Origin of the sequence: Chryseobacterium vaccae (genome assembly GCF_009602705.1) — a bacterium.
Lineage (GTDB): Bacteria > Bacteroidota > Bacteroidia > Flavobacteriales > Weeksellaceae > Chryseobacterium > Chryseobacterium vaccae.
The window spans coordinates 5050760-5103005 of record NZ_VSWH01000001.1; the positions used below are offsets into that span (position 1 = coordinate 5050760).

General features: G+C 36.9%; 48 protein-coding genes and 1 riboswitch (1 of these 49 only partly in view). Of the genes, 31 read left to right on the plus strand and 17 right to left on the minus strand.

The window, feature by feature from the left end; all coding sequences use genetic code 11:
* A protein-coding gene (locus FW768_RS23105) for a 3-oxoacyl-ACP synthase III family protein (RefSeq protein ID WP_153399640.1) crosses the window boundary here: on the minus strand, positions 1 to 333 show its start. Its footprint begins 735 nt before the window's first position; the window shows 333 of its 1068 coding nt (coding positions 1-333); it begins with the start codon at positions 331 to 333; its stop codon lies off the left edge, out of view.
* Between the two features lie 101 nt (positions 334 to 434).
* On the opposite strand from FW768_RS23105, the gene FW768_RS23110 reads away from it, so the two are divergent.
* The 9 genes from FW768_RS23110 to FW768_RS23150 all read left to right on the plus strand — a co-directional run bounded on the left by FW768_RS23110 (position 435) and on the right by FW768_RS23150 (position 7757).
* Complete coding sequence (locus FW768_RS23110) at positions 435 to 1004, plus strand: hypothetical protein (protein WP_153399641.1); 570 nt, start codon at positions 435 to 437, stop codon at positions 1002 to 1004.
* Positions 1005 to 1007: 3 nt separating this feature from the next.
* Positions 1008 to 1739, plus strand: a complete 732-nt coding sequence (gene ubiE / locus FW768_RS23115) for a bifunctional demethylmenaquinone methyltransferase/2-methoxy-6-polyprenyl-1,4-benzoquinol methylase UbiE (RefSeq protein WP_062697040.1) — start codon at positions 1008 to 1010, stop codon at positions 1737 to 1739.
* Positions 1740 to 1742: 3 nt separating this feature from the next.
* On the plus strand, positions 1743 to 2525 hold the full coding sequence (gene porT, locus FW768_RS23120) for a type IX secretion/gliding motility protein PorT/SprT (protein ID WP_153399643.1): 783 nt from the start codon (positions 1743 to 1745) through the stop codon (positions 2523 to 2525).
* A 140-nt stretch (positions 2526 to 2665) separates the two neighbouring features.
* The gene (locus tag FW768_RS23125) at positions 2666 to 2968 is read left to right on the plus strand and encodes a hypothetical protein (RefSeq protein ID WP_062697042.1); all 303 of its coding nucleotides are present in this window, start codon (positions 2666 to 2668) and stop codon (positions 2966 to 2968) included.
* On the plus strand, positions 2968 to 3255 hold the full coding sequence (locus tag FW768_RS23130) for a cell division protein ZapA (RefSeq protein ID WP_153399644.1): 288 nt from the start codon (positions 2968 to 2970) through the stop codon (positions 3253 to 3255). The genes FW768_RS23125 and FW768_RS23130 overlap by 1 nt, the downstream gene beginning before the upstream one ends.
* A 229-nt stretch (positions 3256 to 3484) precedes the next feature.
* Positions 3485 to 5053: a ribonuclease Y gene (rny, locus tag FW768_RS23135; RefSeq protein WP_153399646.1), complete on the plus strand. Its 1569-nt coding sequence runs from the start codon at positions 3485 to 3487 to the stop codon at positions 5051 to 5053.
* Between the two features lie 72 nt (positions 5054 to 5125).
* Positions 5126 to 6367 (plus strand): MFS transporter, encoded by a 1242-nt coding sequence (locus FW768_RS23140; protein ID WP_153399648.1) that lies wholly within the window; start codon positions 5126 to 5128, stop codon positions 6365 to 6367.
* Between the two features lie 629 nt (positions 6368 to 6996).
* Positions 6997 to 7167 (plus strand): bacteriocin, encoded by a 171-nt coding sequence (locus FW768_RS23145; protein WP_153399649.1) that lies wholly within the window; start codon positions 6997 to 6999, stop codon positions 7165 to 7167.
* Between the two features lie 410 nt (positions 7168 to 7577).
* Positions 7578 to 7757 (plus strand): hypothetical protein, encoded by a 180-nt coding sequence (locus tag FW768_RS23150; protein WP_153399650.1) that lies wholly within the window; start codon positions 7578 to 7580, stop codon positions 7755 to 7757.
* A 250-nt stretch (positions 7758 to 8007) separates the two neighbouring features.
* Here FW768_RS23150 and FW768_RS23155 read toward each other — a convergent pair whose 3' ends face one another.
* From FW768_RS23155 to FW768_RS23175, 5 genes are all read right to left on the minus strand, one after another.
* On the minus strand, positions 8008 to 8943 hold the full coding sequence (locus tag FW768_RS23155; RefSeq protein ID WP_153399651.1) for a YeiH family protein: 936 nt from the start codon (positions 8941 to 8943) through the stop codon (positions 8008 to 8010).
* 142 nt (positions 8944 to 9085) lie between these two features.
* Complete coding sequence (locus tag FW768_RS23160) at positions 9086 to 9961, minus strand: LysR family transcriptional regulator (RefSeq protein WP_153399653.1); 876 nt, start codon at positions 9959 to 9961, stop codon at positions 9086 to 9088.
* A 153-nt stretch (positions 9962 to 10114) separates the two neighbouring features.
* Complete coding sequence (locus FW768_RS23165; protein ID WP_185152034.1) at positions 10115 to 11422, minus strand: voltage-gated chloride channel family protein; 1308 nt, start codon at positions 11420 to 11422, stop codon at positions 10115 to 10117.
* Between the two features lie 30 nt (positions 11423 to 11452).
* A riboswitch (Fluoride riboswitch) is annotated at positions 11453 to 11520 on the minus strand.
* A gap of 51 nt (positions 11521 to 11571) precedes the next feature.
* The gene (locus FW768_RS23170; protein ID WP_153399656.1) at positions 11572 to 12411 is read right to left on the minus strand and encodes a GLPGLI family protein; all 840 of its coding nucleotides are present in this window, start codon (positions 12409 to 12411) and stop codon (positions 11572 to 11574) included.
* A gap of 71 nt (positions 12412 to 12482) precedes the next feature.
* Positions 12483 to 12950 carry an acyl-CoA thioesterase gene (locus FW768_RS23175; RefSeq protein ID WP_153399660.1) on the minus strand — a complete coding sequence of 156 codons (468 nt, stop codon included), beginning with the start codon at positions 12948 to 12950 and terminating at the stop codon, positions 12483 to 12485.
* Between the two features lie 119 nt (positions 12951 to 13069).
* Here FW768_RS23175 and FW768_RS23180 point away from each other — a divergent pair, with 119 nt between their 5' ends.
* The gene (locus tag FW768_RS23180) at positions 13070 to 13426 is read left to right on the plus strand and encodes an arsenate reductase family protein (RefSeq protein ID WP_153399664.1); all 357 of its coding nucleotides are present in this window, start codon (positions 13070 to 13072) and stop codon (positions 13424 to 13426) included.
* A gap of 124 nt (positions 13427 to 13550) precedes the next feature.
* Positions 13551 to 13739 carry a hypothetical protein gene (locus tag FW768_RS23185; RefSeq protein ID WP_153399665.1) on the plus strand — a complete coding sequence of 63 codons (189 nt, stop codon included), beginning with the start codon at positions 13551 to 13553 and terminating at the stop codon, positions 13737 to 13739.
* A gap of 359 nt (positions 13740 to 14098) precedes the next feature.
* Here the strand turns inward: FW768_RS23185 and gcvT are convergent, their stop codons facing one another.
* The 3 genes from gcvT to idi are packed head-to-tail and all read right to left on the minus strand — an operon-like array spanning position 14099 to position 16169.
* Positions 14099 to 15175, minus strand: a complete 1077-nt coding sequence (gene gcvT, locus FW768_RS23190; RefSeq protein WP_153399666.1) for a glycine cleavage system aminomethyltransferase GcvT — start codon at positions 15173 to 15175, stop codon at positions 14099 to 14101.
* 10 nt (positions 15176 to 15185) lie between these two features.
* Positions 15186 to 15659, minus strand: coding sequence for a hypothetical protein (locus tag FW768_RS23195; protein ID WP_153399667.1), 474 nt, complete (start codon positions 15657 to 15659; stop codon positions 15186 to 15188).
* A complete protein-coding gene (gene idi / locus FW768_RS23200; protein WP_153399668.1) occupies positions 15660 to 16169 on the minus strand; it encodes an isopentenyl-diphosphate Delta-isomerase in 510 nt (169 codons plus the stop codon).
* Between the two features lie 520 nt (positions 16170 to 16689).
* Between idi and FW768_RS23205 the strand changes: the two genes are divergently transcribed.
* Together FW768_RS23205 and FW768_RS23210 are read left to right on the plus strand one after the other, a co-directional pair.
* Positions 16690 to 17091, plus strand: a complete 402-nt coding sequence (locus tag FW768_RS23205; protein ID WP_153399669.1) for an LNS2 domain-containing protein — start codon at positions 16690 to 16692, stop codon at positions 17089 to 17091.
* Positions 17092 to 17190: 99 nt separating this feature from the next.
* Positions 17191 to 18150: a D-2-hydroxyacid dehydrogenase gene (locus FW768_RS23210; protein ID WP_153399670.1), complete on the plus strand. Its 960-nt coding sequence runs from the start codon at positions 17191 to 17193 to the stop codon at positions 18148 to 18150.
* Between the two features lie 112 nt (positions 18151 to 18262).
* Here the strand turns inward: FW768_RS23210 and mscL are convergent, their stop codons facing one another.
* Positions 18263 to 18634 carry a large conductance mechanosensitive channel protein MscL gene (mscL, locus tag FW768_RS23215; RefSeq protein ID WP_153399672.1) on the minus strand — a complete coding sequence of 124 codons (372 nt, stop codon included), beginning with the start codon at positions 18632 to 18634 and terminating at the stop codon, positions 18263 to 18265.
* Between the two features lie 236 nt (positions 18635 to 18870).
* On the opposite strand from mscL, the gene FW768_RS23220 reads away from it, so the two are divergent.
* Positions 18871 to 20385 (plus strand): NAD(P)H-hydrate dehydratase, encoded by a 1515-nt coding sequence (locus tag FW768_RS23220; protein WP_153399674.1) that lies wholly within the window; start codon positions 18871 to 18873, stop codon positions 20383 to 20385.
* A gap of 99 nt (positions 20386 to 20484) precedes the next feature.
* Here the strand turns inward: FW768_RS23220 and lgt are convergent, their stop codons facing one another.
* Both lgt and yidD read right to left on the minus strand, forming a co-directional pair.
* Positions 20485 to 21357: a prolipoprotein diacylglyceryl transferase gene (gene lgt, locus FW768_RS23795; protein ID WP_394349984.1), complete on the minus strand. Its 873-nt coding sequence runs from the start codon at positions 21355 to 21357 to the stop codon at positions 20485 to 20487.
* 427 nt (positions 21358 to 21784) lie between these two features.
* Complete coding sequence (gene yidD / locus FW768_RS23230; protein WP_062697076.1) at positions 21785 to 22027, minus strand: membrane protein insertion efficiency factor YidD; 243 nt, start codon at positions 22025 to 22027, stop codon at positions 21785 to 21787.
* A gap of 102 nt (positions 22028 to 22129) precedes the next feature.
* On the opposite strand from yidD, the gene FW768_RS23235 reads away from it, so the two are divergent.
* Entirely contained in the window at positions 22130 to 23407 is a 1278-nt protein-coding gene (locus FW768_RS23235; RefSeq protein WP_153399676.1) for a replication-associated recombination protein A, read from the plus strand.
* Positions 23408 to 23457: 50 nt separating this feature from the next.
* Here the strand turns inward: FW768_RS23235 and FW768_RS23240 are convergent, their stop codons facing one another.
* Positions 23458 to 23892 (minus strand): hypothetical protein, encoded by a 435-nt coding sequence (locus FW768_RS23240; protein ID WP_153399678.1) that lies wholly within the window; start codon positions 23890 to 23892, stop codon positions 23458 to 23460.
* 316 nt (positions 23893 to 24208) lie between these two features.
* Between FW768_RS23240 and FW768_RS23245 the strand changes: the two genes are divergently transcribed.
* The 16 genes from FW768_RS23245 to FW768_RS23320 are packed head-to-tail and all read left to right on the plus strand — an operon-like array spanning position 24209 to position 47220.
* Positions 24209 to 24880: a Pvc16 family protein gene (locus FW768_RS23245; RefSeq protein ID WP_185152036.1), complete on the plus strand. Its 672-nt coding sequence runs from the start codon at positions 24209 to 24211 to the stop codon at positions 24878 to 24880.
* Between the two features lie 11 nt (positions 24881 to 24891).
* Positions 24892 to 26895 carry a phage tail sheath C-terminal domain-containing protein gene (locus tag FW768_RS23250; protein WP_196782930.1) on the plus strand — a complete coding sequence of 668 codons (2004 nt, stop codon included), beginning with the start codon at positions 24892 to 24894 and terminating at the stop codon, positions 26893 to 26895.
* A 24-nt stretch (positions 26896 to 26919) separates the two neighbouring features.
* Positions 26920 to 27357: a phage tail protein gene (locus tag FW768_RS23255; RefSeq protein ID WP_153399682.1), complete on the plus strand. Its 438-nt coding sequence runs from the start codon at positions 26920 to 26922 to the stop codon at positions 27355 to 27357.
* 11 nt (positions 27358 to 27368) lie between these two features.
* Positions 27369 to 27827, plus strand: coding sequence for a phage tail protein (locus FW768_RS23260; protein ID WP_153399684.1), 459 nt, complete (start codon positions 27369 to 27371; stop codon positions 27825 to 27827).
* A gap of 10 nt (positions 27828 to 27837) precedes the next feature.
* Positions 27838 to 28011 carry a DUF5908 family protein gene (locus tag FW768_RS23265; protein WP_153399686.1) on the plus strand — a complete coding sequence of 58 codons (174 nt, stop codon included), beginning with the start codon at positions 27838 to 27840 and terminating at the stop codon, positions 28009 to 28011.
* A complete protein-coding gene (locus FW768_RS23270) occupies positions 28008 to 28775 on the plus strand; it encodes a CIS tube protein (RefSeq protein WP_153399688.1) in 768 nt (255 codons plus the stop codon). The genes FW768_RS23265 and FW768_RS23270 overlap by 4 nt, the downstream gene beginning before the upstream one ends.
* 6 nt (positions 28776 to 28781) lie before the next feature.
* The gene (locus tag FW768_RS23275) at positions 28782 to 30452 is read left to right on the plus strand and encodes a phage baseplate assembly protein V (RefSeq protein ID WP_153399690.1); all 1671 of its coding nucleotides are present in this window, start codon (positions 28782 to 28784) and stop codon (positions 30450 to 30452) included.
* Position 30453: 1 nt separating this feature from the next.
* The gene (locus FW768_RS23280) at positions 30454 to 30744 is read left to right on the plus strand and encodes a PAAR domain-containing protein (RefSeq protein ID WP_153399691.1); all 291 of its coding nucleotides are present in this window, start codon (positions 30454 to 30456) and stop codon (positions 30742 to 30744) included.
* 11 nt (positions 30745 to 30755) lie between these two features.
* Positions 30756 to 31172: a GPW/gp25 family protein gene (locus tag FW768_RS23285; protein ID WP_153399693.1), complete on the plus strand. Its 417-nt coding sequence runs from the start codon at positions 30756 to 30758 to the stop codon at positions 31170 to 31172.
* Positions 31173 to 31176: 4 nt separating this feature from the next.
* Positions 31177 to 34503, plus strand: a complete 3327-nt coding sequence (locus FW768_RS23290) for a baseplate J/gp47 family protein (RefSeq protein ID WP_153399695.1) — start codon at positions 31177 to 31179, stop codon at positions 34501 to 34503.
* A gap of 2 nt (positions 34504 to 34505) precedes the next feature.
* On the plus strand, positions 34506 to 37574 hold the full coding sequence (locus FW768_RS23295) for a hypothetical protein (RefSeq protein WP_153399697.1): 3069 nt from the start codon (positions 34506 to 34508) through the stop codon (positions 37572 to 37574).
* Between the two features lie 11 nt (positions 37575 to 37585).
* Entirely contained in the window at positions 37586 to 40564 is a 2979-nt protein-coding gene (locus tag FW768_RS23300) for a hypothetical protein (RefSeq protein WP_153399699.1), read from the plus strand.
* 24 nt (positions 40565 to 40588) lie between these two features.
* A complete protein-coding gene (locus tag FW768_RS23305) occupies positions 40589 to 41215 on the plus strand; it encodes a hypothetical protein (RefSeq protein WP_153399700.1) in 627 nt (208 codons plus the stop codon).
* Between the two features lie 11 nt (positions 41216 to 41226).
* Positions 41227 to 42672 (plus strand): contractile injection system tape measure protein, encoded by a 1446-nt coding sequence (locus FW768_RS23310; protein WP_153399702.1) that lies wholly within the window; start codon positions 41227 to 41229, stop codon positions 42670 to 42672.
* A 52-nt stretch (positions 42673 to 42724) separates the two neighbouring features.
* Positions 42725 to 45880: an eCIS core domain-containing protein gene (locus tag FW768_RS23315; RefSeq protein WP_153399704.1), complete on the plus strand. Its 3156-nt coding sequence runs from the start codon at positions 42725 to 42727 to the stop codon at positions 45878 to 45880.
* A gap of 53 nt (positions 45881 to 45933) precedes the next feature.
* Positions 45934 to 47220: an ATP-binding protein gene (locus FW768_RS23320; protein ID WP_153399706.1), complete on the plus strand. Its 1287-nt coding sequence runs from the start codon at positions 45934 to 45936 to the stop codon at positions 47218 to 47220.
* Between the two features lie 19 nt (positions 47221 to 47239).
* Here FW768_RS23320 and FW768_RS23325 read toward each other — a convergent pair whose 3' ends face one another.
* The 4 genes from FW768_RS23325 to FW768_RS23340 all read right to left on the minus strand — a co-directional run bounded on the left by FW768_RS23325 (position 47240) and on the right by FW768_RS23340 (position 52110).
* Entirely contained in the window at positions 47240 to 49456 is a 2217-nt protein-coding gene (locus tag FW768_RS23325; RefSeq protein WP_153399708.1) for a DUF2339 domain-containing protein, read from the minus strand.
* A gap of 113 nt (positions 49457 to 49569) precedes the next feature.
* A complete protein-coding gene (locus tag FW768_RS23330) occupies positions 49570 to 50280 on the minus strand; it encodes a hypothetical protein (protein ID WP_153399710.1) in 711 nt (236 codons plus the stop codon).
* Between the two features lie 418 nt (positions 50281 to 50698).
* Positions 50699 to 51547, minus strand: a complete 849-nt coding sequence (gene pheA / locus FW768_RS23335) for a prephenate dehydratase (RefSeq protein ID WP_153399712.1) — start codon at positions 51545 to 51547, stop codon at positions 50699 to 50701.
* Between the two features lie 155 nt (positions 51548 to 51702).
* Positions 51703 to 52110 carry an acyl-CoA thioesterase gene (locus FW768_RS23340; RefSeq protein ID WP_153399714.1) on the minus strand — a complete coding sequence of 136 codons (408 nt, stop codon included), beginning with the start codon at positions 52108 to 52110 and terminating at the stop codon, positions 51703 to 51705.
* Positions 52111 to 52246: the final 136 nt, after the last annotated feature.

The window sequence follows — 52246 nt, forward strand, 5'->3', positions numbered from 1 at the left end:
CATTGTCGGCATAAAATCTGCATAGCCGTTTTGAGTTACTTCCCCAAAATTACTTGCATAAATGATATAATCGAGTTCTTCACCATCTATTTTTGCGTTTTCAATAGCGAGTTTAGCAGCTTCATAACCGATTTGTGAGTTGGAAAGATCGTCCTCAATAAATCTTCTGTTTTCTATTTCTGTGATTTCTACAAACTTGGCAATAGTTTCTTCCGCAGGCTTTTCAATCTTCACCCCGTCTTCCGTATAGAACTCAGAATCCATGAAATAGTCTCTACCAATAACTCTGTTAGGAATATAGGATCCGGAACCAATAATGATCGTATTCGGCATTCGTTTATATGATTTTTTTAAAGATGCAAAGTTAATAATTAATATTAATAACGGAGAATTAAAAATATTATTAAATTTGCAAAAATTGTACTTTACAATCTATGAAAAACAATCCGTCCTTAAAAGGCTTACTTATTGCAGCTGTGGCGTTTATCGTTGCCTTTGGGATCTACTTCCTTTTTTTAGCTAAGAAGAATTATTATGTCGTAGATAATCCTACCCCCAATACGTATTATTTTAAAATCAATAACGGTTCCGAAGGTATTATCTCTGCCGGGCAGTCTGTGCATGTTGATCTGAATAAAGGAAAAAACTCTATCAAAGTTTTTGACCAGAATAAAAAAATGCTCTATGATTCCGCATTTGAAGTGAATAAAATTCGTGGTCTGCTTAATATTGCGCACCAGGATTATTACGTCAATGATCAGTATTACGGATATAACCTTAAAAAGGATTCACTGCTTATGCAGTTGGGCAAGACAACCATTGATGGTAAAGAGTATTTCGGAGGAGCTAAGCATTTTAACAGGCTGTTTACGGATGATTTTTATTACAATGTGGACGAAGATTATGATAAACTGATCAAAAATATCCAGAAAGTGGAATCCAGATCGAAAATCTTCAGAAAACAGGATTACCTTAATTATTATAAAGAATATTACAAGTTTTAAGTTTTGACAAAAGATATTACCAAAGTTACTCCCTATAATTCCGAGGCTACAAAGAAGAGCCAGGTAGAGGATATGTTCGACAATATTGCACCGAAGTATGACCTTCTGAATCATGTTTTATCTATGAAAATTGATGTTTTGTGGAGAAATACATTGGTGAAAATGATGAAAAATGACAGTCCCCAGGAAGTGCTGGATGTGGCTACAGGAACGGGAGATCTGGCGATCACCATCGAAAAAGGAACCGGTGCAAAAGTAATTGGTTTGGATTTATCACAACAAATGCTAAATGTTGGCGTTATTAAAATAAAAAAACTTAAATTAGACGGCAAAATTTCCATGCAAAAAGGAGATGCGGAAAATTTACCTTTCGAGGACAATAGATTCGATGCTGTTTCCGTTGCATTTGGAGTGAGGAATTTTGAAAACCTTACCAAAGGTTTGGCAGAATTAAGAAGAGTAGTTAAAGATAACAAGAGTGTTTATATACTGGAGTTTTCAAAGGTTGAGGGGTTCTTAGGACCATTTTATATGTTTTATTTCAAAAATATATTACCTGCCATTGGCAGATTGGTTTCCAAAGATAATAGGGCATATACATACCTTCCGGATTCTGTAAATGCTTTTCCTTTCGGGGAGAAGATGAAACAAATTCTTTTAGATACAGGATTTAAGAAAGTAGAATATAAAAAACTAAGTTTAGGTATAGCCACAATTTATAAAGCAACAAAGTAACCTATGAATAAATTTTTATTAAGAGCACTGGTTTTAGCCTCAGTAAATATCGCTGTTTTCGCAGATGCGCAATTCAGAACCCGAAACAGAATGGATAAGTTGGAAGACTTTGACGAACAGAAATTCAGTTGGGGTTTTTACTTGAATGGCAACAGACTGGACTACCGTATCGTTCTTCACCCAAGATATGGTATGAATGGAAATCAGAATCTTGTTACATCTAAAGAAAGTTACAGTTTCGGTGCGGGTCTTATCGCCAAATGGAGACTGAACGATTATTTGGATTTAAGATTAGAACCAGGCTTACAATTTGCTCAGAGGCAGTTGATCTTTGAAACGCAGTCTAATGACCAGTATGCAGCTGGAACTTTAACAAACCCTGCGTTTATGCCTTTTCCTTTAACGGATAAAGACAAAACAAGAGAGATTAAATCTACTTTGGTAGACGTTCCTGTACTATTGGAGCTTCACGGTCAGAGATGGTATAACTCAAGACCTTATATCGCTGCGGGGGTTAACTATATTGTAAACCTTCAGTCTAACTCTACTTCGGAAGATGACAATATGCAGCAGGTATTCAGATCAACCACGCATAACTTTGCATGGTCTGCTGAAATGGGAATTCAGTTCTATTTTAATAAATTTAAACTGACTCCTGCCGTGAGAGGAACATTCTTTATGAATAACGAGAAAGTGGCAGATAATGCCAATACACCTCCATACTGGGCTACTGCAATGTCTACTCTTCAGACAAGAGCAATAATGTTCGTGTTGAAGTTTGAGTAAAAAATACTTTATAAAAAATATATAAGGAGATGCTTCTGCATCTCCTTTTTTGTGAACAGATCAAAATATTGGGACATTTATTTTTGTTACTGTTAATATTTTGTTATTTTTGCTATTAGTTAGAATATACAAAACCTGAAATGCTTCAAGATTTAGAAAACAATTTTTCAGAATTAGAAAAAAAGATTTTGAATTTACAAAAGAATTATAAAAATCTTGCTGAAAAATTATCAGAATTAAATACTGAGCATGAAGAACTGAAAAAGAGATACGACGAGGAGAGGAGGAAAAATCAGGTATTAGCAGAAGAACAAAAAAATATAAAACTTTATTCAGCAATATCAGGAAATCCGGAACATAACAGGCTGATGAAAAATCATATCAACAGACTGGTGAAGGAAATAGATTTCTGTATTGCACAGCTTCAAAACAGTGGATTATAATGGAGGTAAGAAGAATAACCGTAAACATTGCAGGAAGAGTGTATCCGCTGAACGTACCGGCCGCAGAGGAAGAAACCTTGCGTAAGGTAGGGAAGCAGATTGAAAATATGATTAAAGATTTTGAACAGAATTTCGATGTAAGAGATAAACAGGATGCTCTGGCTATGTGCGCCCTTAAATTAGGAACCAATGCCGAAGTGGTATCTCTTAACTACGATAAAAATATAAATTCTACCAATGAAAGATTAATAAAGATTAATCAGTCGTTGGATGAAATCGGGAAATAGATTTTTTTTCCTGGAAAAGACTGCCTACAATAATTCTAACACATTAAAGGTAAACTCAACGCTAAACAATTACCGAACAAATGTCCGCTGAATGGCGTGCCGGTTCGTCCGGATTACAGACAGCAGAAATCAGTTCAAATCGTGTTGATTAGGAGTTTACTCTCAATCTCTGGATTATTGTGGGCTTTTTTTATTTAGATATGAAGACAATTAAAACTCAATATATATTATGACAGCAGCCATTATAGCCGGCGTTATTTGCTTAGTTATCGGGGCAGTACTAGGGATGTTTTTCTCTAGAAGCTCACTGAATACTAAGGCAAAATTTATTATAGATGATGCAAAGAAAAATGCCGAAAACCTTATAGAAAAAGCAAACGTTCAAGCTGAATCCATAAAGAAAGAAAAGAATCTTCAGGCCAAAGAAAAATTCTTGGAACTGAAATCACAGCATGATGCAGACATCCAGTCCCGCGAAAAGAAAATGCAGGAAGTAGAAAAAAGGACTAAAGACAAAGAGCACAAGCTGAATGACGAATTAAGCAAGACAGGAAAACTTGAAAAAGACCTTGACAAGCAGATCGCAGATTATGCTAAGAAAAATGAAATCTTAGACAGAAAACAGCAGGAACTGGATATAGCAACCGCTAAAAAAGTGGAAATCCTTGAAAAAATATCCAATTACACCGCAGAAGAAGCTAAAGCAGAATTGGTAGAAACCATGAAAGCTGAGGCTAAAACAAGAGCTCAGGCACACGTTCAGGGAATCATGGAGGAAGCTCAGATGAACGCCAAGAACGAAGCCAGAAAAATTGTTATCCAGACGATTCAGAGAATCGGAACCGAGCAGGCTATCGAAAATTCAGTATCTGTTTTCAACATTGAATCTGATGAAGTAAAAGGTAGAATTATCGGTAGAGAAGGTAGAAATATCCGAGCTTTAGAAGCAGTAACAGGTGTAGAAATTATTGTTGATGATACCCCTGAAGCCATCCTTCTTTCATGTTTCGATCCGGTAAGAAGAGAGATTGCAAGATTATCCCTTCACAGACTGGTAACGGATGGAAGAATCCACCCGGCAAGAATTGAAGAAGTGGTGGAAAAAACAAGAAAACAAATCGAGGAAGAAATTATTGAAGTAGGAAAAAGAACCATTATTGATTTGGGAATCCATGGATTACATCCTGAATTGATCAAGATTGTAGGTAGAATGAAATACCGTTCTTCTTACGGACAAAACTTACTTCAGCACTCAAGAGAAGTAGCGAATATTGCTGCAACTATGGCTGCGGAACTAGGACTAAACGTAAAATTAGCCAAAAGAGCAGGTCTTTTACATGATATTGGTAAAGTTCCTGAGCAGGAATCTGAATTACCGCATGCTTTATTAGGAATGCAGTGGGCTGAGAAATACGGAGAAAATCCAGAGGTTGTCAACGCAATCGGAGCTCACCACGATGAAATTGAAATGAAATCTCTGTTATCACCAATCATCCAGGTAGCTGATGCGATTTCAGGAGCAAGACCGGGAGCAAGAAGACAGGTATTGGAATCTTATATCCAGAGACTGAAAGACCTTGAGTCTGCAGCATTAAGCTTTGACGGTGTATCCAGCGCTTATGCAATCCAGGCAGGTAGAGAACTGAGAGTAATGGTAGAAAGCGGAAAAGTGAACGATGAAGTAGCTTCTCAGTTATCTTACGATATCTCAGAAAAGATCCAGAACGAACTTACTTACCCTGGACAGGTGAAAGTAACCGTAATCAGAGAAACAAGAGCTGTGAATATTGCAAGATAATAACAGATCAAGATATTTTATAAAAACCTTTCAAGAAATTGAAAGGTTTTTTATTTTTATCAAAACTTAAAAATGCAAGAACTGTCTTTGTCTTCAAAACTGAAATACATTTTTTCTATTCCCGTCATTATTTCTGCTTTGGGATATTTCGTAGATATTTATGACCTGCTGCTATTCGGGATTGTGAGAATTCCCAGTTTAAAAGCACTGGGTCTTAATCCGGATACCGATGGAACTTTTATCCTGAACTGTCAAATGGTAGGGCTTCTTATCGGAGGGGTTTTCTGGGGAATTTTTGGAGATAAAAAAGGAAGGCTTTCTGTGCTTTTTGGTTCTATTTTGGTCTATTCCCTGGCGAATATAGCCTGTGGATTTCTACCTTACTTTCCTAAAGAGCATTTGGTGTATCAATATGCCGGGTTAAGGTTTATTGCGGGTATCGGACTGGCTGGAGAGCTGGGAGCGGGAATTACCCTTGTTTCTGAAAGCCTGCCGAAGAATCTCAGAGCAATTGGTACCTCAGTTGTGGCTGGTTTTGGTCTCATGGGGGCAGTAGTGGCTCAATTGACTGTAGAACTGGCCGGAGGGTGGAATATTTCCTACATTATCGGTGGTATCATGGGAATTTTGCTGCTGCTGTTAAGGATCAGTGTTTCAGAATCAGGAATTTATAAGAATATTGAACATAAAAATGTCTCGAAAGGAAATTTTCTTTCTTTTTTTACCCATAAAGACCGTCTGATCAGGTACCTGAAATGCATAGCAATAGGGTTGCCTACCTGGTACTGTATAGGTATTCTTGCTGTTTTAGCCAATCAGTTTGCTCCTGAGTTCGGAATAAAAGATATTAGCCCCGGAAAAGCAATTATGTGGGCTTATGTTGGGATTTCTGTTGGCGATCTGATGAGCGGCTTTATCTCTCATGCCTTGAAATCACGTAAAATGGCCATATTTTATATGCTGCTTTTCACGGTGGTTGGAGTAGGGATCATGCTGTTTGGAAATACTGAGACAGAAACCAAATATTATATCTTCTGCGTATGGCTGGGATTAGGAACCGGGTATTGGGCGATGTTCGTTACTCTGGCGGCAGAACAGTTCGGAACCAATATCAGAAATACAGCAACCACAACCGTGCCTAATATGGTAAGAGGCTTGGTGCCGGTAATGATTCTGGCCTTTGATCTTTTAAAGAATAATTTTACGGTAATAATAAGTGCGGCTATAGTAGGAGTTGTTGTTTTTGGACTTGCATTTTATTCTTCATTGACAATTTCTGAGACACATAATAAAAATCTAGAATTTATAGAATAATTTATTCAGTTTAAAAGCTATATTTTTAAAATTTGTTATAATTTTTTATAATTTGTGTAGTAAATTAAACATATGGTTATTGTGAATGCTTATTATTGGTTTAATCAATGCGAATTTTATTGTTTTGTGTTTATGATTATTTAGTTTTGAAATGTAATAAAAAACAAATATTAATCTTAAAGCAAAATTATTATGAAAAATGCGAAGAAACTAAAAGCAGCAGATTTGAAAAACATTAAAGGAGGAGCAAGTGGAACTCCAGATTTATCTAAGTGTTATTGCGTTTGTGGAGGAGTTGTAGGTGGTCCGGAATATTGTGCTGACTATGTGAGTTGCCCACTAGACTTCTAATCATTATTCTCATGTAGCGATTGAAAGCTATCCAGATGGAATAGTATTATCAAATTTTATTTGCAAATAGCCTTTCGGAATTTCCGGGAGGCTATTTTATTTTAATCTTTTGTGCGCGTCACGGTTTGTTGTGAAAATCGGAATTTAAAGCTGTATAAGTTTAAAATCAGTATATTATTGAGATTTACACTGAATTATGTTGCATGTGATTAATATTTGTTTAACTTTGAAAGACAACTGAATTATATTATTAATCTCCAACCTAAATCACAATCATTATGAAAAACGCTAAAAAACTAACAAAAACAGATCTTAAAAACATTGTAGGAGGAGTTGGCGGAGTAGCGACTCCCGATCTTTCAAAATGTGGCTGCAGCTGCACAGGAGCGGTAACAGGGCCAACCTACTGCATAAAGTATAAAAGATGTCTTCAGGTAATGACTTGCTGATATAAAAACATTTCATACAGTAAAACCTTTCAAGAAATTGGAAGGTTTTATTTTTAAAGCTGTCCGGGCTTTTCTTTACAGGGCAAAACGATAACTTTTTTAACTTTCATTTTAAAATAAAAATAAATATAAACACTTTTAAGAGCTTTAAAAAAGAAGTCCATTATCATTTTCTTGAACCATTATAATACACTGCTATTTTCAGATATCAAGGCTGTTGAAAGCATCAGGTAATAAAATTGTTTAATAAATATACCGGATTAGAAACTCTTTATTATATCAATAATACTAATGATATCAAGCTTTTATTAAATTTTATAATAAATTATGTTGCGAATAATTAATATTTGTTTAACTTTGGAAGGTAACTAAACTATATTATTAAATCTCAAAACTAAATCACAACCATTATGAAAAATGCTAAAAAACTAACAAAAACAGATCTTAAAAACATTGCAGGAGGAATAAGCGGAAAACCTGATTTATCTCTTTGCGGATGCAGTTGCTCAGGTTCTGTAACCGGACCATGGTACTGCGTGCAGTATATCGCCTGTACACAAGGATATAACTGTGGCGAGGCAGCAATGTAAGAATGATTTCAGTTAAGAAATAAACATTTCCACATTTAATATGCAAAAGCCTTTCGGATTTCCGGAAGGTTTTTGTGCTTTAAGCTTACAATAATAAGTCCGCTTCATCGAATCAACTGAGTTAATTCCTACCTTTGCCTACTGAAATAAGCAGTATTATAAATGTTTGCGTTCCAAAAAATAGGTGCAATTTGAATTAATTATAAGTTGATTATTTATCCGGAATAGAGATACTTTCCCATGCATTCCACTAAAAAATAATATAAAGCAAACTTCCTATGCTGATTACGATCCATAAGATAACAGCCATTGCCAATGGTTTAATTCCAATCGTTTTTAAAGTCTGTATCGAAAGAGTAGAACCAATAAAAAATAAAGTCAGATTCAGTCCGGATTTGGCGAGTGAAGTTATACTGCTGCTGAAACGTTCAAAGACAGGAAAATAAGTATTCAGAAGAATAGCAAGAACAAACCATCCGATAAACCATGGAATTTTAATTTTAGACTCATTGTTTTTGAAAATAAACATGGTAATCACAGAGACCGGAATAATCCATAGCGCACGGGCCAGCTTTACCGTTGTAGCAGTTTTTAAGGCTTCAAATCCGTATTTTCCGGCAGCACCCACTACAGAGCTGGTATCATGAATTCCTACTGCACACCACAATCCAAACTGCTCCTGTGAAAGATCAAGCATATGCCCGATAGCGGGATAGATAAATAAAGCGATAGAATTTAAAGTAAAAATGATGGCAAGCCCCAACGATATTTCTTTGCTATCTGGTCTTATGATAGGAGAGACGGCTGCAATGGCACTTCCTCCGCAGATTGCTGTTCCGGCGGAAATCAGATAAGAAAGTTTCTTCTCCAGCTTAAATACCCGTCCCAGAAAATATCCCAGTACCATAACGGTTATAATACTCATTACAGTTAAAAGAAAACCAGATTTCCCGGCTTGTAAAGCTTCATCAAGTTTAAGTCCGAAACCCAAGCCGACAATGGAAACCTGAAGAAGCAAATGAATATATTGATGAAGATGCTTCTCAAATGGATTTCCAATAAGAACAACTAAAACAAACCCGGATGCTAAAGCGATCGGTGAAGAAACCCATGGTGTGAGACAAAAAACAGCAAAAATGATAAAAATTATTTTACGTAACGCGTTGTTTTGGATGAAATCTTTCATATAACAAGTTTTGAAATCAGATCCCAAAATTCCGTAATTTAATATTATAAAGTAAATCGTATTTTGTTATAATGGATAACTTTTTATTATAACTAAAGGTGAAAGATGTTTTTGTTATACGAAGTTATGTTGTGTGTTTTAATTAGCTGGTAAATCTCAAAAACAATTTAATTAATTCTGATTGTTCCCCTTTGGGAAGGATGAAATGGAAATTTCTTTCGATGCTGAAGTTTTTAATATCAACTACTGTAAGGGTGTTGTTTTTCAGTTCATTGATGATGGTGCTGATAGACAGGAATGCCATAGAGTCTGAATGAAGAAGGTAATTTTTGATGCTTTCACTGCTTCCCAGCTGAATAACCGTATGAAGTTCTTCAATATCAACATCTTTTTCCTTTAATCGGTTTTGAATAAACTCCTGCGTTCCCGAGCCCTGTTCCCGGAAAATAAGATCCAGGCTGTAAAGATCCTTCAGGCTTAATGTCTTATGGGCTAAAGGATGATCAGATTTTGCAGCCAGCACAATTTCGTCAGCTTTAAACGGTTGGTAATCAAAAAAAGAAGACTGAGATTCTCCTTCAATGATACCAAGATCTATTTTACCTTCCTTTAAAAGATCAGAAATAATTTCAGTATTGTGAGCGATCAATTCGATCTTAATATCTTTGTAATAACTAATGAATTTGGCAAGAATTTCAGGAAGTACATACTGGGCAACGGTAGTACTGGCTCCAATAATGAGCTTTCCTTTGTGCTGTTCATTAATTTGGCTGATCTCAAATTCCAGGTCGCGGTAGATATTCCGGATCTTTTCAGCATATTCAAATAAAATTTTTCCACCTTGTGTAAGCTGAATAGAAGTCCCTTTTCGGTCAAACAGCTTTGTTCCCAGCTGGCTTTCAATCTCTTTAATGTGTTTGGTTACGGCAGGCTGGGAAATATGCAGCTCTTCTGAAGCCTTGGTAAAGCTCAGTCTGGAAGCTGTTGTATAGAAAACTTTTAATCTGTAATCAAACATCCTGTGGATTTATGGGGCAAACTTAAGGATTTTCCGGGAAAGAGACCGTGGAAATGGTCAATGGTGAATTGGCTTTGCCGTGAATTTTTACGCACAGCCCCAATTCACCATTGACTTACACAGCAAAATTCACCATTGACATTTCTACCACTTTTACAAAAACTCCGAAACAGACTTATCTTCCTGAGCTGCATACCTTCTGTTCTTAGCTTCTCCAATCTTCTGTTTCGTATAAATACTGTTATGCCCGGAAAGTAGGTAAGATACTACACAGGCAGTCGCTATATAAACTCCGGATTCAGCTCCGAAAAGTTCGATTCCCATCAACATACAGGCCAAGGGAGTATTAGTTGCTCCGGCAAAAACGGCAACAAACCCCATTCCGGCAAGCAGACCAAACGGCAGCGGAATAAAAAGAGACAAAGCGCTTCCTAAAGTGGCTCCGATAAAAAATAAGGGAGTTACTTCACCACCTTTGAATCCGGCAGAGAGTGTGATTATCGTCAATATCATCTTTAAAGCAAAATCATAAAGGGGAAGCTGCTTTTCGAAAGATTCTACAATAACCGGAACGCCAAGACCAACATATCTTGTAGTTCCCATAGCGAATACTGTTAAAGCGATAATAATACCTCCAATTACAGGGCGAAATGGAGGATATGTGATCTTTGATTTAAAAACCAAACCTGCCCAATGGATAACCCTGCTGAAAGCAGCAGCGCAGATTCCAAAAATAATACCAGCCAGAATACTATATAGAAAAGGCAGAAATTCCAGTTTGGGGATAATGTCGATATGATAATGAGTGTGTTTTACATTCCAGAGACTAGTAGCCCAATCAGCAAGAATAGCAGAAGCAAAAGCGGGAAAAATTGCATTATACCGAATTCTTCCGATCAGGAAAACTTCAAGCCCGAATACCGCTCCGGCGAGAGGGGTTCCGAAAACAGATCCAAAACCGGCAGCAATGGCAGCAATCAGCAGAATTTTTCGTTCATTCTTATCCAGTTTGAATGGTTTACTGAGCTGGTCGGCTATGGCTCCGGCCATCTGAAGAGCAGTTCCCTCACGGCCTGCTGATCCTCCAAAAAAATGAGTAGCAATAGTCCCCAGATAAACAAAAGGAGCCATTTTGAACGGAATAGTTTCTTTCGGATCATGGATGCTGTCAATCAGCAAATTGTTTCCGGCCTCAACATCTTTTCCGAAATAATAATATAAAAGCCCGATTAAAAAACCAGCCACAGGAAGCAGAGCAATCAGCCAAAGGTGATTTTCCCTGAAATGAGTTGCCCATTCCAAAGATTGAAGAAATCCCGCAGATGCTGTTCCCACAAGAACTCCAAGGATCATACTAATACACAGCCATTTTGCAAGATAAGGCAGCGCAGGATATTTTCTGAAGAAAAATTGCAGATGAAAAATTGCTTTTCTGTTAAATGTTCGTTGGTTTTTTGACATAATAATCCTGATAAGTTATTGTTAATAATCTCTTAATCAGGCGTCATCAGCTTTTGTAAAGCGGTTGGGTAAGGAAGAGCACCATTTCCTTTTTTGATACTGCAAATATAGGAATTAAGATTACAAGATAAAAGATCTTACCGTTATGTTTAGTATATAGGATAGTGTATTGCTTTATCTATTTCAATAGGATTGTTGTACTTTCTGATAACCTCCTGCATGCTTTTCGTTTGGGTATTCAGTTCATCAACTGTACGGATTTCTTTTCCGTTGATATTGATTTTCAGATCAGTGTTGGTTTTACTGAAATTATTTCGTTCAAAAGCAAACGGATCATTATAAAACTCCATAGTAAGCTTGTATTTCTGCTTTTCACTGATAGGAACCGCCTTATTTCCGAAATTAGATTCTACAAAATTCTGAGTAGAATAAACTTCCGATAGTTTTTGACTTTTAACAAGAGTATAAATAAAGTTATCCTTACCATCTGACAGTTCAAAGATCAGTCCCGGCAGACCCCGGAACTTAAAAGGTCCTTCATTGAAAGGAATGTCTTTACAGAACCACGCGGTCCAGCTTCTGCCTCCGAATTTCGCAACGGCTTTTTGTAAAGTATAGTTTTCAACCTTTTTGGTATCGTCAGAAATAATCCAATTTATTTTGTCGTTGGTTTTGAAAGAATAATATCCTTGTTTAATATTGAGGTAATTTTCATGCTCAAAAGAATTGATCTTTCTTTTCACGATCTGGCCGGACATGTCCGTATAACTGGAATTCATCCCGAACTTTTTATTTAAAGAGTCAGTAATAGCCAGATCCTGTCCATAGAACTTTACTTCTTTTGGAGTAATATCAAGGATCATATTCTGCTTCTCATGATGCTTTTCTGTAGAATCCATCTTATACTGTAACTGATAAATAAACCGATGTGTCTGGGCCTGAACCAAAGCCATAAGTAGTACAGCCGTAATCGTAAAAATATTTTTCATGGGTTATAAAAAATGCGGGGTTTCATTAAACTGTTTATCTAACTATTTTTATCTTCAATTTCATACACTGTTTACAAAAACGGTTTCATTTCGTCTTCTATCTGCGTTCTCAGGTCCATAAGCCGTTTAGCATACTGTTCCTGCTGCTTTTGTTCTTCCGTTTCAGGAACCCATTTGGGTACCGGCAGTTTTTTACCGTTTTCATCTACTGCTACAAAAACAATGATACAGTGTGTTTTTTTATCAAAAGTAGGTTGTTTAAGATTTCTTGAAAAAACATTGATGGCAATATGCATGCTTGATGATCCAGTATAGATCACCTGTGCATCTACTTTAACGACTTCTCCGATTTTGATGGGCTCGTAAAAACGGATTCCTCCTACATAAACCGTCACAGAATAGTTTCCGCTCCATGTCGTGGCGCATGCATAACCTGCCTGGTCAATCCACTTCATGACACTTCCACCGTGTACGTTTCCCCCGTAATTAACATCTGAGGGTTCCGAAATAAATTGAAAAGTAATAGGTTTGTTATCCATCTTTATAAAATTTGAATAAAGTTATTTAATAATTTTCAGAATCTTAGATTAAATCCTACTTTTGAGCAGCGAAACTTCAAATAAAGACCGAAATTTAACCAATAACAGATTAAAAAACAATGAAGAAAGTATTTTATCTTAATACATGCGATACCTGCAGAAAGATTTTAGCACAATTTGACCTTACAGATTGGGAACTTCGTGAGATCAAGAAAGAACCGATAACCAAAGAAGAGCTTGCGGAAATGCATAAAAAGACAAAATCATATGAAGCATTATTCAGCAAAAAATCTACGCAGATTAAAGCAAGAGAACTAGATGTAAAATCTTTGGGTGAGAAAGATTTTAAAGAACTGCTTCTGGATCATTATACCTTTTTGAAACGTCCGGTTTTCCTTACAGAAAAGGAAATTTTTGTTGGAAATGATAAGAAAAATATTGAAGCCCTGAAAGTATTCTTCGGAGTAGAGGAATAGCTCTTGTTCAGTATATAAAAAGTTTCGGCTCCGCTTTGCGGAGCCGAAACTTTTTATATTTAAAATACTACTCATCAGTATTTTAAAGTTTTATTCATATATTTAAAATACCAAAAATAGTAATATGAATAAAAACATTTTTAAAGCCCAAAAACTAGGCCGGCCAGCATTAAAAGAAATTAGCGGTGGTGGAAAAGTAATTGTAGTCAACTGCTATACGCTTTGTGGTGAAGCCGGAGGAGTAGTTTCAAATCATCCCGGAAGAGGGGATATGTGTACCCCGGACAGGTCACTCTGTTGCTATTGCAGATAATGAAAAATACAGAGATTGTAAAATTTACAGTCTCTTTTTTATTTGTTGATCAATAAAAACCGGAGATTTTTAAAGTCTAAGTGAACTTAAAATAATTTCCCACAGATTCCACAAATTTCACTGATGTTTGCGGATGTTTTTTCTCTCGCAAATTTAGCAGATGTTTATCTTTTGTGAACTTATAAATTCAAAGATATTAAGCTTAAAAATAGCATGAGTGCCAAAATCTTTTGTACCATTGACTTCGTCGAACCTTTGGTTTGTGGTTAAAAGATCTATTGAAAGGAATATTGAGTCATTTATATAAAAAAAGAGACCATCATGAAGACAGTCTCTTATTCAATATCATATCAGAACAATTATACAAAAGGAGCTTTTACCACTTTTGCGGGAATGTTCTTATTTCTTACCTGGATGAAAATTTCAGAACCCAGTTTGAAGTGAGGCTTATCCACATAAGCTAAACCTAAACCGATCTTTTTCATTGGAGACTGTGTTCCGGAAGTTACTTTTCCAATCACGTTTCCTTCAGCATCTACCACAGGGTAGTCATGTCTTGGAACCCCTTTATCCTGAAGCTCAAAACCTACTAATTTTCTGGTTACCCCTTCTTCTTTCTGTTTTGCGAAAACATCTTTAGACACAAAGTCTTTATCAAATTTTGTGATCCATCCTAAACCAGCTTCAATAGGAGAAGTAGTGTCATCAATATCATTTCCGTAAAGGCAGAATCCTTTTTCAAGTCTTAAAGTATCTCTGGCAGCCAGTCCGCAAGGAATAATTCCTTCAGCTTCTCCGGCTTTCATGATTTCGTCCCAAAGTTTTACGGCATCCTCATTGTTGAAATAGATTTCAAAACCACCGCTTCCTGTATATCCTGTATTGGAAATGATCACATTATTTACTCCGGCAACACTTCCTACAGTGAAGTTATAATAAGGAATCTCTGAAAGGTTGGTTTCAGTAAGCTTCTGAAGTATTTCAGTAGCCTTAGGTCCCTGTACAGCCAATAATGACATATCATCAGATGCATTGGTCATTTTAGCCCCAAAAGTATTATATTTTGAAATATGATTCCAGTCTTTATCGATATTGGAAGCGTTTACTACAACAAAATATTTGTCGTCCTCCATCTTATAAACGATAAGATCATCCACGATTCCTCCGTTTTCATTCGGAAGGCATGAATATTGTGCTTTTCCGTTTTCCAGAGCGTCTACATTGTTGGTTGTAACCAATTGTAAAAGGTCTTTAGATCCCGGTCCTTCAATGAAGAATTGTCCCATGTGTGAAACATCAAACAATCCTGCTTTTTCTCTTACCGCAAAGTGCTCTTCCGTTACTCCTGAATATTGTACAGGCATTTCAAAACCTGCAAAAGGTACGATTTTAGCGCCTAAAGAAGCGTGCTTGTCGTATAAAGCTGTTTTCTTCATATTTTAATTCTTATTTCTTTATTTTAAAGCTGTTAAAAGTTTCATTAAAAAGGCTCATATAATTTCCATTCCAGAATTTCTGCCCGCAGTTGATGGAAACCAGATAAATGCTTTTATCTTTCTGAAAAGCCCGGGTAACCCAGAACAGTTTTTCCTTTTCGTCAAAATACTCGTAGAAATATTCTGTATATCCCTTTTTGCCTTTATTTTCTTTGATTTTGTTTTCCTCCTCATTGGATTTGTATAAAGCCAGTATGAATTTTTTCATTTCGGCTTTAGGAATTTCAAGATCGTGGTATTCTGAAATGGTTACAGCACCAATCTCACTCGTAGGAAAAATATTGATAATATCGCTGTCGTTGGTAGATTTCCATCCGTCAGGAACATTAATGGAGTAATTAGGGCTGTCATACACTTTTGATTTCTGAGCAAACAACAAGCTGCCTGATAAAAAAGTGAATGCTAAAAGTGCTTTTTTTATCATTTAAAAATGGTGTTTATATTCTTCAAGGATGATTTTGAACCATTCTGTAAAATACTCAGGAGAATTGGCTATTTCTTGATCTAGATCTTCCATTGAAATAAACCTTACTTCTTCCACTTCCTCTTTATTTAAATTGAATTCAGATTCGTAATTCCCGGTAAATACATAATCCAGCTCATGTTCCCAGAGTCCTCCGCCTACATCAGCCTTGTAAATGAAATTAAACTTTTCAGAAAGTTCTGTTTCAATTCCCAATTCTTCTTTTAATCTTCGTTGGGCACCTTCCAGATAAGTTTCCTCTTTTCTGGGGTGAGAGCATACCGCATTAGTCCATTGGTTAGGAGAATGGTATTTCCCGGAAGCTCTTTTCTGAAGAAGCATTTCCCCGTTGTTGTTAAAAAGAAATACAGAAAATGCACGATGCAGAAGCCCGTTGACATGAGCCTGCTGCTTTTCCATCAAACCCAGAACTTCATCTTCAGGATTTACTAAAACTACAAATTCTTCCATTTCTACAAATGTAAGCCTAATAAATGTATTTTGGAAATTTTTGGTAAAACATCATATTTTATGGTTGCCAGGCTCTTTCTTCCTCCTTCCAGCGTATTAAGCTTAAACTCTATTCATCTAATTTCTACCCAATAAAATTAAAAATGACAAAATCAGACAAACCTACACCTTATTCAATAGGGTTGGGCTTTAGCCCAACACCCATAAAAAACAATATTCGTAAAAACACCCATCCGTAAAAATTCAACATCAATAAAATCCAACATCCCGCATGTTTCACCATTGAAGTCTAATACAAAACAAGTCGCAATACTTATATCATAAATTCATTCGGATCAAATAAATCCAATAACATAATAAATAATAATTAAGAAAAATTTTAATAAAAATGATTTATTGAGAAGTAAAATATTTATATTATTCATTGAATATATGTTTTTATAGTAAAATTTTAACATAAACCCAATTTGATACTTCTGTTAGTTTTAAAAGCCTTAACTTTACATCTTAATTAGAAGTGATGGAATTAGAATACATAGAGCACGTAAGTCCGATTCTTAAGGACGGGGTGAAAAATTACTTAATTGATATCGACGGAACCATTACAGATGATGTTCCCAACGAAGAACCGGAAAGAATGGTTACCTGTGAGCCTTATCCTGACGCACTCGAAACAATCAACAAATGGTATGATGAAGGGCACCAGATCTGTTTTTTCACATCAAGAACAGAAAACCTGAAGCAAATTACCATAGACTGGCTAGATAAGCACGGTTTCAAATACCACAGTGTACTCTGCGGAAAACCAAGAGGAGGAAACTATCACTGGATAGACAATCACCTGGTAAGAGCTACAAGATACAAAGGCAAGTTTACAGACCTTGTAGAGAAGCAGGTTACCATAGAAGTTTTCAAAGATTAATCAACGATAATGCGAAGATTTAAAGATTATAAGAAGAAGTGTACGCACAGAAAATTCTATAATTTTTAAATCTTTCAGTTTTTAATATATATTGTATTTATGAAAGTTTTAGCAAACGACGGTCTCGATCAATCCGGAATTGACGCACTTACTGAAAAGGGTTTTGAGGTGATTACAACAAAAGTTCCTCAGGAGTTTTTAGTGGATTATATTAATGAACATAAGATCCGTACCCTGTTGGTGAGGAGTGCTACCCAGGTTAGAAAAGATATTATTGATAACTGTCCCTCTCTTGGGATCATTGGACGTGGAGGAGTAGGAATGGATAATATCGATGTGGATTATGCCAGAGAAAAGGGAATTCATGTGATTAACACTCCTTCTGCTTCTTCAGAATCAGTGGCAGAACTTGTTTTTGCGCACCTGTTTTCGGGGGCAAGATTTCTTCAGGATTCAAACCGTAAAATGCCTCAGGTGGGAGATACAGAATTTGCCGCTCTTAAAAAAGCATACACCGCGGGAATTGAATTGCGAGGGAAAACCATCGGAATTATAGGAATGGGCCGAATTGGGCAGGAAGTTGCCAGAATCGCATTAGGATTGGGGATGAGAGTGATCGCAGCTGATAATAATGTAGGAAAGGCCAGCATCAAAGTAAAATTCTATAACAATCAGTTTATTAATGTAGATATAGAAACAGAACCACTTCAGGATGTTTTAAAACACTCAGATTTCATTACGCTTCATGTGCCTGCTCAGAAAGAGGGATATATGATCGGTAAAAATGAATTTGACAGTATGAAAGACGGAGTAGCGGTAGTCAACTGTTCAAGAGGAGGAGTGATTGATGAAACGGCCTTAATTGAAGCATTAGATTCCGGTAAAGTAAAATTTGCAGGATTAGATGTTTTCATTAACGAACCGGTACCTTCCAAAGAAATTTTAAATCATGCTAAAATCTCCCTGACACCCCATACAGGTGCATCAACACTGGAAGCTCAGGATAGAATAGGACTTTCGTTGGCGGAGCAAATTTCAAGTATTTTGCAGATTCAATAAAACGCAGTACAGCATAAAAAAGAAAGGCACTTCAATCTGAAGTGTCTTTCTTTTTTATACATTAAACTTGTTTAAACTTTTTAGCAGGACATTAAAAGTTTAAACAGCTTTATTATTTTTGTTTCAGGAGATCTCTAATTTCCGTCAGTAGTTTTTGGTCTTCAGTAGGTCCGGCAGGAGCAGCCTCTTCTTTTTTGATGATTTTGTTAGCTCCTTTTATGATCCAGAAAAGTACCATTGCGATACACAGGAAACTGATAACGGCAGAAAGAAAATTACCATAAGTAACCCCATTCCATGAAAGTTTTGAAATGTTCTCGGCGCCTGCAGCCTTCAAAGCCGGATTCAGTAACAAAGGAGTAATAACATCCTCTACTAAAGATGAAACAATTTTTCCGAATGCACCTCCAATGATCACACCGACTGCCAGATCAAGTACATTGCCTTTAAAAGCAAAGTCTCTAAATTCTTTAACAAATCCCATAATTTATATTTTTTAATTAGTATCCACACAAAAATATAATTAAAAAATGTAAAAAACACCACTTTTTATCGTTTTTTTATCTCTAATATGCGGAATTTTATTATTGATATGAGTTGTATTTTTATATGAAGTTAGATTTAATTTAAATAATTTGTTTTATGATTAAATCATGTTTACGTTATTTCTTAAATCGGTTGTAATGAAAAATCTTTTGTAATTTGCCTAAAACTTATCGTATGAAAATCTTTACTGCAGAACAAATTCGTCAATGGGATGGGTTTACCATTTCTCATGAATCAATTACTTCTCTCAAACTGATGGAAAGAGCAGCTTTGGCACTGGCCGGATGGATCTCGGAAAACTGTAAAAACTATACCAGATTAGCCCTTTTTTGCGGTCATGGAAACAATGGAGGCGATGGGTTTGCAGCAGCCCGCATTCTGTACACCAAAGGATTTGATGTTGAGGTATTTGTACCAGACCTTAAAGCTGAATTTTCTGAAGATGCTTCAGTGAACTTACAAAGGCTGAAAGATTTCTCAGGGATTTCAGTCCGGGAACTTAATGGAACGGAAGAATACTCATTTGATAATGAAACGGTTATTGTTGATGCTCTTTTTGGAACGGGGCTGTCCAGACCTTTAGATGGAATTTACAAAAAGCTGGTTACGGAAATTAACGGAAAGGATAATATGAAGATTTCTGTAGATATTCCTTCTGGTTTGTCAGCAGATACTATTTTTACAGATGATACGGTTGTTTTTAAAGCTGATTACACATTAAGTCTTCAATGCTGGAAGAAGAGTTTTCTGCATCCGGAAACAGGAAAATATACAGGGAAAGTAGTTGTTCTGGAGATCGGGCTAAGTCCGGAATTTCAGAAACAGGAACAATCTGAAAATTATGTTGTTGATGAGCGTGTGATCTCCCGGATTTTTAAACCTAGAGAAGAATTCTCCCATAAAGGAACCTATGGAAAAGTTACCATTGTTGGCGGAAGTTATGGCAAAATAGGTGCAGCAGTATTATCCACCAAAGCTGCGTTGAAAACAGGTGCCGGACTGACCTTTACGCTGGCACCCGACTGCGGATATATGATTTTGCAGACAGCGTGTCCCGAAGCGATGTTCATAAAAGGAGGTGATGAATATATTGAAAATATTGATAATGAAGAAAATAGCATGTACGGTATCGGGCCGGGATTAGGAATCCATGAGAAAACCAGAAAAGCTCTTTTGGCCTTTTTAAAAGGATACAATAACCCCGTAGTGTTAGATGCTGATGCATTGAATATGCTTTCAGATAAACAGGACAACCTGAAATATATCCCAGGAAAATCGATTATCACTCCACATCCTAAAGAATTTGAAAGATTGTTCGGAAGCACAGCCAATTCCTTTGAGCGTTTGGAACTGGCCCGTAAAAAAGCAGGTGAACTTAATATTTATATTGTTTTAAAAGATCATCATACCCAGATCGTTACTCCTGAAGGAAAAGTGTTTTATAATATCACGGGAAATGCCGGACTTGCCAAAGGCGGAAGCGGAGATATTCTTACCGGGATTCTGACCTCACTGCTGGCTCAGGGATATTCAGTAGAAGAAACCTGTTTGCTGGGAGTTTGGCTTCACGGAAAAGCAGCTGATCTGGCTGCGGAAAAATATGCTAAAGAATCAATGCTTCCAACAGATGTTATTAATGAATTGGGAAATGTTTTTGCAGAGTTGAATAGGAAGAAGGTAAAATTGTAGAAGGAAAAGACATACAGAAAGTAAGAGTATACAAAAAGACCAGTCTGCATGATACAAACTGGTCTTTTATATTGAAGATAATTTCTTTTTATTTTCAGACTATTCCGGTTTTTCGTTCTCTGCCGGAGTGATTTTGAACTTCTTGGAAACCATCATAATAATTACCCCTGCAATCATAAATGGAATGGAAAGTACCTGTCCTGTATTAAGTGCGCCCAATTGGATGAACTCATCGCCTTGAGGTTCTTTCAGGAATTCAACAAAGAATCTTACTGCCCAAAGAATAATGAAAAACAGTCCGAACAACCATCCCTGCTGGTATTTTTTATTGGTTTTTCTGTACAATATCCATAATAAAATGAATAGACATATATACCCGAATGCTTCAAAAAGCTGGCTCGGGTAACGTGGTACAGTAACTCCGTATTCATCACTTTGCTGAGGGAAAAGAATAGCGAACGGAGAATTGGGATCTGCCGGTTTCCCAACAATTTCGGAATTGAAAAAATTTCCCAGTCTCACAAATGCTCCGCCTAAAGCAACTACAATTCCCAGTCTGTCATATACCCAGAACGGATTTTTTTTGATGACTCTGAATGAGTAGTATAAGGTGGTAAAGATCAGCGCAATCGTAGCTCCATGGCTGGCTAATCCCGAAAATCCTGTAAATTTAATCCCGTTTTTAGTGCTTATAGGTAAAAACACACTCCAGAAATCTTCTTTGAACAATTCCGGCTGATAGAAAATAACGTGACCAAGTCTTGCTCCGAGAATGGTTCCAATCAGCGTCCAGGTAAAAAGAGGCTCCAGATATTTTTGGTTGATGTTGTCAATCTTAAAGATTCTGGTCATCAGGATATACCCGAATCCGAAAGCAAAAACAAACATCAGGCTATAGAAATGCAGGGTAAAAGATCCTATCTGGATTCCTTTTGATGGATCCCAGATTTTGAAAGATGTTTCAAGGGCCACATGATCAGATTCAGTAATGGGTTTTGCAGATTTTACAGCGTATTTAAAATGTTTAATGTTGTCCTGGGTAACCTGACCTTCAATCAGTTTGAAATCTTTATCAAAAAACTGATAATGAGCACTTTTATATTTCACCAGAGTCAGCATACTGTAATTGAGATATGCCGGTTCAAAACTAGACTCATTCAGAATAACCAAAACATTTTTATCGGTTGGTTTTTCCGGAAAAGCACTAAGATCGTCGTTTTCTGTTGTAGAAAAAATCTTTACCGGAATGCTGCTTTCATTTACTTTTAACGTTCCGTCAGACAGGCCTCCCGGATATTCCTGTGCAAAAGCAATTTGCGTAAAAAAGGCAAAAATAAAGAGGTAAATTCTGAAAAAAGTAGTACTCATTTCTATTGATTTAATAGTTGATTTATTAATCTTATTTTTTGGGTGGAACAGGATCGTAGCCGCTGCCTCCCCAGGGATGACATCTTGAAATTCTTTTCGCTCCCAGCCAGAATCCTTTAAAAATACCGTGTACCTGAAGAGCTTTTACCATGTAATGAGAACAGGTAGGCTCGTAACGGCAGTTTTTGGGAAGCAGAGGCGAGATGAACCATTGGTAAAATTTTATCAAAATTACCAAAGGAAAAGTAATGATTTTATTGAATGTAAGTTTCAAAACAATGCAAAAATAGGGTAAAAAAATGAAAATTAGTTTAATTTTGTTAGAAGTTTCGGAGAACCAAAATCGGATTCTCTATTCAAAAAAAATAAAATTATCTTGAGCCAGAATATACCATTAGCCGAAAAATTAAGACCTAAAACATTAGATGAAGTTTTAGGACAGGAGCATCTTACCGGTGAAAAAGGCACGATCAGGAAAATGATCGAAAACAATACACTGAACTCCCTGATCCTTTGGGGCCCGCCGGGAACAGGGAAAACAACACTGGCGGAAATTATTTCTGAAAAATCGGGAAGAAAATTTTATAAGCTTTCAGCCGTTTCATCGGGAGTGAAAGATGTGCGGGATGTGATTGAAGATGCCAAAAAACAAAATCTGTTTTCCGGAAAATCACCTATCTTATTTATTGATGAGATTCACCGCTTTAATAAATCCCAGCAGGACTCATTATTACATGCTGTTGAAAAAGGATGGATCGTTTTAATTGGAGCAACTACAGAAAACCCCAGCTTTGAAGTGGTTTCCGCATTGCTTTCAAGAAGCCAGGTGTATATTCTGAAAGCACTGAGTTATGAAAAGCTTGAAGAACTGATTGATACCGCGTCTGAGAGGTACAATAAAGATGAGGGAACAGACTTTAAAATTCTTGAAAAAGAAGCTTTCATCCAATATTCAGGAGGAGATGCCAGGAAGCTGATTAATTCTGTGGAATTGGTTTTGAATCAATATAAAAATTCGGATACCAATGAAATTATTAATGCAGACGTTCTTGAAGTACTTCAGGAAACGATGGCGCTGTATGATAAAAACGGAGAGCAGCATTACGATATTATTTCTGCTTTTATCAAATCGATGCGTGGTGGTGACCCGAACGGAGCGGTGTATTGGCTGGCCAGAATGATTGCAGGAGGTGAAGATATCAAATTCATCGCACGGCGGATGCTGATTCTGGCGGCAGAAGATGTAGGTCTGGCTAATCCTAATGCGCTGGTTATTGCCAATAACTGTTTTCAGGCGGTGAATGTAATCGGAAACCCGGAAGCAAGGATTATATTAAGCGAAACAGCGGTCTATCTGGCGGTTTCTCCAAAGAGTAACTCGGCTTATATGGCCATTAATGATGCGCTGGCACTTGTGAAACAGACAGGAAATCTTCCCGTGCCGCTGCATTTACGAAATGCACCAACCAAACTGATGAAGGATCTGGACTATGGCAAAGAATATAAATATGCCCATTCGTACGAGGGTAATTTCGTAGAACAGGAATTTCTTCCGGAAGAAATTAAAAACAGCCGGTTTTATGAACCCGGAAATAATGCTACCGAGAAAAAAATCTTCGAAGAGTTAAAGAAAAAATGGACGAATAAATATTAAAAAAGAAGGATGCCGGCAGGTATCCTTCTTTATGTATAAAAAAAGAAAATTTATTTATTGGTGATGAATAACGTCTTTTTTCCGTTATGATCTTTAACGTCAAACTGCCCCTGAACAATATCGGCATATACTTCAATGCTGGTATCAGGGAATTCTGTTCCTTCAATGAAAACCGGGGTTTCCGGAGCCAGATTATACTGTCTGTTCATCTGGGATAATGTTACCCGATCCAGACCTTCATATCCTTTCTTAAACTTAACTTCAGAAAGCCCGTTCTGAGCAATGAAGCTGTATTTTTTCAGGTTTTGAGGCAGGCTGGCAGCATTTTTATAATTTACTGAACTCTGTACCACCTCTTTTCTTGTATTAAACATCTTTACGGTTCCGATAACGTCATTGGCAACAGCGAACTTTACAGAAGAGTTGGTCTGGGCAAATAAAGTTGCAGAAGACAACAATAAAAAAGAATAAAGTAATTTTTTCATAATCAGAATGGATAACTGTTAAAAACGGGATAAATATAACTATTTTTTATAGAATGTTAATGTATTTTTGTGATATTTCGATAATTACTTAGAAATATATGTTTTTATTGAGGATATAATTTTTAGAGATTATATTTCAATAGCCTGCTTTTGCGTCCGATGGTTATACCCTATATATTTACAAACAGGACAGGATGACTTTAGCCTGATAATTTTCAGTTTTTTTTAATTGGGGCTTTTTCCCTGTATATATAGGGTGTTTTTCCTGTGATTTTATTAATTGATGTTATATAGCTTTGTTAGTATAAATAACGTCATGAAAATCAAAGAGTTCCTTTCCAGACTTGTTGCTGCTGTGAATGCAGAAATAACAGGAACCCCCATTGTTGAACTAGCCAATATAGCCACTTTAAACGATGGAGATGAATTTCTTTCTTCCAAATCTTCTATCATTTTATCAATCGTCAACATAGAAGAAGATAAGATCCTTAAAAATCAGAGTTTATACAAGAACCAGCTTTCACCGGGGGGCAGCATGGAAAAATACAGAAATCCAACTCAGAATTTAATTCTATCACTCTTGTTTGCCTCTTATAATATAGACCAGTCGAAATACACAGAAGGAATAGATAAGCTGGAAGTCGTGATCCGGTACTTTCAGAATAAAAATGTTTTTTACTGGCAGGCTCCCAATTTATTGGAAAATATACCGGAAACCGGTTCTTATGATAAGCTTGTATTTGAAATGGTAAGCCTGAAGATGGATCAGCTCAATCAGATGTGGTCCTGTCTTGGATCCAGATATATCCCTTCAGTGCTGTATCGGGTACAGATGCTTTCCATTCAGGCAGAAGAAACTACATCAGATAAAATCATTGAAAAAGCTGATGTCAGACTTTGGGAAAACAATCCGCATGACTCTGCCGGACATCTCGAATCAGGTGTCTTCACCAAAAATGCCAATAACGAAATTATACCAACTACATAAAATTAATCATCATGAATATTAGTGCCATTAAAACCCCGGGAGTATATATCAATGAAATTGATGCATTTCCTCCTTCCATTGCCAATGTGGCAACCGCTATCCCTGCATTTGTAGGATTTACAGAAAAGGCCTCGCTGAAAAAAGATGCCGTGAGGATTACTTCGATGCTGGAGTATGAACAGATTTTTGGAGGAGCACCTGAGCCCAAAAGTATTACTGTCGTTTTAGACGCAAACAACCAGCCTACGGATGCCTGCAAAGTTGAAGAAAGCATCTTTAAGCTCTATAACAGTCTACAGCTTTTTTATGCTAACGGCGGCGGGGTCTGCTATATCGTTTCTATAGGAATCTATGATGATCAACCGGATTTTACAAGCGCCGGAACAAAAGATTTATTTATTGCAGGTCTGCAGTTATTAGAAAAGAAAGACGAACCTACTTTATTATTATTTCCTGATGCAGCGGGTTTATCAACAGCTAATTTACTGGGAATGGTTCAGGCAGAAGCATTAAAACAATGCAATAAGCTTATGGACAGGTTCAGCATAATAGATGTAAAACAAGAGGCAGATTTAATTCAGGACAGCGAAGATTTCAGAAATGAAGTCGGAAACCAGTTCTTAAAATACGGAGCAGCTTATTATCCGTATCTGCAATGTAATTTTCCGTATCAGTTCAGATTTCATTATATCAATGCGCAGGTGAACTTTTCAGACATCTATAAAAATGATGCTAAGATTGTAAAACTACTGAGTGATTTTCAGGAATTGTATTCGGAAATATATGATAACAGTTACGAATTTAAATGGAGCAGCCTGGATAAAGAAAAGACAACTGTTGAATTTGAAGACAATGATCCCGAAAAAACATTAAACACAAACGCCTATATCGATAAAATATGGAAGCTGTTGGCTGTTTTCAAAGAATTAAATTCAGTTACCAACGGCTCTTATAAGAGTTATCTTAAAGACATTGTCTCTGTTAATTTAAAAAAATATGCACAGCAGCTCTTTGATTTTAAAGGAGAATATGATACGCTGCTGGTGCAGACATTACCAAGCCTAGATATTGAAGCAGGAACTGCATTTGGAGACGTCACCCGAAATCTGACAAATGATGAAAAAACGCTTGTCAATAACACCTCTTTTGATACCATAATATGGGGAAGTTTAGCTATGGCTGATTCTTACAAAGACAAGCTGAACATAAAGTTAATTGATCAGGATGGCAATGAAATAAAAGACGGAGCAAACAGCTTGAAAATTATTAACATTCCTATTATTCAGGCTGAATTAGATAAAATACTGTCAAATGTTGTTCAGACGATGAATTCGGTATTGAGTGCAATTTCAAATTATATTCTGGAAGAAGAAAAGAAGCTGATCACCCAGCTGCCGTTATTCAAACAAATTACCGATAAATTATCCCAATTTATGAATACCGTTCCGCCTTCCGGAGCTATTGCAGGAATTTATGCTCAGACTGATGCTACCCGCGGAGTATGGAAAGCTCCAGCCAATGTAAGTATAAACGGAATCGTTGGATTAACGGATGATATTAACGACAAAGATCAGGAAGATATGAATATTCATGAAACCGGAAAATCCATCAATGCGATCCGAAAATTTACAGGAAGAGGAACTCTGGTCTGGGGTGCGAGAACGCTGGCCGGAAACAGCAATGACTGGCGTTATATCAATGTGAGAAGATTAGCCAATATGATTGAAGAATCAGCGAAAAAAGCCTGTATGCAGTTTGTGTTTGAGCCCAATGTTGCTCAAACCTGGGTTAATGTAAAGGGAATGATCGAGAACTACCTGACCACTCTCTGGAATGATGGTGCTTTAGCCGGAGCAAAACCGGAGCACGCTTTCTTTGTAGCAGTTGGATTAAACCAAACAATGTCTGCACAGGATATCCTTGAAGGCAGAATGATCGTAAAAATAGGATATGCCCCTTCAAGACCTGCAGAATTTATCATTTTGGAATTCAAACAGATACAGCAAAAATCTTAATTATTAATTCTAAAACTATACAACATGACAAGTACAGATTTTCCGCTACCAAAGTTTCACTTCAGTGTAGAATGGGGCGGCTGTAAAATAGCTTTTACAGAAGTATCCGGACTCAATAAAGAAATGGATATTATAGAACACCGGGTAGGATCAAGTCCTGAATTCTTTAAAAAGAAAATGCCGGGAATGCTTAAGCTCAGTAATATTACGCTTAAAAGAGGAATATTCGCAGGAGATAATGAATTTTATGACTGGTACAATACTGTTGCATTAAATACCGTGGAACGCCGTAACATCACTATTTCTTTATTAAATGAAAACCACGAGCCTAAAGTCGTATGGAAAGTAAAAGATTGTTTTATCGTTTCCTTAAAATGTACAGATATGAAATCTGATGCCAATGAAGCAGCCATAGACTCTGTAGAAATTGCCAATCACGGATTTACAATGGAGCACCTATAAATCTAAACATTATGTCTGACAGCAATCCCATTCCCGGTTTTTACTTTTCCGTCATCTTTGAATTATTGCCGCAATTCAGTATTGATACAAAATTTCAAAGTGTAAACGGATTGAAGGTTACGATGGAAACGGAGCCTTATACCGAGGGCGGACAAAATAAATTCAAACACAGCTTGCCGCTGCGTTCAGGATATCAGGATCTGGTTCTGAAAAGAGGATTAACTTCGGATATGTCTGGCTTATCCATGTGGTGTAATCAGGCATTGGAGGATTTTGTTTTTTATCCCGCCAACCTGGTTGTTTCCTTATTGAATGAAAAAGGAAATCCTCTGAAAGTATGGTATGTATCCCATGCCATCCCGTTGAGCTATGAATTCAGTGATTTTGATGCAGAACAGAATAAAATTGTGATTGAAACCATTACACTGAAATATAATTTTTTTAAAGAACTGCCGGTTCCAGGCTTTTAATACTTGAAAAATGGCTATTCAGATTAAAGAATTACACATCAAAGTGAAGATTGAAGAAGAGCCGGTAAATTCTACCCGTTCTGAGCAGACAGATCCTCTGAAGATGCAGGAACTGAAATCGCAGCTCATTAAAGAGTGTACCCGTGAAGTACTGGAAAAACTTAAAGAAAAAAAAGAAAGATGATACAGGCAGCATTGGGTATTATAGACAAAATGCGGATCGAAGTTTACGAGGATAATAAATATACCACCCCCAAAAAAACCATTTTCGTACAGCTCAATCCGGAGAAATATACCCGCAAAAACAATGTTACATTCTCCGAAGATCAGCCGATGGGAGCTTCAGCCAATAATCTCAGCTTCAGCAAAAGCCAGAGCGAAGAAGTGACTTTCGATTTTATTTTCGACAGTTCGGGTGTTGTACCGCCGGGAAAGATAAAAGACGGCAAAGGAGAGATGTCGTTACTGGATAAAGCAGGAGATGTTCTGGATGCACTTACCCCCGCCATTGTAAATCCTTTTGCAGAGGTAAAATCGGTGGAGGAGCATGTGGAAGCATTTAAAAATCTTACCATCGGATATAACGGAAAAACTCATCAGACCGCTTATTTGCAGCTTCTTTGGGGAGCATTCAAACTCCAGTGCCGCATGAAGAGCATGGATATAGAATATACGCTTTTCAGAAAAGACGGACGGCCCATCAGAGCTAAAGTTAAATGTGTTTTTAAGGCAACAGCAACACATCAGATCATGGTTGCAGAGCAAAATAAAACATCTCCGGATCTTACCCATCTTAAAACGGTGAGTATGAATGACAAACTGGTGCTTATGGCAGAAAATATCTATGAAAATCCTTCATATTATGTGGATGTAGCTCAGGTCAATAAGCTGTTAAGCTTCAGAAAAATAGAAACCGGGCAAAACATTTCGTTTCCGCCTATTAAATAAAATGATATGCCAGTTCAACCTTATATACCGACTGATGATCTGCTAAAACTGGAATTTTTAACAGATGGGAAAAATAACGGCCTTGACACGCTATTGAAAGATGCACAGGTGACCTTTGAACTGAATAAAATCCCTTTTGCCAAATTTACTTTTATAGCTCCAAATCCTGATGTAGAAGCTCCAGCTGGATCACCCACAGATCAGCTTAAAAAAGGACAGAAAATAGAAGTGAAAGTAACGGTGAATAAAAAACCTGAGACCCTGTTCAAAGGATTTATTAAGTCTGTTGAACGAAAAATCAGCGAAAGTGGAACTACCATAAAATTAGAATGTAAAGACGAGGCTTATCAACTGACTGAACCTTCTGAAAAACCAGATAACAGTACCGAAACTTTCAAAACAAAATTAGACGAATTTTTAAGTCAGGCCAATGTTGCCAATAAACTTCAGTCAAAAGGGCAAAGCTGGGAAAATGAAAAGATCACCCGTAATCTGCATACCCTTCCCTGGGATTATCTTGTAGGATTTCTAGATTCAGTTGGTCTGATGGTGAATGTAAGAAACGGGGAATTCAATGCTTTGGATATTTTAGAACCTGCTTCCGAAGAAAAGTATTGTGCAGAAAACGGAATCAATGTATTCTCATTTTCGTGCAGGGAAGATGAGACTAAAAAACTGAGCAAGGTGTCAATCGGCTATTGGGATCTTTCTTCTCAGGCTATGGAAAAAATTGAAACAGAACAGGAGGCTGAAAAAAATATAAAGACCCTTACCCTTAATGAAAGCCGGCTTTTAACCGCTACAGTGACAAGAATAGCAGATACATTTCTTAAAAAAAGCAGCCATACGGTAATTCAGGGTGAGCTTTTAACTTTCGGAAATCTGGAGGCTAAAGCAGGAGATTTCCTGAGCTGTAGTAAGGTGAATAAAGAAATTGATAAAAAGAAGTTGCTGATTAGCAAAGAGCACCACACCTTTGAAAATGGCAGCTGGAAAACCGAATATACTTTCGGAATAGAAACAGAACAGTCTTTTATTGAAACGAACTTTCCCTCTGTTCCGGCTCAACAGGCACAAACCGGGCAAGTCAATTCAGTAAGCGGATTACAGATTGGCGTTGTGACTCAGATTGAAGAAGATCCTGATAGGCAGTTCAGAATAAAAGTAAGAATACCCACACTCTCCGAAAAAGGAGAGGGGATCTGGGCAAGATTAGCCAGTGTATTTTCAGGAAAGAAAATGGGAAGTTTTTTAATTCCCGATGTAAATGATGAGGTTATTGTAGGATGCCTGGGAGATAATCCGGATACCCCTGTAATTCTGGGAAGTCTTTACAGCTTAAAGATTGAAATGCCGTTTCCCATTCAGAAAGAAAACTACATAAAAGGTCTGGTCACCAAAGAAGGGACTACCATACAGCTGGACGATGATAAAAAATCTATCGAACTCAGTACAAAAAAAGGGAACAAACTCCTGATCAGCGATGATAAAAAAGGCTTTGTATTGGAAGACCAGAATGGAAATAAGATCCTGATGAATGCCGACGGAATCACATTAGACAGCAGCAAAGACATCATTCTTAAAGCAAAAATGGATTTCAAAATGGATTCGGCAAAAGCGGCGCTTTCTGCGTCTGCCACAATGGATGTAAAAGGAGGAATCATAAAACTCAATTAATATGCCCGCAGCAGCAAGAACCAGTGACATGCATGTATGTCCGATGACTACAGGAACAGTGCCCCATGTTGGGGGACCCATTTTACCGGGAGGAAATTCTACTGTATTAATCGGAGGAATGCCCGCTTCGGTAGTAGGAGACAGTTGTGTTTGTACAGGGCCGCCAGATACCATCGTAAAAGGTTCGGCAACTGTACTTATTGGTGGAGTTCCCGCCGCAAGAATGGGAGATTCTACCGCACACGGAGGAACCATTGTTTTAGGCTGTCCCACAGTAATTATAGGAGATTAAAAAAAATAAGCATGAAAACAGATGACTTTTTGGGAAAAGGATGGGGATTTCCTCCGGCTTTTAATAGCATCACAGGAACGGTTGAAACGGTTTCCGGTGAAAAAGATATTCAGGAAAGTCTGCAGATTTTACTGAGCACACAGCTTACAGAAAGGATAATGCGGTCAGACTTTGGCTGCGATCTCACACCGCTTCTGTTTGAAAATGTAACCGTAACGCTCCTCACAAAAATTAAAGGCATTATTGAACATGCCATTCTGAAATATGAGCCAAGAATAGATTTGAATGATATTTATTTTGGTTCAGAAACCAATGCTACACAGGGGATAATCAGAATTGAAGTTGAATACACCATCCGCGCTACCAACTCAAGACTTAATTATGTGTTCCCGTACTATCTGGAAGAAGGAACTTTTATAAAAATCTGATGCCATGGAAAACTGTTCTTCAAAAATATCAATCCATCAGGGAATGGGAACAACCCAAAATGCAAGGTTTTTAGCAGCCTTACAGCCCTCTTATTTTCTTCTGGACGAAAGAGAAGAAATAGACTATGTGGTATTGGCTCAGAAAATGTCTCACTACCTCAGTTATTTCAATGAATCCGATTCCCAAAACGAACAAAGTGACTGGTCACCGTTTTTTGCTGTTGAATCTACCGCGGTTTTAGCACAGATATTCAAATGGAATATAGAGGACTATGAGAAAAAATATGAAAATGAAAAAAAATCCATTGCATTAATCAATGATGATAAAGAACAGAAAAAACGGATCCTGAACATTTTTGAAAAAATCCAGGATGATTTTATCCGTCTTACCGATAAAGTAAACAGGATAGATGACCGCATCTCAATAAAAGAATTTTTAGTAAGCTCTAAAATAAATATCGAAAAGCAGCTGAATGAGATCCTTTTAAGAATCACAGAAGCAGGTTCAATACTTACCTTACTGCAGAGTTATCGGCTCGATAAAAATATTCAGCAGCTTTTCGGCTTGCTGCTGTACTGGAAAAACAGCACCGGAGAGGCCTTTGCACAGCAATTGGAAAATTACCCTTCCCATACACCGCATTATGCCTTATTTCTGGCCTTTTTAAAGCTTCTGGGCATTGCAAAAAAACACCTGAATGACTTTACCAAAAGACATCTGGACTTCTATTACAAAGATATTTTAAAGCTGCTTCCACAAAAGGCACAGCCTGATTTTGTTCATTTGCTGATAGAGCCTGCTGCCGATAAAGAAGCTTTCCTCTTAGCAAAGAATACCATTTTTTCAGCAGGGAAAAATTCGCAGGGAAAAAATAAATTTTATGCTTCTACTTCAGATCAGGTGATTAATGCTGTGAAAATTAAATATTTCCTAAGTCATCATCTTGTTCAGAATACCTGGAAAAAGGCAGATTTGCTTCCCTTAAACGCGGCTAACATTCCATTCTCAGCTTTTCCATCTTCCTCAGAAAAAACCGAAATCGGCCTTCTTCTGGCAAGCCCGTTATTCTATATGAAAGGCGGAACAAGAACCATTATTTTAAAATTTAACCCTCATAGCTTAGATCCCAATTCATTCGACTTCTGGATCACTGGCGAAAAAAAATGGATAGAAATTACTAAGGAAAATAAAGAATTAACTGAGGATGAATACATTAAGCTTACTATTCCTGCTTCAGAAAAAGCGATTGTTCCGTTTAATAAAGAAATTCATACAGGAGAAGCTGTAGCCACATCACACCCGGTTCTGAAAATAATTCCCATAAATAATACCGAAAAAATTGACTGTAAAACACTTGAAATAGGAATCAGCGTAAGCGGGCTTAAAAATTTAATTGTTGCCACCGATACAGGAGTTGTAGATATTAATAAACCTTTCAGGCCTTTTGGAGATTTTCCCAAAAACGGAAACGGCTTCATTATCGGATGCAACGAATTTTTCATGAAAAAAAGAGCCGCTGCCCGGTTTTCAATAGAATCGGATGCGCTGTCATCTGCTTTGTCTATTGGCTCCGTTACCTATACTTTATTTAACTCAAGTTTACTTAACACTAATTTACTTAATACCAATATCCAGACTTTTAATAAAATATCAGCCATTCAGCCGTTCGCAGATACCAATATGCAGGCATCATTTAACTATTCCGGCATTCAGGCAGCTGATTTTGTCAACTCTATGTATATCTCCCTCATCCATCATTCTAAATTATTGGTAATGAAAAATGGGCAGTTTGTTAAAAGTGATCAGACCAATTTCAATTCCATTTATACCAACAACAGTCCCGTAAGTGAATATTCAGAAGATACGGTTCCTGATAAAGAAAGTATTTCGGGATATATAAGAATTCAGCTGGATGATACTAAATATGAAGGTGAAAAATTTATGCAGGATTATATAGCGGCTGCGAAATTACCCAATCCTGTTTTGCCGGCAGTACCTGTTATTCAGTCGCTGAACATGGATTATTCAGTCACCGAAACATATAGTTTCAGCCCTTCAGATGATCATCTTAATGTATTGGAATATTATCATCTTTTACCTTTTGGCTATGAAAAATTAAACCCAAAATCTTCCTTATCCTTTATCCCTGATTTACCGGGCCAGGGAGAAATCTATATCGGATTTGAAAATGCACAGCCAGGAAACGGATTGAGCCTTCTTTTTCAAATGGCGGAAGGAACAGCTAACCCAAGAAAAGAACCCGCAGGAATATCGTGGGCATACCTATCAGAAAATCAATGGAAATCAATAAATTCACACGATATAGGAGATGAGACTCTTGGGCTTTTGCAATCCGGAATTATTAATCTCACCATTCCTGAGTTTGACAATACAAAAACAGTTGTGTTACCAGGCCATCTTTTCTGGCTGCGGATTTCAGTCAGTGAACTAGACAGAATCTGTCATTTTGCAGGCATACACGAACAGGCCTTAAAAGCCGTTTTATTTGATTTTGAAAATAATGGAAGCGGTTTTCTTGAAATAACTCCGAAAGAAACCATTTCAAAACTCTATCAGCCTGATTCTTCCGTGAAAAAAGTAAAACAGCCATATCCTTCTTTTGGAGGAAAAAGGCAGGAAGAAGACAACCAGCTCTATCAACGAAGCAGTGAAAGGCTGCGACATAAACAACGGTCTATTACTTCCTGGGATTACGAAAGGCTTATTTTACAGGAATTTCCGGAAGTATACAGAGTAAAATGCCTGAATCATTACCGATATGATTCCAAAAGTGTTTCCAATGTTTCTGCAGGATATGTAACACTGATTCCCGTTGCCAAATCACCCGGTTCATCCACCGTTTGGGAATGGAAGCCATTACTGAGCCTAAGCACTTTACAGCGCATTAAAAACAGGATTACAGAATGGTGTTCCCCTCATGTGCGGTTATCTGTAAAACCTCCCATTTTAGAAAAAATACAGATCAGCTGTAACGTAAAATACAAAGACATTCCGGGTGCAGATACCCGTTTGTATGCCAAAATGCTGGCAGAAACAGTTAACCGCTATATCAGTCCGTGGGCGTACAGTGATCTTGATATAGATTTCGCAAAGAAAATAGAATTGTCTTCATTGATTCAGTTGATTGATAAACAGTCCTTCGTAGACTATATTATTGATTTTAAGGTCAATCAGCTTATTCTGGATGATGAAGAAAATACAGTAATAAAAAGACTCGAAGAAGTAAAGGAAATTGCTCCTCAGACAGACTATACTTTGTTCATTCCGAATGATTCCCACGAAATTAAAGAACTCCAAAAGAACTGCTAACCATGAATCCCGAATATTACATACCGTCAGAAAGAGTGCTGAAACCTTCACAGGATTATGATTTTCTGCGAAAAGAAGGATTAAAGCATATCGAAAAGCTGGGAAATACTTTCTGGACAGATTATAACGCGCATGATCCGGGAATCACCATTCTGGAGGTGCTTTCTTATGTGATCACAGAATTAGGATACAGAACAGATTTTGATATGAAAGATCTTCTGACCAGCTCCGGTGGGCAAATCCTGAACGGATCGTTTTTTACCGCAAGAGAAATAATGACCAATGCGGCATTAACGGAACTGGACTACAGAAAGCTCCTGATTGATATTGAAGGAGTTGCCAATGCCTGGTATCTGGCCTCACGAAAAGAAACCGATACATTGGGATATCATCTGCCTCATCCGGCGGAGCAAAAAGTATATATCAATGTTTTATCAGATAAATTAAGCTTTGAATCCAAGGATAAAAACAATAAATCGCTGGAGCAGCTGTCTGTAAGAGGTTTAAATAAAATCATAGTGGAGCTGGATGAAGATCTGGTTCTCGGAGATCTCAATACCACAGAACTTAAGTTTGCATTTTTAAGTTCCTCACGCTGGGTGCAGGTCAACATTACCCCTGATTTTTCTTCATGGAATGATCCTAAAGCATTCCTCCTGAGCAAAATGGATAAACCCTTCAAAATAAAAAATAAAAAAGTAGAAATAAAAAATAATACTGTCGTTGTTACTGTTGAAAGAACAACCCAGATCAATGATATTTTAAAATTTACGATAGAACCTTTTGATCTGAATGAACTTCAGTTGGTAAAGGACCATTTCAGTACAGAAAAGCCAATTTGTGAGTTCATTACTTTGATGAAAGACAAAAAAACAACCGTTGACAGAACTTTTAGAAATATTCAGCAAAAACTACATCAAAACCGAAATCTTACAGAAGATTTCCTGTGTGTTGAAACCATCAAAAGTGTTGAAATAAGCTTCTGCGTTGATGTGGAACTGGAAGCTGAAACAAATGCCGTAGAAGCAATGGCTCAGATCCAGATGGCGATTGAAAAGATCCTCAATCCTCCGGTTCGTTTTTACACGCTTTCACAATTAATGGAGCAGGGATTATCTTCCACTGAAATATTTTTAGGTCCCAAATTAGAACACGGTTTTCTTAATGATGATGAACTTCGGAAAGCCCGGCTTCCGGGAAGTATTCATGCTTCGGACATTATTGCTGCTATCATGGAAATTAAAGGTATAGCCTCTGTGGAAAACCTTCTGATGACTGCTTATAATTCTTTGGGACAGCCGATTACCGGAAGTATGAACCAAAAATGGTGTCTTCATCTGTCCGGAGAAGAGAAACCTTTATTTTCTGCCGGAAAATCAAAAATACTGCTGTTTCAGAAAAATATTCCTTTTCTCTTATCCGAAAACAGTCAGATGATGGTTGACCAGAAAGTACAGCAGCTTAAAGCCCAGATCAGAAATTACAAACTCTATTCTGTTCAGAGCGATTTGCCTGTACCCAAAGGACAGTTTTACCAATTGAATGAATATTACAGCATTCAGGAAGAATTTCCGGTGAATTACGGCTTGGGAGCTAACGAAATTTCAGATAAAGCTCCCGAAAAAAGAAAAGCTCAGGTGAAACAGCTAAAGGCATATCTCCATTTTTACGATCAGCTGCTGGCAGATTTTTTCAGCCAGCTGTATCAGGCGAAGAACATTTTAGGGACAGATCCCATATCATATACTTATTTCCCGAATTATCTGGATAAAAACCCGAAAACAGGAAAAGATTTCTATGCAAAAGAAGTGTACAGAACCGATTTTAAAAACGCGTTATTAAACGGAGAATCTGAGTTTGATATATCCCTGGAAGAATCACAAACGGTTTTTAATGACAGACGAAACCGGGCTTTAGATCATTTGATGGCACGTTTCAGTGAAAGCTTTAATGACTATGTATTTATGATGTACAAAGTAAGTCAGGATTCTGGAGGAATGGGAGAAATGTCTTTTCAGCCTCATGACCTGATTCAGGATAAAGAAGCATTCTTAAAAAATTATGCAGAAATAAGCTCCGAAAGAGGGCTGGGAATCGATTATCTCAATGCGAAAATTAATGGCGATGAGTTTAATTATCAGGACTTTTGGAAAGGCGACCACAGAGGAGGTTATGAAAAAAGGACAGCAAGATTACTGGGAATTAATAATCTCGGATTAAGAGATATTGCTACAGAAGATGAGGTTCAGACCCAATGGACACTACCTGTGAAAATTGATCAGAAGTCAGTAGTCTGTGAAATTGTTAAGCCTTCAGTAGATTTAGAAGAAAAATGGAAATGGACACAGCAGAATTTATTGAATACAGAGGTTTATTTCATTGATAAACGAACGTATACTGTTACGAATAAAATCACCAAAAAGAAAGAAAAAGAAGACCGCTTTTTCATCTATTTAGGCAATGATCCTAAAAAAATAGCGACCATAGATAAAACCTTCAAAAGCTATGACGAAGCCTCAAAATTTTTGTATCAGTTGATTCAGGCTCTGAATGAAGCCTATGAAAACTTCTACTGCCTGGAGCATATTTTACTCAGACCTTTTCCACCATTTAATCATGACGAAGAAGATCTACTGTCCGTCTGCTTAAAAGATGACTGTAAAGACGAAGCTAATAACGATCCCTATTCCTTCAAAGCAACCATCGTTTTGCCGGGATATTTGTCGAGATTTAAAAATATGACTTTCAGAAGATATGCAGAACAGATTTTCCGCCAGGAAGCTCCCGCTCATGTTTTATTGAAAATTTGCTGGGTAGGATATGAGGATATGCTGAATTTCCAGAAAGCGTATAAGAACTGGATAGAAAACTACAGACATTTCAGGCTTAAATACTGCAGTAAAACCTTAATTAAAAAAGACTTTTTCATTTTTAGCCAGCATCATAAAGAGCTGATAAAAAGACTCAGTGAGCTCAACACCATTTATCCCGAAGGAAATTTATATGACTGTAAGCTCAGCGAAACCACCAACCCGATTGTATTAGGTAACACCTCATTAGGAACTCTTTAAAATTTACTATCATGAAAACTCAAAATCCTTCCAAATATCCTGTTTTTGAAGCCGACCAGGTTTTAAGCCAGAAACACCTGAATCGCGCTATAAGTTACCTTGAAGAACAAGACCGGCTTACCCGGGTCGGAGGCATTGGTATTGGCATTGTCTGTGGTTTGGAAATTTCGCAGCCACAGCCCAATCAGATCACCATAAGCTGCGGTACAGCCATTACTTCCTTAGGGTATCAGATCAATTGGGAAGAAAAAACTTTCAGCTATTATCATCCCGTAGAACTATCTGCTGATTTTTTAGCACCTAAATTTATTGATGGAGAATATCTGGATCTTACCTTACCTCATGCCCAGAAATATGAACCGTTAAAAAATTCCATAGAGCTTTTACCTACCAATACACTGGAAGTAGACAGGATAACCATTCCTGATCAATTCTTCAAAGATAAAATAGTCATTCTCCTTCTGGAAACCTCACTGATTGACGAGAAGAATTGTGTGACAACAAACTGTGATGATAAGGGAAAAAGAATAGAATTTAAAATAAGACCATTACTGGTTTCAGTGAATCAGTTAAACGCTTATCTGTTTCCGGAATATCCGGGAGCTGTGAATCTGGAGAAAATTTCACTGCCGAGATATAATGTTCCTTATAGTCCGCTGGTAACAGGTTCCGATGTTTTAAATGAATTTAAAAAGAATCTGTCTGACTCCGTAATCAGCAGTATTTCAGATAAAATAAGTCTGGCTTACAAAAAATACCAGTCAATAATCAGCAATATCGTTGATTTTAATATCCTGGATAATCCTAAAACCACTCTGGAAACGACTATTAATGCCCATAAAAACAGTATCAATGTTCAGTATTTATGGGATTGGATATCAGATATTGCTTCTGCCTACAATGAAATCATAGCATTTAATGAGCAGAACCCGTCCCTGTGTTGTGTGGATGAAATCCTGTTTCCTTTCCATGTCGTATTAGGACAGGTAAATAGTAATAATCCGAATTACAGAACTCCGTTTTTCTCAACCCAAAATACGTCTTTAAAAAACAATCGGAAAAGAAAAGAGCTGTCCCTGTTGTTTGAAAGGCTGGTTCATCTGATCAGATTCTGGAAAATACAGAATAACGGTATTAAAGTGACGCCTTCTGTTTACGGAGATATTCCGCTTTCCAAAAAATCAATTCCCTATTATTATGACCATATTTTAGAACTCAACAGAAAATGGAGTCCTGGAAAAACAATTAAAAATAAAAATAAAGAAATTCTTTCCTATCATTCGGAAACTACCAATTATACCCATTTGGATACGGTGAAAAAACCTTTGCTTTATGATCTTGAAAAGTTTAATTTTTTCAATATTGAAGGGCATCTGGGCAGAAAATATACCGAGGTGGCGGAAGAACTGAATATTCTGAAGAACAGCTACAGCCTTCCCTTTAAAATCACGGCTTTGAATGCTACGGATTTTACAGGGAAAATACTGGACATCTCAAAATTTGAAGGGAGATGGGATGATCTGGAGACCGATTATGATCTGGCCAGAAAAAGATTATATAATATCACAGAATTTGTGGTTAACTGGATTACGAATAATAAAGTAACCCTGGTAAAGCAAAAATTATTGGCGGCAGAAAGCATTGATAACTTAAAAAGCATTTTAAGCCAGATTAAAAACCTGCTGCCGAATGATTTAAAAGATTTCCTTCCCAATTTTGTTAGCTTTAATCAGGTTTTCAAACAGCTGAACCAGACTTTCCTCATTCACAGATGGTGTATTCAGTTTACAAAACCTACTTTATCAACGGCAGCCGAAGATCTGATTGACAGATTTGATGATATTAATGAACTCTTCTTAGAAGATCCGTTTGCCGTAATTTATGAGGAAGCCCAAATCCGATGGCAGAAGATTTACAAAGATATTTTCTTCTCTACTTTTATTCAGAAGCATCCGGGAATAGAGCATAAAGCCGGCGTTACCAAAGGCGGAACCTTTATCCTTGTCTATGTAGATTCCACCATTTTTAAAGCGGTAAAACCAATCCTGCCTTACACTCAGCTGCTGACTTTGCTCACCAGCTATCAGGAGAATTTTACACAGGTTCCGGTAAGTATAAAACAGGAAATTAAAGCGAGCATCAATTTTAAAGATTATACCACCCAGATTATTGCTCCACCCATAGAAGAGCTCGATAAATGCAAACAAGAAACCGAAAACATCAAAGCCAATATCCTGAAACTGGCGGACCTTAATATGTCTCCGGCCTACACCAAAGAGATGAAGACTTATTTATTGAAAAATCTGTCTCATGCCATACAGTTTCAGGTAGGTACCTCTTCAGATATTCCCAATCAGCAATTGGTGATCGCAGATTTTTTCCTTCCTTATCTCTGCTGTGGAGAAGGCAGTGCCATTGAGATTAAAATTGAAAAAACCGAACCTCTATCTATTGCATTGAAGACATTACAATACTGCAACACAGACGATAAAGAATATGAAATTATCATAAAAGGAAAATCTGGCGGAACTTTTTCAGGCACGGCAAAAGGAGCGGTAGTTCAGAAAAGTGATAAATACTTTTTAAAGCCTGGCCACACTTCCATCAAAAAAGAAGGAAAATATACCTTACAATATGAAAGTGAAGGGGAACTGAGCAACACCTTAGAAATTGAAATTTCTGAACCTAAAAATATAACCAATTGGAATGCAGTAAGAAATTCTCAGAATGCAGCAGCTTTTGAACTGATCAATGCAGACCAGAAGGATAAAAAGCAATATGAGATTGATTTTGGAGATCAGTCAGACAAAATAACGACCGATAAAAAAGTAGTGGCACACACTTTCCCGTTCAACGAAAAAGTGAAAATGTTTACCGTAAATATTAAACAGCTGGGCGGAATCTGCCCAAATACACAACAAATCATCGTGAAAGTCGGAGATTTTAATTACCCTGATTTTAATGATAAAGATTTTGATACTCAACAATAATAATCACAACTAAAAACAAAGATCATGGCAACAAGAGCGCAGGTAGAAGCAAAAATAGCAGGAATTACCGATGGAGGAAACAACACCGCAGCAGAAGTACGGGCTGTACTTACTGATTTATTGAATTATACAGAAAATAATCTGGAGGGTTTTGAAATAGCTCCGGATACAATAATAGATACTAAAACTTCACGATATTTTTATTCATTTAAGGGAGTGAAAAATTATTCATGTAGTTTATATTTTATTTTTCATAAAGTTCGGGAAGGTGAAGGAAACCAGATTAAAATTGAATTAACAGAAGAAGAGTATAATTTACTTTCAGGTTTTATACCTCTTTATATGTATTCAGGAAAAGAGAAAAGATATGATCTCTTAGTTTTTAAAGTTCCAATTGTTGTATTTGAAAAAATTGACGAAACTCCCTTTACAATTGCCCTGACTATTGAAACTGATAAAATCAAAAGATATTTTGTTGTCATAGGTCTGTCACTGAATGACAATAATGCATTCGTTTCAACATCTATCGCTTTAAATTATAAAGAAAATACGATTATAAATGATATGTATTTAAATACTAAAAATAAAAAAGATGCTACCAGGGTTGCCAATGAGGGTGAAAATATACTCGATGCTTTTATTAAAAAATAATTTTAAATACTATGCACCTTCTTCAAAAACATACAATAGATATTCAATGCAGCTCTTTATCATTAGGAAAAGAGGTCCAAAATACTTTATCTGATGTGTTGGAGAAAGATTTTTATCCGAAACTGGAACTCATTTTAAGCCGGTATTCAATAGAAAATTACGAATGGGAAATAGAGTGTTTATCAGTAGATCTTCCGGTAATTTCCCCAAAAGACTGGGAAAAAGAACTTGTAGCCCAGACTTTATCCCGGATTGAAGAATATCTCAAAGATCATTTCCCCGTTTTGGAATTGAATGCATCAGAAGAAAAATTAGAAAACTTCGGATGGGAATCACAGGGAAAATATGCTGAGACGCTATTTTTTGATTATTTAAAAACAGGAATGATCAGAGAAAATTCATACTCGAAAAATATAGATGAAATTGTTGAGGCAGTTGAAATTTCCAAAGAATTTATTAGAAAAATCATTGAACTTTTCTTTGAAAACAGAAATACAATCATCAGGTATTATTTTAACACGAACGATTCTTTTAAACAGAGAATAAGCACTGAAATTTCAAAGTATTCAATGACTGAGTCTTTAATCATTTTTTTTAGTTCACCATTGAAATTTTCTTCAGTAGAAGAGCTTCAGGCCTGGATTGAAAGCTTGGAATTATTTTCTGAAACCCCGAAGAAAAAAGACTTTCCGTCCAATGAGCGGGAGAGTGCTGAAAGTTATAAAAAATCAGATCAAAAGGATCCGGAAGAAAATAAGAAAAATAAAGAAGAACGAATTGACAACCAGCATGAAAAATTACAAAATAAAGGCTTGAAAAAAGAACAGAATAAAAATCAAAATTCCGGTACACAGAAAAGTACTGGTAATGTTGATAAGGAAAACAAAGCAGCTGTTCGTGATGTTTTAATCAATAAAGAGCCAGGAACCGGTAAACTGGTTTTACCGTCTTCCGGCATCTATATAGACAATGCCGGACTGGTTATTCTGCATCCGTTTCTTCCCAATCTTTTTCAAAAACTGAATTTGTGTGAAGAAGAAGTCTGGAAGAATAAACAAAGCCAGCACAAAGCCGTTTTATTAACCCAATATTTAGTTACGGGGCAGGAAGTTTTCTTTGAAAATGAACTGGTTTTAAACAAATTGATGTGCGGTTTTCCCATAGAAATCGTGGTCAATACAAAACAAAAGATCAGCAGGAAAGAGAAAGAAATCTGTAAAGATTTATTATCCGCTGTTATTGAGCATTGGAATGTACTGAAAGGTACATCAACAGAAGCGCTCAGAGAAACTTTTTTACAGAGAGCCGGAAAGCTGTCGGTATCAGAAACTCATTCTGCAGAGCTTTGGGTAGAAGAAAAAGGAGTAGATATTTTATTAGACAGCTTACCATGGGGAACAGGGATGATCCGGACCCCCTGGATGGAAGAATTTCTGATGGTTTACTGGAATTCCTAGCCAGCAGTGAAAATGGAATGAGAAAACGAAAATAACCTGAAAATCAATTGAGATGGAACAAGCTGAAAAACAGAAACAGACAGGCCCGAAAACTCAGAACAGCAAGAAAAATTCTTTTTTTGCCAAGAAAAGCTCACCCTTAAAAATTGCTTCTAAAAATGATCCTAAGGAAAAAGAAGCAGATTCTGTTTTGAGTTCACTCGAAAAAAATAATTCTCATTTATTTTCATCCCATAATGAAAGCCGGATCAACAGGAAAATCAAAGACGAAACCAAAGATGAAAATGATGACTTTGATGCTCCTGAATTAGTAGAAGACGTTTTGCAGGAATCAGGCAGTAATTTACCTGATGAAGCCATACGTTATGTTGGACGGTATTTTTCTTATCATTGGTCAGATATAAAAATCCATACCGACAGAAAAGCGAATATAGCAGCAGAAAGCATCAATGCGAGGGCATTTACCTATAAAAATCATATTGTTTTTAATGTTGGAGAATTTAATATGAATACCGTTCAGGGAAAGAAAATTCTTCTCCATGAAATCATCCATGTCATTCAGAATCATTCTGCAAACAATAAGATTTACAGATACACTATTGAAAAAAATGAAGACGGAACCGTGAAAGAAGCGCCGGCAGGAGAGTTGATCAACATTAATGTAACAGACTTTGATCTGCCAAGAGACAAAGGCAATGTAAAAGATAAATATGATGCCTATGTCGGACAGCTTTTTTCGGTGGTTGATTTAAGCAATGCCAATAATAAAAGAACATTTCATGATACAAGACGCCAAGACCTGGTGAATAAATGGAAAACTAAAGTGACCTGGGATAATATAGACGCCACCCAGCTTGATAAAGATCAGAAGAAATTGTATTATTCTGTAAAAGCTTCTTTAGATCAGAAAGACATCAACGATGGAGCTGAAATTTATAAAAAATGGACAAACAATATCGATCATATTATTGAATTACAGCTAGCGGGAAGTGATGGTATAGACAATCTGCAGATTTTGCCCAGTGATCCTAACCAGAAATCCGGGAGGGCAATTAATGAAACAATCGGAAAGATTACTGAAGAATTTAAAAGTGCTAAACCCGCCAATTATTATAAAACATCAACCCAGCAGCTGAAAGTCAACATTCAGTCGGTTGCTTTTACAGGAACCGCTTTTCCGGATATCAACGGGATAGAATTTCCTCTGGAAACTAAGCTGCAGGCCCTGAAAGGGAAGAAAGAGATTAAAAAAGGCAAATTACAGTTTAAAGCAGGAGCCAATCCTGCCGATGCAGAGGTAGAAGATGAAAAGCTTAAACAGGATAAATTTGACGAACTGACACCTTCTACGATTAACAAGAGTTTTGCAAGGTTTATTCCTCTTATTCTTATTAAAAATATAGGTAAAAAAGGAAAAGAATTTGAAAGCAATTTTAACCCTCAGACGGGAACCCGGAAACTGCCTATTGAGATGCAGAGCAATTTAGAAAATTTTAATTTAAAGGCAGATGCAGAAAATAATTTAAAATTTTCACCCGCAGAAAAAAAGACTAGTGCGATTAAATTTTATTACCCCTATTTAAGCCCCGGTAAAATCACTTCATTAAAAGAAACCAATGGAGAAATTTCCGGAACAGCGAAAATATTCCCTACCGTTAAATTTATCAAAGAGCTGGATATTTATTTCTCTAAAGATGAGTTTAAAATAGCCAAAGACATCAAAATTACATCTCCCATCAAAGGCTTAAAGGTTACAGAGTCTAATATTTCATTGAACCTTTTCCCCGATTTTCAGGTTCAGGGAAGCATTTCATTTGCGGTAGGTAACGAGAAAAAGCCTCTTATGAAAGGAAAAATAGATGCCGGGGTAGATACTTCAGGATTTTTTGCCAAAGGAGATGGCGAGTTTTTTATCCCCAATGTAGACGAAGCCAAAACAAAAATTGAATATAAAAAAATAGATAACAAATATTCTTTGCTGGCCAGTGTCAATGCAAAAATAACCTCAAAAAACAATAAATTCTTAAAAGGAGGAAACATTGAAGCCACTTACAGAGACGGAAAAGTGGAAGCCACAGGAAATATAGATTTAGATATTCCGCGTACTAAAAATACAAACATAAAAGTACAGTATGCCAATAATAACTGGTTAATCAAAGGAAAAACAACAATTTCTGTTCCTAAAATAAATGATGTAACCTTAGATATTCTTTATGATTTAAATAAAAATAAACTTACCGGAACCGGAGAGTCAGGCTTTACATACAAATCATTTAAAGGGCATATTAAAATAAAATATGATGACGGAAAAATTTCAGGAGATGGAACCCTGGATGTCACTAAAGGAAAAATAAAAGGAAATGCCAAAGTAAAACTAAGCCCCAACGGTAACCTTTCAGGAGAAGGAAATATTACGGTACAGCTGAAAAAAGATATTGAAGGAACAGCCGGAATTATTTTTGATGAAAACGGCAAATTTACGGTAAAAGGAAAGATCAAAGTACTGAAACCTTACACTTTATTTACCGGTAAAAAATTCGAAAAAACACTGTTGAATCAAGCGAAAAGCTTTCCATTACCAGGAGTTTCAGCAGGACCTATCGGCATACAGTTAGAAATAAAACTCGTTTCCATGTTCAAAGCGGGAATAGGCCCAGCAGAACTCAGAAACATTGAAGTGGAAGCCCAGTTTAATCCTTTTGAAGATGATAAAAATCCGTCCTTTAAATTTTCTACTACTTTGAATATTACTGCATTTGCAGAACTCTCAGCTTCTATTCAAGCGAGTATTGTGCTTGATGCGCTTATTGCTAACCTTAAAGGGGGGATAAGACTAACAGGAATTATGAGGCTGAATGCCGGGGTGAATTCAACACTAACGTTGGAGTATGCTAACGGAATATTTGTTGTAAATTCCAATCTGGCTGCCCTTTTAGCCCTAATTTTACTCTTGAATATAGAAGGGGTTGTAGAAGCTAATGTAGCAGGAGGCTACCTTGGGCACTGGGAAAAAAGCTGGCTGCTTAAACAGTTTTCTTACTCACCTCCGGGTCTCAATGTTGGAGTAAGCCTGCCCATCAGGTATGCTTCAAATGAACCGTTCAAATATCCGTCTATTAATGATTTTAAGATCATCGAACCTAAACTGGATTCAGAAAGCATGACCAAAGATACGGTAGGTAAAACAGGAGATGAAAAAAAGAAATAGTCTTGAATCCTGTATAATATAATGCTGGAAACTCACCAACAAACAACAAAAAAATGCCTTTTAAAATATTAAAATCCTATATTATTCAACAGCTTCTTTCTTTGGAAGACGCTCAGGAAGAATATGATTTCGGGAACTCATTTTCAGATGTTTTGCAAAGAGAGATCATGCATGAAGAAGCTGTGATCCTATTAATCGCATTGGTTCCTCACATATTGCCCCATTTTTTTGATGACATCATTAAAGAAGTTCATCCGGAAGGAGGGGAATTTCCCGAATTGGGAGGAATACGCTTAGAAAACCATAGAGGAATGATGCCAACAGGAGAAACAGTACAATATATTTTAGCGAATGATAATATTGAACAGCGTTTAAGAATTCAGCAGTTTTTTGAAACTTCTCATTGGTTTTTCAAAGATCAGATCCTTGCCTTGGATTTTGTAAAAGAAGGTGAGCCTTTAATGAGTGGAAGACTTATTTTAAAACCTGAAATAGTCCATTTATTATTATACGGTGAAAAATTAAAACCTAAATTCAGTCCGGATTTTCCTGCGAAAGAGGTGTTTACTTCCTTAGAATGGGAAGATCTTGTAGTTAGTCCTTCAATACAGGATCAGATTCAGCAGATGAGACTCTGGGTAAAACATCATCAGATATTGAAAGAAAGCTGGGGAATGGGTAAGCATATTCTTCCGGGATACAGAGCTTTGTTTTACGGGCCTTCCGGAACAGGGAAAACATTAACGGCTGCTTTATTGGGAAAAGAATTCGGCAGGGAAGTTTACCGGGTAGATTTGTCGCAGATTGTTTCAAAATATATTGGAGAAACAGAGAAAAATCTGGAAAAAATATTTACACAGGCAGAAAATAAAAACTGGATTTTAATTTTTGATGAAGCAGATGCGCTCTTTGGAAAACGTACCCAGACCAAATCTTCCAATGACCGGTATGCCAATCAGGAGGTGAGCTACCTGCTCCAGAGAGTGGAAAACTTTAACGGATTAATCATTCTCACCACCAATTTTAAAAATAACATAGATGATGCTTTTCTCAGAAGATTTAACTGCTTAATTCAATACAGCAGACCCGATATAGAAGAAAGAGCCTTATTATGGAGAAAAATCATCCCGTCATATATTCCTTTGGAAGACCCGGATATAGTATATAAAATTGCAGAAAAGTATGAATTAACGGGTGCTCAGATCGTTTCTGCCATTGCTTATGCTTGCCTGCAAGCCATTGATCAGAATGATTCAGTTCTTAAAAATGTATTCCTGGTAAAAGGGATTGAAATTGAATTTCAAAAAGTAGAAAAAACATTTAATCATTTATCCGATTAAGGCGATGACTTCCCACAATTTATTCTTTCACGTCATCATCTTTTTGGTCAACCATGTTTTTAATAATATTTTTCAGCCTCTGGAAAGTAAATGACCCCAGAAGCAGGAGAACCCCCAGGATGATAAAAGCTATAATTCTCGATACATTGTCCATTTCCCAGACATCATGACCGTAAAGTTTTAAAATCATGATTCCAATGAGAGTAAAACCGATTTTATTGTATTCGGAACTATTTCTTCTCAGACCGGTGTAAATGAAAATACAGGCAAGAATAGTCCAGATAATGGGAAGATAGAGCATGCTGAAATGTTCTTGTGCTTCATAGGAACGGGAAAGATCCCGCACAGTTCCCAAAATATAGATGTGATACAATCCGCAGCTTACTGCAATAACGAGAGTGGCCGAAATAACCCAGTAAGACAGTTTTGTTTTATAGAAACCTGTTTCAGGAGCAGCATTTCGGTAGATATAAATCAAGGGGATCCAATGCAGGAAATGGATCAGATAAAACCCGTAAGTAAGTTTCTTTTGCAAAACCGCAGTTACTACCGCCGACATAGAGAAAGAAGCTTGGGCAGCCAAAAGAAAAAGAAACAGATAGATCATTCCGGTCTGAATATCCTTGTCAATATCCAGTTTTTTTCTGAATAACAATAAGACGAAAATATAATAAATGCTGAACAGAAGCCCGGTGCTGGTAATCGCAGCCCATGGCATATCAGACATGTGATAAGTGATTTCGAGAAGAAGGGCAATATAGATAATACCATAACTGGTCAGTGCAAAAACATTTTCGAAAAAAGGGTCAGCCTGTTTTCCTTCCTGGCGGGTATTTTTTAGCAGAAACAGATTGATGATGGTTGAGGCAACAGTGACAAGACTCGTCAGAAATACCGGATTGAAAACAATGCTCATCGTACTGTTATTAAAGTAGGCTGACCAGGTCGTGATCTGCGCGATAATCACCAAAGGAAACAGAATATAAAAGCAGGTTTTGAAAATTCTGTGCCCAGTTTTTTTCCAGATAAAAAGCAGTAAAGTGGCTTCTATGGCCCAAACACTGGTGATAAGATGTGTTTTAAATTGAACAGCAATGGCCAGAGTGATGAGACTGATCGTAATTCCTGCAAAAACAGAATAAGCAGTACCAAAGCTTTTCTTTCCATATTCCCTGAAAAGCAAAATACCATTTAAAAGAGCAAAAACAATCGGGAAAATAATAGCAGGTTCATAGTGTAACTCATTAAAAATATAGATGAGACCCGTAAGACTGGAAAAGTTAATTAAAACAAGCATCAGTATTCCGGACACCGCCAGCGTATTTTTCTTAAGATATTCCTGAAGGGCAAAAATGTAAAAAATAATATAGCTGATCATATAAAAGACAATGCTCAACAGCTCAGGATGATCAGTAGTCCAATAAAAAAGATAGATACTGGTGAAAATATAAGCTGTCCATCCTACACTTTTCCAGTGCTTAAGAAAAACCACAGCAAGCATTCCTGTATTCAAAAGACTGAGATACGTAAAAAGGAAAGGGTAGTTGCTCTGGCCTGTACTGATCATTAAAGGAGCGGAAAAACCGCCAATCATTGAAAAAATAATTAGTATTTCGCTGTTATAGCGATAGGAAAGCAGAATAGACAGCAGGGTGATCAGTGAGGTGATGATAAATGCCGTATTCTGTGAAAAGAGATGGTATTCCCTGAAAGCAATCGTTGTTGTGAAATAGAGAACAGCAATTCCCCCACCCGTAATGATGGAAGCAAAAACAGCGTAGTTCTTTTTGAGTAAATGGCCGGTGAGCATTATTCCTGCACCTGCACCAAATCCGATAAGAGTTCTTGCAGTCTCTCCAATCCAATTCTTGTCAATAGCATATTTTACAAAATAACCAATACCAAGAACCAGAGTGAAAATTCCGAGAATCGTCAGGATATTTTGTTTAAAAAAATCAAAAACAGGAGCAGTCCAGTCTTTTCTCGGAAGGGAAGGAGTTTCTTCTGTTTTAATTTCTTGTAATTCCGTATTTTTGGGCGTTTCATATTCCCTGACCTGAGGAGTTTCGGTCGTGACATTCTGTTTCTGAGTATCAGCGGCTGGCTGGGATGGTTTACCAAGTCTGGAACTCAGCTCACGAACCTCATTCTCCAGTTTTTTAATTCTGGAACTCAGGCTGACAAAAATAGAAATGCCGGCGATAATGATTATAGTCAGGAGAACTGTTTCACTCATCGTTTAGTTTTTATCAGATATAAAGGTAATGTTTATGATCCTGATACCAAAAATTAATCCATCACTGTGGACGTGATGGATTAACCGTGTTGAGTAATTAAATTGTATGTTGATTAATTTGATACTTTATAGATATAAAAGTTGCCGACACTTGTTCCTAATACGTTGGCACTCACGAAACCTGATCCTGTAATGCCAAAGGAAACTCTATCGTTGGCTTGGAAGCTGTAAAGAGATGACACTTCGGCTTCAGAAATGGTCAAACTGAGTACAAGCGGAATAGTTATACCATTGAATGTACGGTTGTCTATAAGAGTGGCAACACCACTTCTTGTTCTCAGGATTCCAATTCCCGGACCTGTGGTGCCAAGGACTTCAGCCTGTACTCCAGCTCCGTAACGAAATGAAAATCCCACCTGATAAACCCCTGTTGAAGGAATGACATAGGAGTAATCCGTATCAGAGAATAAGGTACCGCTACCTATATTTCTTTCTGCAGCTAAGAAGTTGATTACCTTGAAATCTGTAGGGAAAATCTGTAAACTCAGAAGACTGAACCCTGTGGTTTTTTTTGCTGCAAATACAGTTGGGTTGGAAATAGAGTTAAAAAGGACTTGCGGGTCAACTTTGGATACCTGGGCACTTCCCTGGTTAAGAGCAAGAATGTCGTAGCCGGGTAGAGTAGCGGATGCGGGAATATCCCTTACTTTTACAGTTCCGTTAACATCTAATGTGGCAGAGGGAGTAGCTGTGTTTATCCCAACTTGGGAATATACGCTGATAGCAGTTAACGCTAAAGCTAAGCTGTAAATTTTAGTTTTCATGAGCAAATTTTTTTAATTAGTTTTCATTTTTACATAGAGTGAAAAATGCACTATGTTTTGTGATATATTTAAAGGTATGCTAAATATACTATTAATTTTTTAAACATATATTTATATATTGTTAAAATTTTACACATAAAATAGTTATTTATTTCTATTCAAAAATAAAAATCTCTGTATCTTAAGGATAATCAGAGGTTAGTTTATGATAACTGGAATAATGGAAAGTGGAGTAATTTCATTGTTTTGTGATAAAATAATGCGGATATAAGGACAATGACCTTGCTTTATAGATAGATAAAGGTGAAAAAATCATATGAAAATTCCCCAAAAATGATACTTCCGGGCCCGAATTGTGCCAAAATCAAAAAAAAACACTGCCGGAAGGCAGTGTTGATGGAGTAATTAAGGTGTATTTTTAGCTCTCTAAAAGGTATTCATTATAACTTCCAAGGAAATCAACTTGAGCGTTGATAGATTGAAGCTCCAGAAGAATATTCTCATGTAGAATACTGTTCCACCGGCCTTCTACATTAATAAAGAAAAAGTAATTACCGAGCCCTGTTTTTAACGTTCGGGATTCAATCTTGCTGAGGTTCATTTTTCGCCAGGCAAAAACAGAAAGAACCTGATGAAGTCCTCCCGGATGATCTTCAGGCAGATTGATCAGCATACCGGATTTCTCTCCAAGAATTTGTAATCTGTCATTTTGATAGTTGTTCTCTTGTTTGGAGATCACAATAAACCGGGTATGATTCTGTTCAAAATCCTGAATATTTCTGTTAATGATTTTCAGTCCGTATAAATTGGCTGCAAACTGATTGGCTACAGCTGCAATCCTTAGATCTTTATTTTCGGAAACATATTTTGCCGCCGCCGCTGTAGAAGAAAAATCCTGCCGCGTCACATCTTTATAATAGGTATCCAGAAAATGAAAGCTCTGGGCCAAAGCCTGTGGGTGGGAATGGATCTTTTCTAGATTCTCTATGCTGTTCTCCGGATGAATCATCAGGTGGTGGGCAATAGGCATTACCGCTTCTGCTTCTATTTTAATGGAAGGTGTTTTATATAAATAATCCAGCGTCATGGAAACAGTTCCTTCAATAGAGTTTTCCAATGGTACAACAGCTTTTGAAACTTCTCCCTGGTCTACCGCTCTAAAACAGTCTAAAATATTAGCCTGCGGAAGTAATTCTTCATCCGGGAAAAGCTGTGTGGCTGCAAGCTGTGTAAAACTTGCATGAGGCCCCAAAAATGCAATCTTCATATTAATATATAAGGTATAATTAAAAATACAAATGCAAAGGTGCAAATTAATTTCAGAAAAGAGTTCAATGTTGAATAGGTAAATTTAAATGTAAGACCAGGATGATATACCTTTTTTCAATATTGTAATTATCCTGATCTTCCTTGATCTGTAAATTATTTCCAATTGGCCTCAATCAATTCCATTAAAGCATCCGGACACTTGATGATTTTATTTGTTTTTGCATCCAGAAAGAAAAGAGTAGTGGAGGCTTCTGTGATTTTTATCATCTCTTCATTGTAAATTTCATACTCAAATTCAATTCTTACCCCGGGAATTTTTTTTACATAAGTATGAATTTCTAATTTTTGATCATACAAAGCTGGTCTCAAATACTTAATTTTGTACTCTGAAACAGGAAGCCAAATTCCTTGGTTTTCAATTTCATCGTATGACATTCCTATGCTTCGGAAGAGTTCTACCCTTCCAATTTCAAAGTACTGCGCATAGTTGCCGTAGTAGACATATTTCATAGGGTCTGTTTCTCCGTAACGTACTCGTATTGAGTGTGTTGTGTGTATCATTTTTAGTAATAAATTATACATACAAATATATTTTTAAATAATCAATACCCGCAATATTTTTTTTTAAAAAGAAAAAATTGGACCTTTGTCTTCCTTCTAAAAACAGTACTAACAAAGAATTAATCGGGGCAGAATA

What these genes read in the sequence shown, in the direction of transcription:
- FW768_RS23110 (WP_153399641.1), top strand. Translation starts at nt 435, where the DNA reads ATGAAAAACAATCCGTCCTTAAAAGGCTTACTTATTGCAGCTGTGGCG.
- porT (WP_153399643.1), top strand. Translation starts at nt 1,743, where the DNA reads ATGAATAAATTTTTATTAAGAGCACTGGTTTTAGCCTCAGTAAATATC.
- FW768_RS23125 (WP_062697042.1), top strand. Translation starts at nt 2,666, where the DNA reads ATGCTTCAAGATTTAGAAAACAATTTTTCAGAATTAGAAAAAAAGATT.
- FW768_RS23130 (WP_153399644.1), top strand. Translation starts at nt 2,968, where the DNA reads ATGGAGGTAAGAAGAATAACCGTAAACATTGCAGGAAGAGTGTATCCG.
- rny (WP_153399646.1), top strand. Translation starts at nt 3,485, where the DNA reads ATGACAGCAGCCATTATAGCCGGCGTTATTTGCTTAGTTATCGGGGCA.
- FW768_RS23140 (WP_153399648.1), top strand. Translation starts at nt 5,126, where the DNA reads ATGCAAGAACTGTCTTTGTCTTCAAAACTGAAATACATTTTTTCTATT.
- FW768_RS23145 (WP_153399649.1), top strand. Translation starts at nt 6,997, where the DNA reads ATGAAAAACGCTAAAAAACTAACAAAAACAGATCTTAAAAACATTGTA.
- FW768_RS23150 (WP_153399650.1), top strand. Translation starts at nt 7,578, where the DNA reads ATGAAAAATGCTAAAAAACTAACAAAAACAGATCTTAAAAACATTGCA.
- FW768_RS23155 (WP_153399651.1), bottom strand. Translation starts at nt 8,943, where the DNA reads ATGAAAGATTTCATCCAAAACAACGCGTTACGTAAAATAATTTTTATC.
- FW768_RS23160 (WP_153399653.1), bottom strand. Translation starts at nt 9,961, where the DNA reads ATGTTTGATTACAGATTAAAAGTTTTCTATACAACAGCTTCCAGACTG.
- FW768_RS23165 (WP_185152034.1), bottom strand. Translation starts at nt 11,422, where the DNA reads ATGTCAAAAAACCAACGAACATTTAACAGAAAAGCAATTTTTCATCTG.
- FW768_RS23170 (WP_153399656.1), bottom strand. Translation starts at nt 12,411, where the DNA reads ATGAAAAATATTTTTACGATTACGGCTGTACTACTTATGGCTTTGGTT.
- FW768_RS23175 (WP_153399660.1), bottom strand. Translation starts at nt 12,950, where the DNA reads ATGGATAACAAACCTATTACTTTTCAATTTATTTCGGAACCCTCAGAT.
- FW768_RS23180 (WP_153399664.1), top strand. Translation starts at nt 13,070, where the DNA reads ATGAAGAAAGTATTTTATCTTAATACATGCGATACCTGCAGAAAGATT.
- FW768_RS23185 (WP_153399665.1), top strand. Translation starts at nt 13,551, where the DNA reads ATGAATAAAAACATTTTTAAAGCCCAAAAACTAGGCCGGCCAGCATTA.
- gcvT (WP_153399666.1), bottom strand. Translation starts at nt 15,175, where the DNA reads ATGAAGAAAACAGCTTTATACGACAAGCACGCTTCTTTAGGCGCTAAA.
- FW768_RS23195 (WP_153399667.1), bottom strand. Translation starts at nt 15,659, where the DNA reads ATGATAAAAAAAGCACTTTTAGCATTCACTTTTTTATCAGGCAGCTTG.
- idi (WP_153399668.1), bottom strand. Translation starts at nt 16,169, where the DNA reads ATGGAAGAATTTGTAGTTTTAGTAAATCCTGAAGATGAAGTTCTGGGT.
- FW768_RS23205 (WP_153399669.1), top strand. Translation starts at nt 16,690, where the DNA reads ATGGAATTAGAATACATAGAGCACGTAAGTCCGATTCTTAAGGACGGG.
- FW768_RS23210 (WP_153399670.1), top strand. Translation starts at nt 17,191, where the DNA reads ATGAAAGTTTTAGCAAACGACGGTCTCGATCAATCCGGAATTGACGCA.
- mscL (WP_153399672.1), bottom strand. Translation starts at nt 18,634, where the DNA reads ATGGGATTTGTTAAAGAATTTAGAGACTTTGCTTTTAAAGGCAATGTA.
- FW768_RS23220 (WP_153399674.1), top strand. Translation starts at nt 18,871, where the DNA reads ATGAAAATCTTTACTGCAGAACAAATTCGTCAATGGGATGGGTTTACC.
- FW768_RS23240 (WP_153399678.1), bottom strand. Translation starts at nt 23,892, where the DNA reads ATGAAAAAATTACTTTATTCTTTTTTATTGTTGTCTTCTGCAACTTTA.
- FW768_RS23245 (WP_185152036.1), top strand. Translation starts at nt 24,209, where the DNA reads ATGAAAATCAAAGAGTTCCTTTCCAGACTTGTTGCTGCTGTGAATGCA.
- FW768_RS23250 (WP_196782930.1), top strand. Translation starts at nt 24,892, where the DNA reads ATGAATATTAGTGCCATTAAAACCCCGGGAGTATATATCAATGAAATT.
- FW768_RS23255 (WP_153399682.1), top strand. Translation starts at nt 26,920, where the DNA reads ATGACAAGTACAGATTTTCCGCTACCAAAGTTTCACTTCAGTGTAGAA.
- FW768_RS23260 (WP_153399684.1), top strand. Translation starts at nt 27,369, where the DNA reads ATGTCTGACAGCAATCCCATTCCCGGTTTTTACTTTTCCGTCATCTTT.
- FW768_RS23265 (WP_153399686.1), top strand. Translation starts at nt 27,838, where the DNA reads ATGGCTATTCAGATTAAAGAATTACACATCAAAGTGAAGATTGAAGAA.
- FW768_RS23270 (WP_153399688.1), top strand. Translation starts at nt 28,008, where the DNA reads ATGATACAGGCAGCATTGGGTATTATAGACAAAATGCGGATCGAAGTT.
- FW768_RS23275 (WP_153399690.1), top strand. Translation starts at nt 28,782, where the DNA reads ATGCCAGTTCAACCTTATATACCGACTGATGATCTGCTAAAACTGGAA.
- FW768_RS23280 (WP_153399691.1), top strand. Translation starts at nt 30,454, where the DNA reads ATGCCCGCAGCAGCAAGAACCAGTGACATGCATGTATGTCCGATGACT.
- FW768_RS23285 (WP_153399693.1), top strand. Translation starts at nt 30,756, where the DNA reads ATGAAAACAGATGACTTTTTGGGAAAAGGATGGGGATTTCCTCCGGCT.
- FW768_RS23290 (WP_153399695.1), top strand. Translation starts at nt 31,177, where the DNA reads ATGGAAAACTGTTCTTCAAAAATATCAATCCATCAGGGAATGGGAACA.
- FW768_RS23295 (WP_153399697.1), top strand. Translation starts at nt 34,506, where the DNA reads ATGAATCCCGAATATTACATACCGTCAGAAAGAGTGCTGAAACCTTCA.
- FW768_RS23300 (WP_153399699.1), top strand. Translation starts at nt 37,586, where the DNA reads ATGAAAACTCAAAATCCTTCCAAATATCCTGTTTTTGAAGCCGACCAG.
- FW768_RS23305 (WP_153399700.1), top strand. Translation starts at nt 40,589, where the DNA reads ATGGCAACAAGAGCGCAGGTAGAAGCAAAAATAGCAGGAATTACCGAT.
- FW768_RS23310 (WP_153399702.1), top strand. Translation starts at nt 41,227, where the DNA reads ATGCACCTTCTTCAAAAACATACAATAGATATTCAATGCAGCTCTTTA.
- FW768_RS23315 (WP_153399704.1), top strand. Translation starts at nt 42,725, where the DNA reads ATGGAACAAGCTGAAAAACAGAAACAGACAGGCCCGAAAACTCAGAAC.
- FW768_RS23320 (WP_153399706.1), top strand. Translation starts at nt 45,934, where the DNA reads ATGCCTTTTAAAATATTAAAATCCTATATTATTCAACAGCTTCTTTCT.
- FW768_RS23325 (WP_153399708.1), bottom strand. Translation starts at nt 49,456, where the DNA reads ATGAGTGAAACAGTTCTCCTGACTATAATCATTATCGCCGGCATTTCT.
- FW768_RS23330 (WP_153399710.1), bottom strand. Translation starts at nt 50,280, where the DNA reads ATGAAAACTAAAATTTACAGCTTAGCTTTAGCGTTAACTGCTATCAGC.
- pheA (WP_153399712.1), bottom strand. Translation starts at nt 51,547, where the DNA reads ATGAAGATTGCATTTTTGGGGCCTCATGCAAGTTTTACACAGCTTGCA.
- FW768_RS23340 (WP_153399714.1), bottom strand. Translation starts at nt 52,110, where the DNA reads ATGATACACACAACACACTCAATACGAGTACGTTACGGAGAAACAGAC.